The sequence below is a fragment of the Blastococcus mobilis genome (assembly GCF_900188025.1).
GTDB classification, from domain to species: domain Bacteria; phylum Actinomycetota; class Actinomycetes; order Mycobacteriales; family Geodermatophilaceae; genus Blastococcus_B; species Blastococcus_B mobilis.
This window is the reverse complement of record NZ_FZNO01000002.1, coordinates 170764-227744: the sequence shown is the minus strand read 5'-3', so window position 1 is coordinate 227744 and position 56981 is coordinate 170764. Positions and strand designations below refer to the sequence as shown.

At 73.4% G+C, this 56981-nt stretch carries 55 protein-coding genes and 1 pseudogene (2 of these 56 only partly in view); 20 read left to right on the top strand and 36 right to left on the bottom strand.

All coding sequences use genetic code 11. The features are described from left to right. Together CHB94_RS02845 and CHB94_RS02840 are read right to left on the bottom strand one after the other, a co-directional pair. Positions 1-427 carry the 5' end (the start) of an MFS transporter gene (locus CHB94_RS02845; protein WP_089335062.1) on the bottom strand. It extends 758 nt beyond the left edge of the window, so only the first 427 of its 1185 coding nucleotides appear in the window; its start codon is at positions 425-427; the stop codon falls past the left edge of the window. Then, entirely contained in the window at positions 424-1116 is a 693-nt protein-coding gene (locus tag CHB94_RS02840; RefSeq protein ID WP_089335061.1) for a GntR family transcriptional regulator, read from the bottom strand. The genes CHB94_RS02845 and CHB94_RS02840 overlap by 4 nt, the downstream gene beginning before the upstream one ends. Positions 1117-1180: 64 nt before the next feature. On the opposite strand from CHB94_RS02840, the gene rraA reads away from it, so the two are divergent. Next, a complete protein-coding gene (gene rraA / locus CHB94_RS02835) occupies positions 1181-1669 on the top strand; it encodes a ribonuclease E activity regulator RraA (RefSeq protein WP_254920358.1) in 489 nt (162 codons plus the stop codon). A gap of 56 nt (positions 1670-1725) precedes the next feature. On the opposite strand, the gene CHB94_RS02830 is transcribed toward rraA, so the two are convergent. Continuing rightward, positions 1726-1968 (bottom strand): hypothetical protein, encoded by a 243-nt coding sequence (locus CHB94_RS02830; protein WP_089335059.1) that lies wholly within the window; start codon positions 1966-1968, stop codon positions 1726-1728. A 20-nt stretch (positions 1969-1988) separates the two neighbouring features. Between CHB94_RS02830 and CHB94_RS02825 the strand changes: the two genes are divergently transcribed. Continuing rightward, entirely contained in the window at positions 1989-2615 is a 627-nt protein-coding gene (locus CHB94_RS02825; RefSeq protein ID WP_089335058.1) for a hypothetical protein, read from the top strand. Positions 2616-2631: 16 nt separating this feature from the next. Here CHB94_RS02825 and CHB94_RS02820 read toward each other — a convergent pair whose 3' ends face one another. From CHB94_RS02820 to CHB94_RS02805, 4 genes are read right to left on the bottom strand one after another with little or no spacing between them, the layout of a single operon-like run. Then, positions 2632-3186 (bottom strand): dihydrofolate reductase family protein, encoded by a 555-nt coding sequence (locus CHB94_RS02820; RefSeq protein ID WP_089335057.1) that lies wholly within the window; start codon positions 3184-3186, stop codon positions 2632-2634. A 31-nt stretch (positions 3187-3217) separates the two neighbouring features. Continuing rightward, entirely contained in the window at positions 3218-6568 is a 3351-nt protein-coding gene (gene cydC / locus CHB94_RS02815) for a thiol reductant ABC exporter subunit CydC (RefSeq protein ID WP_089335056.1), read from the bottom strand. Next, a complete protein-coding gene (gene cydB / locus CHB94_RS02810; protein WP_089335055.1) occupies positions 6565-7581 on the bottom strand; it encodes a cytochrome d ubiquinol oxidase subunit II in 1017 nt (338 codons plus the stop codon). Before cydB ends, cydC begins: the two co-directional genes overlap by 4 nt. 30 nt (positions 7582-7611) lie before the next feature. Beyond that, entirely contained in the window at positions 7612-9177 is a 1566-nt protein-coding gene (locus CHB94_RS02805; RefSeq protein WP_089335054.1) for a cytochrome ubiquinol oxidase subunit I, read from the bottom strand. Positions 9178-9298: 121 nt separating this feature from the next. Between CHB94_RS02805 and CHB94_RS02800 the strand changes: the two genes are divergently transcribed. Both CHB94_RS02800 and CHB94_RS02795 read left to right on the top strand, forming a co-directional pair. After that, positions 9299-9673 carry a BlaI/MecI/CopY family transcriptional regulator gene (locus CHB94_RS02800; RefSeq protein ID WP_089335053.1) on the top strand — a complete coding sequence of 125 codons (375 nt, stop codon included), beginning with the start codon at positions 9299-9301 and terminating at the stop codon, positions 9671-9673. 16 nt (positions 9674-9689) lie between these two features. Beyond that, on the top strand, positions 9690-10616 hold the full coding sequence (locus CHB94_RS02795; RefSeq protein ID WP_089335052.1) for a M56 family metallopeptidase: 927 nt from the start codon (positions 9690-9692) through the stop codon (positions 10614-10616). Here CHB94_RS02795 and CHB94_RS02790 read toward each other — a convergent pair. Beyond that, positions 10602-10976, bottom strand: a complete 375-nt coding sequence (locus CHB94_RS02790) for a hypothetical protein (protein WP_089335051.1) — start codon at positions 10974-10976, stop codon at positions 10602-10604. The genes CHB94_RS02795 and CHB94_RS02790 overlap by 15 nt on opposite strands. Positions 10977-11215: 239 nt before the next feature. On the opposite strand from CHB94_RS02790, the gene CHB94_RS25935 reads away from it, so the two are divergent. Continuing rightward, entirely contained in the window at positions 11216-12169 is a 954-nt protein-coding gene (locus tag CHB94_RS25935) for an AMP-binding protein (RefSeq protein WP_254920357.1), read from the top strand. Further along, positions 12166-12804 (top strand): AMP-binding enzyme, encoded by a 639-nt coding sequence (locus CHB94_RS26645; protein WP_254920356.1) that lies wholly within the window; start codon positions 12166-12168, stop codon positions 12802-12804. Before CHB94_RS25935 ends, CHB94_RS26645 begins: the two co-directional genes overlap by 4 nt. Before the next feature lie 171 nt (positions 12805-12975). On the opposite strand, the gene CHB94_RS02780 is transcribed toward CHB94_RS26645, so the two are convergent. The 6 genes from CHB94_RS02780 to CHB94_RS02755 form a co-directional block, all read right to left on the bottom strand. After that, positions 12976-15279 (bottom strand): heavy metal translocating P-type ATPase, encoded by a 2304-nt coding sequence (locus CHB94_RS02780; protein ID WP_089335050.1) that lies wholly within the window; start codon positions 15277-15279, stop codon positions 12976-12978. Continuing rightward, positions 15276-16199: a DUF8832 domain-containing protein gene (locus CHB94_RS02775; protein ID WP_089335049.1), complete on the bottom strand. Its 924-nt coding sequence runs from the start codon at positions 16197-16199 to the stop codon at positions 15276-15278. Before CHB94_RS02775 ends, CHB94_RS02780 begins: the two co-directional genes overlap by 4 nt. 30 nt (positions 16200-16229) lie before the next feature. Then, complete coding sequence (locus CHB94_RS02770; RefSeq protein ID WP_089335048.1) at positions 16230-16439, bottom strand: heavy-metal-associated domain-containing protein; 210 nt, start codon at positions 16437-16439, stop codon at positions 16230-16232. 42 nt (positions 16440-16481) lie between these two features. Continuing rightward, a complete protein-coding gene (locus CHB94_RS02765) occupies positions 16482-16823 on the bottom strand; it encodes a metal-sensitive transcriptional regulator (RefSeq protein ID WP_254920355.1) in 342 nt (113 codons plus the stop codon). Between the two features lie 62 nt (positions 16824-16885). Further along, on the bottom strand, positions 16886-17290 hold the full coding sequence (locus CHB94_RS02760; protein WP_089335047.1) for a MerR family transcriptional regulator: 405 nt from the start codon (positions 17288-17290) through the stop codon (positions 16886-16888). 73 nt (positions 17291-17363) lie between these two features. After that, a complete protein-coding gene (locus tag CHB94_RS02755; RefSeq protein ID WP_089335046.1) occupies positions 17364-17858 on the bottom strand; it encodes an Hsp20/alpha crystallin family protein in 495 nt (164 codons plus the stop codon). A gap of 179 nt (positions 17859-18037) precedes the next feature. Between CHB94_RS02755 and CHB94_RS02750 the strand changes: the two genes are divergently transcribed. The 4 genes from CHB94_RS02750 to CHB94_RS02735 are packed head-to-tail and all read left to right on the top strand — an operon-like array spanning position 18038 to position 20783. After that, positions 18038-18466: an STAS domain-containing protein gene (locus CHB94_RS02750; RefSeq protein WP_254920354.1), complete on the top strand. Its 429-nt coding sequence runs from the start codon at positions 18038-18040 to the stop codon at positions 18464-18466. Positions 18467-18475: 9 nt separating this feature from the next. Then, positions 18476-19747, top strand: coding sequence for a YibE/F family protein (locus CHB94_RS02745; RefSeq protein WP_089335045.1), 1272 nt, complete (start codon positions 18476-18478; stop codon positions 19745-19747). Further along, on the top strand, positions 19744-20382 hold the full coding sequence (locus CHB94_RS02740) for a class I SAM-dependent methyltransferase (RefSeq protein WP_089335044.1): 639 nt from the start codon (positions 19744-19746) through the stop codon (positions 20380-20382). Before CHB94_RS02745 ends, CHB94_RS02740 begins: the two co-directional genes overlap by 4 nt. Beyond that, positions 20379-20783 (top strand): TraR/DksA family transcriptional regulator, encoded by a 405-nt coding sequence (locus CHB94_RS02735; RefSeq protein WP_254920353.1) that lies wholly within the window; start codon positions 20379-20381, stop codon positions 20781-20783. Before CHB94_RS02740 ends, CHB94_RS02735 begins: the two co-directional genes overlap by 4 nt. A gap of 34 nt (positions 20784-20817) precedes the next feature. On the opposite strand, the gene CHB94_RS02730 is transcribed toward CHB94_RS02735, so the two are convergent. From CHB94_RS02730 to CHB94_RS02700, 7 genes are all read right to left on the bottom strand, one after another. Continuing rightward, entirely contained in the window at positions 20818-21870 is a 1053-nt protein-coding gene (locus CHB94_RS02730) for a glycosyltransferase family 2 protein (protein WP_089335043.1), read from the bottom strand. Further along, a complete protein-coding gene (locus CHB94_RS02725; protein ID WP_254920352.1) occupies positions 21867-22745 on the bottom strand; it encodes a glycosyltransferase family 2 protein in 879 nt (292 codons plus the stop codon). The genes CHB94_RS02730 and CHB94_RS02725 overlap by 4 nt, the downstream gene beginning before the upstream one ends. A 70-nt stretch (positions 22746-22815) precedes the next feature. After that, positions 22816-23568 (bottom strand): class F sortase, encoded by a 753-nt coding sequence (locus CHB94_RS02720; RefSeq protein ID WP_089335041.1) that lies wholly within the window; start codon positions 23566-23568, stop codon positions 22816-22818. A 10-nt stretch (positions 23569-23578) separates the two neighbouring features. After that, a complete protein-coding gene (locus CHB94_RS25575) occupies positions 23579-24520 on the bottom strand; it encodes a hypothetical protein (protein WP_217899141.1) in 942 nt (313 codons plus the stop codon). An 885-nt stretch (positions 24521-25405) separates the two neighbouring features. Next, the gene (locus CHB94_RS02710; protein ID WP_089335040.1) at positions 25406-26491 is read right to left on the bottom strand and encodes a prenyltransferase; all 1086 of its coding nucleotides are present in this window, start codon (positions 26489-26491) and stop codon (positions 25406-25408) included. A gap of 10 nt (positions 26492-26501) precedes the next feature. Then, positions 26502-27302 carry a class I SAM-dependent methyltransferase gene (locus tag CHB94_RS02705; RefSeq protein ID WP_089335039.1) on the bottom strand — a complete coding sequence of 267 codons (801 nt, stop codon included), beginning with the start codon at positions 27300-27302 and terminating at the stop codon, positions 26502-26504. Further along, entirely contained in the window at positions 27296-28570 is a 1275-nt protein-coding gene (locus tag CHB94_RS02700) for a glycosyltransferase family 4 protein (RefSeq protein WP_089335038.1), read from the bottom strand. Before CHB94_RS02700 ends, CHB94_RS02705 begins: the two co-directional genes overlap by 7 nt. Before the next feature lie 96 nt (positions 28571-28666). On the opposite strand from CHB94_RS02700, the gene CHB94_RS02695 reads away from it, so the two are divergent. Continuing rightward, on the top strand, positions 28667-28960 hold the full coding sequence (locus tag CHB94_RS02695; protein ID WP_089335037.1) for a Dabb family protein: 294 nt from the start codon (positions 28667-28669) through the stop codon (positions 28958-28960). A gap of 306 nt (positions 28961-29266) precedes the next feature. Beyond that, complete coding sequence (locus CHB94_RS02690) at positions 29267-30352, top strand: DUF4192 domain-containing protein (RefSeq protein WP_089335036.1); 1086 nt, start codon at positions 29267-29269, stop codon at positions 30350-30352. Positions 30353-30364: 12 nt separating this feature from the next. Here CHB94_RS02690 and CHB94_RS02685 read toward each other — a convergent pair whose 3' ends face one another. Together CHB94_RS02685 and CHB94_RS02680 are read right to left on the bottom strand one after the other, a co-directional pair. After that, positions 30365-32440, bottom strand: coding sequence for a S9 family peptidase (locus CHB94_RS02685; RefSeq protein ID WP_217899140.1), 2076 nt, complete (start codon positions 32438-32440; stop codon positions 30365-30367). Positions 32441-32596: 156 nt separating this feature from the next. After that, positions 32597-33322: an iron-dependent transcriptional repressor DtxR gene (locus CHB94_RS02680; protein WP_089335035.1), complete on the bottom strand. Its 726-nt coding sequence runs from the start codon at positions 33320-33322 to the stop codon at positions 32597-32599. Between the two features lie 392 nt (positions 33323-33714). On the opposite strand from CHB94_RS02680, the gene CHB94_RS02675 reads away from it, so the two are divergent. Further along, on the top strand, positions 33715-34896 hold the full coding sequence (locus CHB94_RS02675; protein WP_089335034.1) for an acetoin utilization protein AcuC: 1182 nt from the start codon (positions 33715-33717) through the stop codon (positions 34894-34896). Further along, positions 34889-37609 carry a bifunctional acetate--CoA ligase family protein/GNAT family N-acetyltransferase gene (locus CHB94_RS02670; protein ID WP_089335033.1) on the top strand — a complete coding sequence of 907 codons (2721 nt, stop codon included), beginning with the start codon at positions 34889-34891 and terminating at the stop codon, positions 37607-37609. Before CHB94_RS02675 ends, CHB94_RS02670 begins: the two co-directional genes overlap by 8 nt. A 21-nt stretch (positions 37610-37630) precedes the next feature. Here the strand turns inward: CHB94_RS02670 and CHB94_RS25925 are convergent, their stop codons facing one another. Together CHB94_RS25925 and CHB94_RS26640 are read right to left on the bottom strand one after the other, a co-directional pair. Then, positions 37631-38017, bottom strand: a complete 387-nt coding sequence (locus CHB94_RS25925) for a hypothetical protein (RefSeq protein WP_254920351.1) — start codon at positions 38015-38017, stop codon at positions 37631-37633. Positions 38018-38046: 29 nt separating this feature from the next. After that, positions 38047-38436: pseudogene (locus tag CHB94_RS26640) on the bottom strand (class I SAM-dependent methyltransferase); the annotation flags it as partial. Positions 38437-38583: 147 nt separating this feature from the next. Between CHB94_RS26640 and CHB94_RS02660 the strand changes: the two are divergent. Continuing rightward, positions 38584-40245, top strand: a complete 1662-nt coding sequence (locus CHB94_RS02660; RefSeq protein ID WP_089335032.1) for a helix-turn-helix transcriptional regulator — start codon at positions 38584-38586, stop codon at positions 40243-40245. A 159-nt stretch (positions 40246-40404) separates the two neighbouring features. Here the strand turns inward: CHB94_RS02660 and sigB are convergent, their stop codons facing one another. The 3 genes from sigB to CHB94_RS02645 all read right to left on the bottom strand — a co-directional run bounded on the left by sigB (position 40405) and on the right by CHB94_RS02645 (position 43071). After that, complete coding sequence (gene sigB, locus CHB94_RS02655) at positions 40405-41391, bottom strand: RNA polymerase sigma factor SigB (RefSeq protein WP_089335031.1); 987 nt, start codon at positions 41389-41391, stop codon at positions 40405-40407. Positions 41392-41669: 278 nt separating this feature from the next. After that, positions 41670-42089 carry a D-aminoacyl-tRNA deacylase gene (gene dtd, locus CHB94_RS02650; protein ID WP_368073843.1) on the bottom strand — a complete coding sequence of 140 codons (420 nt, stop codon included), beginning with the start codon at positions 42087-42089 and terminating at the stop codon, positions 41670-41672. A gap of 40 nt (positions 42090-42129) precedes the next feature. Next, the gene (locus tag CHB94_RS02645; protein WP_089335029.1) at positions 42130-43071 is read right to left on the bottom strand and encodes a helix-turn-helix domain-containing protein; all 942 of its coding nucleotides are present in this window, start codon (positions 43069-43071) and stop codon (positions 42130-42132) included. Between the two features lie 290 nt (positions 43072-43361). On the opposite strand from CHB94_RS02645, the gene ctaD reads away from it, so the two are divergent. Next, entirely contained in the window at positions 43362-45122 is a 1761-nt protein-coding gene (ctaD, locus tag CHB94_RS02640) for an aa3-type cytochrome oxidase subunit I (RefSeq protein WP_089335028.1), read from the top strand. A gap of 217 nt (positions 45123-45339) precedes the next feature. Here ctaD and CHB94_RS02635 read toward each other — a convergent pair whose 3' ends face one another. Beyond that, positions 45340-46026 carry an MBL fold metallo-hydrolase gene (locus tag CHB94_RS02635; RefSeq protein WP_176445378.1) on the bottom strand — a complete coding sequence of 229 codons (687 nt, stop codon included), beginning with the start codon at positions 46024-46026 and terminating at the stop codon, positions 45340-45342. 177 nt (positions 46027-46203) lie between these two features. Between CHB94_RS02635 and CHB94_RS02630 the strand changes: the two genes are divergently transcribed. Continuing rightward, entirely contained in the window at positions 46204-46794 is a 591-nt protein-coding gene (locus CHB94_RS02630) for an HhH-GPD-type base excision DNA repair protein (protein ID WP_089335026.1), read from the top strand. A 110-nt stretch (positions 46795-46904) separates the two neighbouring features. Then, positions 46905-47237 (top strand): DUF3099 domain-containing protein, encoded by a 333-nt coding sequence (locus CHB94_RS02625; protein WP_089335154.1) that lies wholly within the window; start codon positions 46905-46907, stop codon positions 47235-47237. A 15-nt stretch (positions 47238-47252) separates the two neighbouring features. Here the strand turns inward: CHB94_RS02625 and CHB94_RS02620 are convergent, their stop codons facing one another. Both CHB94_RS02620 and CHB94_RS02615 read right to left on the bottom strand, forming a co-directional pair. Continuing rightward, positions 47253-48137: a carbohydrate kinase family protein gene (locus CHB94_RS02620; RefSeq protein WP_089335153.1), complete on the bottom strand. Its 885-nt coding sequence runs from the start codon at positions 48135-48137 to the stop codon at positions 47253-47255. Then, complete coding sequence (locus CHB94_RS02615; RefSeq protein WP_254920350.1) at positions 48134-49018, bottom strand: pseudouridine-5'-phosphate glycosidase; 885 nt, start codon at positions 49016-49018, stop codon at positions 48134-48136. Before CHB94_RS02615 ends, CHB94_RS02620 begins: the two co-directional genes overlap by 4 nt. A gap of 135 nt (positions 49019-49153) precedes the next feature. On the opposite strand from CHB94_RS02615, the gene CHB94_RS02610 reads away from it, so the two are divergent. Continuing rightward, on the top strand, positions 49154-49384 hold the full coding sequence (locus CHB94_RS02610) for a DUF3039 domain-containing protein (protein ID WP_089335024.1): 231 nt from the start codon (positions 49154-49156) through the stop codon (positions 49382-49384). A gap of 142 nt (positions 49385-49526) precedes the next feature. On the opposite strand, the gene CHB94_RS02605 is transcribed toward CHB94_RS02610, so the two are convergent. The 5 genes from CHB94_RS02605 to ppgK form a co-directional block, all read right to left on the bottom strand. Further along, positions 49527-50642 (bottom strand): YihY/virulence factor BrkB family protein, encoded by a 1116-nt coding sequence (locus tag CHB94_RS02605; RefSeq protein WP_254920349.1) that lies wholly within the window; start codon positions 50640-50642, stop codon positions 49527-49529. An 82-nt stretch (positions 50643-50724) separates the two neighbouring features. Further along, the gene (locus tag CHB94_RS02600) at positions 50725-52749 is read right to left on the bottom strand and encodes a VanW family protein (RefSeq protein ID WP_254920348.1); all 2025 of its coding nucleotides are present in this window, start codon (positions 52747-52749) and stop codon (positions 50725-50727) included. A gap of 163 nt (positions 52750-52912) precedes the next feature. Further along, entirely contained in the window at positions 52913-53137 is a 225-nt protein-coding gene (locus tag CHB94_RS02595) for a DUF7455 domain-containing protein (protein WP_089335151.1), read from the bottom strand. Positions 53138-53651: 514 nt separating this feature from the next. Continuing rightward, positions 53652-55016 carry an RNA polymerase sigma factor gene (locus CHB94_RS02590; RefSeq protein ID WP_089335022.1) on the bottom strand — a complete coding sequence of 455 codons (1365 nt, stop codon included), beginning with the start codon at positions 55014-55016 and terminating at the stop codon, positions 53652-53654. A 357-nt stretch (positions 55017-55373) separates the two neighbouring features. Next, positions 55374-56117, bottom strand: coding sequence for a polyphosphate--glucose phosphotransferase (ppgK, locus tag CHB94_RS02585; RefSeq protein WP_089335021.1), 744 nt, complete (start codon positions 56115-56117; stop codon positions 55374-55376). Positions 56118-56172: 55 nt separating this feature from the next. On the opposite strand from ppgK, the gene CHB94_RS02580 reads away from it, so the two are divergent. Continuing rightward, positions 56173-56981 carry the 5' portion of an inositol monophosphatase family protein gene (locus CHB94_RS02580; protein WP_254920347.1) on the top strand. The gene runs 22 nt beyond the window's last position, so 809 of the gene's 831 nt are visible here — the first part of the coding sequence; its start codon is at positions 56173-56175; the stop codon falls past the right edge of the window.

Genomic DNA, 56981 nt, shown 5'->3' with positions numbered 1-56981 from the left:
GCGATGCTGCGAACGTGTAGTAGCCGAAAGCCGTGTCGAACCGGCCGGGCCCGGCCGTGTTGGCGACGGCGGCCTGTTGACCGACGACCGACAGCAGGTGCCCCGTGCCCAGGACCACGCTGCCCAGGACCAGCCCGGCCGCGCCTCCTCGCTCGGTCGCGAAGACCGCACCGGACAGTGCCAGGAGGACCGCGCCGACGAGCATCACCCGTCGCTCACCGAAGCGGTCGGTGGCCTGGCCCGACGGCACGGCCAGCAGCAGGGGCACGACGGCGAACGAGGCGGTGAGCGCACCCAGCCAGGCCGTGGGTACGTCGAGCTCCAGCGCCCGGTAGGCCGACGTGGGTCGGAGGACGAACGTGATGACCTGCGTCAGCGTGGAGTGCAGCAGCAGGACGGCGAGCAGCGTGCGTCCCGGGCCGCTCACCGGGGCTGTTCCGGGTCGCCCAGCCGGTCGAGCGACCGCGCCCCGAGGCTCGTCTCCACGTGCCGGCACATCAGCTCCGCGGCGGTCTTCTCGTCGCCGTCCCGCACCGCTTCGAACAGCAGGCGGTGCTCGGTCGCGCGAGCGTCGCGCTCCTCGTCGCTCCGGCCGGCCTCGAGTCCGTGCCGGCGGTAGCGGTCGCTCTTCACCCAGAGCCCGTCGAGGGTTTCCATCAGCAGGGCGTTGTGCGAGGCGCGGTGGATGGCCGCGTGGAAGCGATGGTGGCTCTCGAGCTGAGGGACCGATGGACGGGCGCTCAGCGCCTCGAGCCCGTCGAGGGCGGCCCGGATGTCGGCGAGGTCGGCCTCCGTCCGGCGCTGCGCGGCCAGGGAGGCGGCCAGCGGGTCGAGGCTCCGCCGCAGCTCCAGCAGGTCTCGGGCCTCGGTGGCATCCAACGGCCGGACGCGGGCGTCCCGGTGGGCGTCGAGCTCCACCAGGCCCTCCTGCTTGAGCCGGCGCAACGCCTCACGAAGAGGAGTGGTGCTGATGCCGATGGTCTGGGCGAGAGCTGCCTGGGGGAGCACTGCGCCCGGCTCGAGGTCGCCGGAGAGGATGAGGTCCCGGACGCGGGTGTAGGCGAGGTCGCTCTTGGTCGCGAAGGCGGGGGGACCGGAAGACGAGGAATCAGGCATGGCGCTCCTTGTGGGGACGGTTATAGGTTATAACGGTCCCGTCGTCGTCCGAGAGCGAGCCCTCGTGAGCACTCCTGCCACCACCGACCTCTGCGACGAGCACCCGGAGATCCAGGTCTGCGAGCCGGTGTTCCAGATCTTCGGCGGCAGCGTCCGGTTCAGCGGACCGATCAGCACGCTCAAGGTCTTCGAGGACAACACGCTGATCAAGCAGGCCCTGGAGAGCCCGGGTGGGGGCCGGGTGCTCGTGGTCGACGGCGGCGGATCGCGGCGCTGCGGCCTGGTCGGCGGGAACCTGGCGGTCTCCGCGGCGACCAATGGCTGGGCCGGCCTGGTCGTGTACGGCTACATCCGGGATGCCGATGAACTCGCCGAGCAGCCGCTGGGCGTGCGGGCCCTGGGGGCGTTCCCGCGCAAGAGTGAGCGCGGGCTGCACTCTGGGCAGGCCGGCCGGTCGGTCGTCTTCGCGGGGGTCACCTTCAGAGAGGGCGCGTGGCTGTGCGCCGACCGGGACGGGATCGTCGTGCTGCCCGAGGCGCCCGTCCAGCGCTGAACCGGTTCCTCCTCCCGGGTCGGCCAGGTCCGGCGTCGCTCGCGCCGCGCGCAGGGTCAGCGGCGGCGCAGGATGCGGGCCAGGCGGTGGGTGCGCCCGGCGACCAGCTCGCCGGGCGCCGCCGGCGCGAGGAGCTCGGTCGAGGGGGCCTCGGTCGCTGCGGCCGCCCGCTCGTGCAGCCGGGCCCGGACGTCGTCGGGGGTGTAGGCGCGGCGCTGCCGCTCGTTGCGGGCCAGTACGACACCACCGGCCGCGACTCCCGCGAGTCCGGCCACTCCCAGCAGCTTCCAGAGGCGCACGGTCCGTAACGTAGCGCCCCGTGCCCGCCCTCTCCCTCGACGCGGCCGTGGAGCTCACCCGCACCGGCGACGTCTGGGTCTTCCGCGGCCCCTCCCTGGCCGACCGCGCCATCCGCGCGCTGACCAACGCACCGGTCAACCACGTCGGCATGGCCGTCGTCGTGGAGGACCTGCCCCCGCTGCTGTGGCACGCCGAACTGGGGAAGTCGCTGCCCGACGCCTGGACCGGGGAGCACCAGCGCGGGGTCCAGTTGCACGACCTGCGCGACGCCGTGCTCACCTGGCGCCGCCGGTACGGCCAGCGGCCCTGGCTGCGGCAGCTGGTCGGGCCCGCGGAGGACGGCGGGGTGACGCCGTCGATGGAGGGCGCCGTCCTGCGCACGATCGCCCGGCTGGACGGGCGGCCCTTCCCGACCACCCGCGCGCTGGTCCGCGGCTGGGTGAACGGCCGGCTCCGCCGGCAGATCGCGGCAGAGACGGTGTTCTGCGCGGAGTTGGTGGCCGCCACCTACACCGCGATGGGACTGCTGCCCGGCGACCGCCCGCTCAACGCCTACGACCCCGGCAGCTTCTGGTCCGGCGACGACCTGGAGCTGCTGCAGGGGGCGCGGCTCGGCCCGGAAATCGCCGTCGACGTCCCGGCCTGAGTCGAGGGGGCCACGGCTACCGGCGCACCCGGTAGGTGGTCTGCACCATGCCGCCGGGGAACGTCTGCGTGCGGACGTGCTCCAGCGGCACGTCGGCCGCCAGCTCGCCGAACGGCGTGTGCCCCGTCCCGATGAGGACCGGCACGCGCGAGAGCGTCAGGTCCGAGATGAGACCGGCCCGCAGGAACGCGTGCACCGTCCGCCCGCCGTCGACGTACACCCGCCGGTACCCGGCCGCCTCGAGCCCGGCCACCGCGTCCTCGAAGGAACCGTGCACCACGATCCGTGGATCGGCGCCGGGCGGAAGCGTCCTGCTCAGCACGTGCACCGGCTTCCCCTGGTAGGCCCACTCGTCCATCGGCGCGATGACGTCGTACGTGCCGCGGCCCATGACCAGCGCGTCGATGCCGGAGACGAACTCCGAGAACCCGAAGTCGCCGCCGGCGCCGTCATCGGGTGCGCCGCCGACCTCACTGTCGCCGGTGAGCCAGGAGAGGTCGCCGTCGAGGCGGGCGATGAACCCGTCGACGCTCATGCCGAGGAACACCGACCCGGTGAAGGAGGACGTCATGGCCGACACCGTGCCGCAGCGGTACGACGATTCACACCCGCGCCGACGCGGCGGTGAGCCGCACCACCGTGTCGCCGGGCTGCTCCACGTCGCTGTCATGGGTGACGCAGACGACGACCCGGTCGGCCAGGGCCGTGCGCAGGTCGGCCAGGAGCGCCGCGGCGGTCGGTGCGTCCAGGTGCGCGGTCGGCTCGTCGAGGAGGACGACGTCCCGGTCGGCCAGCAGCGCGCGGGCCGCGGCGAGGCGACGCCGCTCACCGCCGGACAGGGCCGTGCCGCCGGCGCCCACCTGCGTGTCGAGCCCGGCAGGAAGTGAGGCGAGCAGGGCGCCGAGGCCGGTCGCGGTCAACGCGGCCCGCATCCGGGGCTCGCCGTCGGCCCCGGAGAGCTCACCGCGCGGGGCGGCCAGCGCCAGGTTCGCGCGGATCGTCGAGGCGAAGACGTGCGCCTCCTGCGGCAGCCAGGCGATCCGCGACCGGACGTCGTCCCCGGCGATCCGGGCCGTGTCCACGCCGTCCACGGCGTACGTGCCCGCCCGTGGGCGCAGCGCCGCCATGAGCACGGCGAGGAACGTCGATTTGCCCGAGCCCGAGGGGCCCCGGACCACCAGCCAGCCCTCGCCCGCCCGCGCGGCGGCGTCGAGGCCCCGCAGGACATCGGGGCCGCCCGGCCACCCGGCGGTGAGTCGGTCGACGGCGACCTCGCGCACCGGCACGGGGACGGACAGCGGATCGGCCGGGTCGGCCGGCACGGGGGCGGTGAGGACGGCGTCGATGCGGGCCCGGGCGTCGGCGAGCGCGCCCCGCCGCTGCAACGCGCCGACGAGACCGGCGAGCGGATCGGCGAGCGCCAGCGGCGCGAGGGCGAGGACGGCCACCGCCGGGCCGTCCAGGCCGCTCCGGGCGCCCACCGCCGTAGCCAGGACGGCGGCCAGCCCGGTGCCGAGCACGACCAGGCCGGTGCCGATCGCGGTGGCGCGGGTCCCGGTGCGGGCGGCCGCCGCCTGGCGGTCGGCCAGCCGGTCCAGGTCGCCGGCGACCCGGCCGGCCAGACCGTGGGCCCGCAGATCGGGCGCCCCCGTCAGCACGGTCGTGGTGTCCTGCAGCGCGCCCACCCGGAGCGCGCTCTCGGCACGGGCGGCCCCGGCGTCCACCCGGCGGTGCACCACGAGGAGCAGGGCGAGGGCGAGCCCCAGCACCAGCGCGACCGCGCCGGCGGCGGCCGCGTCGACGAGCGCGAGGGCGGCCACGGTCCCTGCGGTGACCACCCCGGCCACCATGGCCGGCGGCCGCACCCGCACGGTGAGGTCCTGGACCAGCCCGACGTCGCCGACCACGCGGGCCAGTGCCGAGCCCGGGGTCCGGTCGGCCGCCATCCCCTGCGCCGCGAGCGCGGCCCAGACCCGGACCCGGGTGGCCGCGGCGAGGCCCAGGGCGGCGTCATGGGCGGTCATCCGCTCCAGCCAGCGCAGCAGCGCCCGGCCGAGGCCGAAGAACCGCACGCCCACGATCGCGACCAGCAGGGTGAGGACCGGCGGCATCTCCGCGGCCCGCACGATCAGCCAGCCCGACACCGCGGTCAGCGCGATCCCGGCGCCCGCCGAGAGCGACCCCGCCAGCCCCGCCCGCCCCCACGCCGGCCCGGCGCCGTCGCCGGCGTCGTCCCCCTGTCGTTCCCCGGCGACGGGGTCACCGGTTCCGTCGTCCCCACCCGCCCCCTCGGACCTTCTGTACAGAGAGTCCCCCGTCGGAGCCGGACTCTCTGTACAGGAAGTCCGGGAGGGGAGGTCGACGGTGCGGTCGGCCAGGGCGGCGAGCATCGGGTCGTGGGCCACCAGCAGCGTCGTCACGGTGCCGCGCAGGCCGAGCAGCACCTCCATGACGAGGGCACGGGCGTCGTCGTCCAGGTGGGCCGTGGGCTCGTCGAGCAGCAGCAGCCGGGCGCCCCGGCGGATGCGCACCAGGGCGCGGGCGAACGCGACCTTCTGCAGCTCCCCGGGGGAGAGCGACTCCGGCGCCCGGCCGGCCAGCGCGGAGGCCCCCACCCGTGCGAGCGCCTCGACGACGTAGGCCTCGCCGACGACCTCGTCGGCCCCGGCGTCGGAGCCCGCGTGCCGGCGCAGCTCGTCGGCGACCGTCGCCCCGGTGGTCCGGGGGAACTGCGGCACGTACGCCACCGCGCCGGGGACGCCGTCCACCGCACCGCCGACGTGCGCGTCCGGACCGACCAGCCCCGCCAGGGCGGCCAGCAGCGTCGTCTTGCCCGATCCGCTCGGGCCACGGAGGGCCACGAGTTCGCCCGGCCGGACGGTGAGGTCGACCGGCGGCAGGGCCGGCAGGGAACGGCCCGGGAAGCGCACGGTCAACCCGGCGACGGCGACGTCGGCCCCGCGCGGGTCCTCGTCCACGGGCGGCCGGACCCGAGCGGGCACGGGCACCGCCAGCACGGCGCGGGCCTCGGCGGCGGCGAGCGCGGCGTCCTCCGACGCGTGGTGCGCCGAACCGAGGGCGCGCAGCGGCGCGAACGCCTCCGGTGCGAGCACCAGCGCGGTGAGCCCCACGGCCAGTGCCACGTCCCCGTGCACCAGCCGCAGGCCGACGGTCACCGCCACCAGCGCGACGGAGAGCGTGGCGATCAGCTCCAGCACCAGTGCCGACAGGAAGGCGATCCGCAGCGTGGCCAGCGTGCGGGTCCGATGGGCCTCCCCGAGCCGGGCGAGGGCGGCAGCCTGGTCGGTGGCCCGACCCAGGCCGACGAGCACCGGCAGGCCGCGCACCAGTTCGGCGACGTGCGCCGCGATCCGGTCCAGGGCGCGGGCCGAGTCGGCCGTGGCATCCCGGGTGTGGATGCCGACCAGCACCATGAACACCGGCACGAGGGGCAGGGTCACCGCGACCAGGACCGCTGACAGCAGGTCGGTCCAGGCGAGCACCAGCAGCAGCGCCGGCGGGACGACGAGGGTCTGCGCCAGCGCGGGCAGGTAGCTGGTCAGCGCCGGCCCGAGGTCGTGCAGCCGGGTGGTGGTGAGCACCGCGGCCGGGCCCGGGCCGCCCGCGGCGGACACGGCGGCGGGGGAGGAGGCGAGCCGGTCGAGCAGCTCGCGGCGCAGCCGGTCCTCGGCGCGGCGGGCGTCGCGGGCGGCGAGGACCTCACCGGCGGTCCCCGCGCCCGCCCGCAGTGCCACGCCGGCGGCGGCGAGGGCCAGCGGGGTGGTGATCGCGCCGTCGGCGAAGCCGGCGATCCGCGCGACCGCGTGCGCGAGCCCGGTGGCGAGCAGCACCAGCCCGGCGGTCTGCGCGAGCGCGGCGAGCGCTGCCCGCGCCAGCGCGCCGGTCAGCCCCGGGACCCCGGCCAGGGCGCCCAGCGGCCCCCGCCCCGTCATGCGGGTGCCTCGACCGGCTCCTCGTGCACCGGCTCGGCGGTCAGCCGCTTGCGGAACACCCAGTAGGTCCACGCCTGGTAGGCCAGCACCACCGGCAGGCCGAACCCGGCGGCCCAGGTCATGACGGTCAGCGTGTAGTCGCTGACCGACGCATCGGCGACGGTCACGTCGAACGCGGCGTCGACCGTCGAGGGGACGACGACCGGATAGGCGGCACCGAAGATGGTGGCCGCGGCGGCGATCAGCATCGCGCCCCAGGCGGCGAACGCCTGGCCCTCCCGCCCGACCACGATCCGGGCCCAGGCGACGAGGACGGCGAGCGCGGCGAGCAGCCAGAGCGCCGCGGTGACGGGGGTCCCGTACCGCAGGTGCACCACCGCGGCCCAGCCCAGCAGCGGGAGCGCGGCGACCGGCGCCCACCGGCGGGCGAACGCGCGGGCGGCGCCCCGGAGCGAACCGTCGGTCTTCAGCGCCAGGAACATCGCGCCGTGCACCAGCGAGAACGTCAGGACCGCCACGGCCCCGAGCAGCGCCGGCCAGCCCAGCCCGGAGAACGCGCCGCCGACCCGGTTCCCGGCGGCGTCGATGGGCAGGCCGAGCGTCGTCGCACCCAGCGCGGCGCCGATGCCGAGCGCGGCGATCAGCGAGCCGGTGGTGATGACCCACGTCCAGCTGGAGTCCCAGGCGGGGGTGTGGTGCGAGTGCCGCCACTCGAAGGCGACCGCCCGGATGATCAGCCCGAACAGCACCAGCACGAACGGCAGGTAGAGCGCCGGCAGCCAGGTGGCGTACCAGCCGGGGAAGGCGGCGAACACCGCGCCGACGGCGGTGATCAGCCATACCTCGTTGCCGTCCCACAGGGGGCCGATGCTGCGCAGCATGAGGTGCCGGTCGGAGGTGTGCCGGCCGAGCACCGGCAGCAGGGCGGCGACGCCGAAGTCGAACCCCTCGAGCAGCAGGAAGCCGATCCAGAGCACCGCGACGGCGGCGAACCAGAGGGTCTGCAGATCCATGGTCAGGCTCCTGGGTGGGAGAGGCAGAGCTCAGTAGGCGAAGGAGAGGACGTCGTCGTCGCGGTCCGACCGCGGGCCGTTCGCGCCGCCGGGGACGTCGTCGTCCGGCGTGCCCTCGGGGGTGGAGCCCGGCACGGGTGCGCCGTCCCCGGTGGTCACGCCGCGCCGGACGAACCCGGTGAGCAGCCACAGCTCGACGACGGCGAGCGCGCCGTAGACGAGGGTGAGCGCGATCAGCGACGTCCAGACCTCGGCGGCCGAGATGCCCGGGGAGACGGCCTGGGCGGTGAAGAAGTACACCTGGTCCTCGACCGGGACGTCGGGGTTCGGGTGGACGACGAAGGGCTGGCGGCCCATCTCGGTGAAGATCCAGCCGGTCGCGTTCGCCACGAACGGTGCGGCGACGGCGAGCAGCGCGCCGTAGACGCCGATCCGCGACGTCGGCACCCGGCCCTTGCGCGTCGCCCACAGCGCGTACGCCGCGACACCGGCCGACACCGCGCCCATGCCGATCATGAGCCGGAAGCTCCAGTAGGTGACGGCGAGCAGCGGGGTGTAGTCGATCGGCTCGCCGGCCTTGTCGCCGAACGACGGGTCGTCGGGGTAGGTCTCGCCGTAGACCGCGGCGTACTCCTGCTGCAGCTCGTTGACGCCTGGGACGGCGGTCGAGAAGTCGCCGTGCGCGAGGTAGGAGAGCAGGTACGGGACGGTGATCGAGTGGACGTCGTCGCACTCGTTGGAGCCGAGCTTGCCCCAGGCGAAGATCGAGAAGGACGCCGGTGCCTCGGTCTCGCAGAGGGCCTCCGCCGAGCTCATCTTCAGCGGCTGCTGCTCGTACATGAGCTTGCCCTGCCAGTCACCGGTGAGCGCGACCAGCACGAACGCCGCGAGCGAGACCCACCCGCCCAGCCGCACGGAGCGCCGCCACACGGTGTGGTCCACGTCGGTGGTGGGGGCTTCGGCCAGCTTCCTCCGGCGCAGGTGCCACAGCCCGACGCCCACCAGGAGCGCGCCGGCGACCATCAGCGCGGCGACGATCGCGTGGCTGAAGGCGGCCAGCGCGGTGTTGTTGGTGAGGACGGCGAGGAAGTCGACCTGCAGCGGCCGACCGGTCTCGTCGTCGGTGACGACGCCGACCGGGTGCTGCATCCAGGAGTTGGCCGCGATGATGAAGTACGCGCTGACGATCGAGCCGATGACGGCGGCCCAGAGCGCGCCGAGGTGCACCTTCTTGGGAATGCGGCCCCAGCCGAAGATCCAGAGGCCGAGGAACGTCGACTCGAGGAAGAAGGCGAGCAGCGCCTCCAGCGCCAGGAGCGAGCCGAAGACGTCGCCGACGAAGCGGGAGTACTCGCTCCAGGCCAGTCCGAACTGGAACTCCTGGACCAGGCCGGTGGCGACGCCGAGGACGAAGTTGATCAGGTAGATGCGGCCCCAGAAGCGGGTCATGCGCAGCCACTCGGGCTTGTCGGTCCGCACCCACATCGTGTGCATGACCGCGACCAGGATTCCCAGTCCGATGGTCAGCGGGACCATCAGGAAGTGGTAGACGGTCGTGATCCCGAACTGCCAGCGCGCCACGTCCAGGACGTCCACGGCACCTGTCCCCTCGTCGTCGAGGTCGACGTACTATCGACGAGTCCTTTCTACGCCGAGTAGAAGAGTTCTTCTACGACACGTAGAAGAACGCGGTGTGAGACGGGTGACAGGAGGGTCGATGGCCTCGCTCGGCGAACTGGAGCGCGCCGTGATGGAGCGGCTGTGGGCCGCGGACGGCCCGGTCGCTGCGACCGCGCTGCGGGACGGGCTCGCGGATCGCGGGGTGGCACTGACGACCGTGCACACCGTGCTGTCCCGGCTGGAGCAGAAGGGCTTCGTGGTCCACGACGACGCCCGGCCGCGCCGGTTCTCCGCCCGCAGCAGCCGCGCCGACCACGCAGCCGAGCTCATGCGCGAGGTGCTCGGCCAGGCCGGTGACCGGCAGGCGGTCCTCGCCCGGTTCGTCGGCAGCGTCGACGCCGACGAGGCGCGGATGCTCCGGGAGCTGCTCGCCGGCGCCCCGGACACCTCGGCCGACGCCCCGGCTCGCTGACGGCGTAGCCGGCCCCGTGCTGCCCGCGACCGCGGTCTCGCTCGCCGTCCTGGCCGCGCTGCTGGCCTGGCCGGTGCCGGCTCTGCTCGCCCGGGCGCGGTGGCCCCGGCGCGACCCGCTCGTGGCCCTCGTGTGCTGGCAGGCGATCGGACTGGCCGGTGGGCTGTCGATGATCGGCGCGCTGCTCGTCCACGGCCTGTCGCCGTGGGGTCACTCGCTGCCCGAGGCGCTCCGGTCGGTGCTCACCGCGCATCCTGCCGCCGACCCCGTGCGCGGCGACCACTGGGCGGCCCTGACCCTCGCCGGGGTGCTCGCGTCCGAGCTGCTCGGGGTGCTGGTGCTGTCGTGGGTGCGGACCACCCGCACCCGGCGACGGCACCGGGAGCTGCTCGAGCTCGTCGTCGAGCCCTCGGCAGAGCTCCCCGACACCCGGCTGCTCGATCACCCGGCGCCGGTCGCGTTCTGCATCCCGGGGGCCCGCCCGCTGCTGGTGCTCTCGTCGGGCATGGTGGCCGAGCTCGACGGGGACCAGCTGGCCGCGGTCGTCGCCCACGAGCGTGCGCACCTGCGGGAGCACCACCACCTGCTGCTGCTGCCGTTCGTGGCCTGGGAGGCGGCGCTGCCGGTGCTCCCGGCGGCCGGCCGGGCCCACGCGGCCGTGCGGGAACTGGTCGAGATGCGCGCCGACGACGTCGCGCTGGGTTCGCTGTCCGGGACGGCGCCGAGGCGGACGCTCGCGCGGGCGATCGTGGCCGCCGCGGGCGGGGGAGAGGAGGTGCCCAGGGGCGCCCTCGCGGTCAGCGGCGGCGCGACGGGCGCGCGGGTGGTGCGGTTGCTGGAGCCGCCGTCCCCGCTGCCGGTGCCCGTTCGGTGGGCGGCACTGGCGTCGGCGGGTCTGCTCCTCCTGGTGCCGACCGGCCTCCTGGTGCTACCGGCCCTGTGACCGGGGAGCAAGGGCCAGTGCGACCGCTGCACAGGCCGCCGCCAGCCCGCCGCTGACCCTCGCCGCACGGCCGTACCGGGGCGAGGCGACGAACGGCACCATGCTCGCCGCGTGCACCAGGTCCACCGCCGAGCCGAGCCGGACGAGCCCGGGCCGGGCCGCGACGAGCACCGCCCCGTGCTGGGCCAGCAGTCGGGCGCCGAGGGCCCGGGCGAGCCACAGCCGTTCCCGCGGGAACGCGGGGGCGACGGCGTCGACGACCTGTTGCGGCCGCGCCAGCAGAAGCACGCCGGTCGCAGCACCCGCGCCGGCCAGCAGCCGGGTGAGGATCCGGCGTGAAGAGTCGGCAGGTGCGGTCATCGATGTCCTCCGCGGGTCCAGGGGCGTCGGTGCACGCTACGTCTCCGAGTGCACGGGCACCCAGCAGACATAGTCGTGGAATCGTGAGCCCGCGATGGACGACGATCTCCGCGTCGGCCCCGGAGATCGCCGTCGCGAGTGCTGCTCCGATGGTCCGGGTGGGGCTCGGTCTTGACCGGACGGACGGGTGCTGCGACCGTCGCTTGTAGGTGGGCACCCCGCGGCTCGGAGGGGTAGCAATGATCTTCGCGAGTCGGTTCCCGAAGTCATCCATCCCCGACCGAGACCTGTCGGCGTTCGTGCTCGCGGACGCGGGGGACCACCCCGACCGGCCGGCGATGATCGACGCCGTCAGCGGACGCCGACTCAGCTACGGCGACCTCCTCGCGCAGGTCGACCGCTTCGCCGGCGGCCTGGCGGAGTTGGGGGTCGGCAAGGGCGACGTGGTGGCGATCCTGCTACCCAATCTGCCGGAGTACCCGGTGGTCTTCCTCGGCATCGCCAGGGTGGGTGCGGCCAGCACGACGCTCAACCCCGCCTACACAGCCCGGGAGATCGCGGCGCAGTTGGCCGATTCGGAGGCCGGCGTCGTGGTCACGACCCCGGAGAGCCTCGACAAGGCCCGAGCCGCCAGCGGGCCCGGCGTCCGACTGGTCGTGCTCGGCGAGGCGTCCGGTGAGGCGATCGGTTTCGGCGCCCTGCTCGGCGCCGGGGGGCCGGCGCCGACGGTCGACATCGATCCGGCGGAGGACCTGGCCGCGTTGCCGTACTCCAGCGGCACCACCGGCCTGCCCAAGGGCGTGATGCTCACCCACCGCAACCTGGTCGCCAATGCGGTGCAGTGCGGCCCGTTCTACACCGGTCCCGGCGATGTCGTGCTCGCGGTCGCCCCGTTCTTCCACATCATGGGCATGGCCGTGACGATGATCGGTGGGCTGTGCCGCGGCGCGACGCTGGTGACCATGCCCCGGTTCGACTTCGAGCAGTGCCTGCGCGCGATCCAGGACCATGGGGTGACCAGCACGGTGGTGGCCCCGCCGGTCACCGTCGCGCTGGCCAAGCACCCGCTGGTGGACAGCTACGACCTGTCGAGTCTGCGCCTGCTCACCAGCGGTGGCGCGCCGCTGGGCGCCGGAGTGCAGCAGGCCTGTGCTGAGCGGCTGGGATGCCGGACGGCCAGGGGTGGGGGATGACCGAGCTGGGTGCCGGATCGGTCTCTCCCCCGGCCGACCAGGCTGCGGACAAGCCAGGCACGGTGGGCTGGGGTGTCCCCGGCGCCGAACTGCGGATCGTGGATCCGGCCAGCGGCGCCGAGCTGGGGGTCGGCGAGTTGGGGGAGCTCTGGTTTCGGGGGCCCAACGTGATGAAGGGCTACCTGCGCGAGGCGGCGGCGACCGCCGCGACCATCACCGACGATGGCTGGTGCCGAACCGGTGATGTCGGCCATGTCGACGGCGACGGCTTCGTGCAGATCGTGGACCGGCTCAAGGAGCTGATCAAGTACAAGGCCTACCACGTCGCCCCGGCCGAGCTGGAAGCAGCGCTGATCTCTCATCCCCTGATCGCCGACGCCGCCGTAGTCGCAAGCCCGGACGAGGAGGCCGGCGAGGTGCCCAAGGCCTTCCTCGTCCTACAGGACCAGGAAACCGCCGATCGAGAAGACGTCGCCAAGCAGGTCATGGCCTACCTGGCAGAACAAGTGGCGCCCTACAAGCGGGTGCGCCGCTACGAGTTCGTCGAGGCGATTCCTCGGACGCCGTCCGGCAAGATCGTCCGCCGCGGACTGATCGAGCGCGAGCGCTCGGCCGCGCACGCAAGCCACCCTTGACCGAACTCCACCCTGGTCACTCGCCCGATCCCCTACAGCGCATTCGCGCAGGTGCCCCATCAGGGACACCTGACGACGCTCAGGCCGGACAGAGCGATGAGGTGGGTCCTCGGCGCGACGACAGTCCTCCAGCACTGGCTCATGGCCTGGGTAGGTGAGGTCGGCGCTCTTTCAGCGGGGGGAGCGGGCCGTCGTCCGGTCCTTGCGCTGCTGTCCCGAGGGCACGGCGGTCGTCGCGTCGCGGTTCTCCGGCAGGGGCGCGAAGCCGCGCAGCCGCAGGCTGTTCGACACCACGAACACCGAGCTGAACGCCATCGCCGCCCCGGCGATCATCGGGTTGAGCAGGCCGGCGGCGGCCAGCGGGATCGCGGCGATGTTGTAGGCGAAGGCCCAGAACAGGTTGCCCTTGATCGTCGACAGGGTGCGCCGGGACAGCCGGATGGCGTCGGCGGCCACGCGCAGGTCGCCGCGCACCAGGGTCAGATCACTGGCCTGGATCGCCACGTCGGTGCCGGTGCCCATGGCCAGCCCGAGGTCGGCCTGGGCGAGCGCCGGTGCGTCGTTGACGCCGTCACCGACCATGGCCACCGTGCGACCTTCGTCCTGCAGCCGGCGGACGACGTCGACCTTGTCCTTCGGCAGCACCTCGGCGATCACCGTGTCGATGCCGACCTCGGCGGCCACCGTCCGGGCGACCGTCTCGTTGTCGCCGGTCAGCAGGACGGGGGTGAGCCCGAGGTCGCGCAGCTGGCGGACGGCGGCGGCTGAGCCGGGCTTCACCGCGTCCGCCACGACCAGGACGCCACGCGCGGCGCCGTCCCAGCCGACCGCGATCGCGGTCCGGCCGGCGGCCTCCGCCTCGGCGGCGGCCCGGTCGAGGGCCGGGGTGAGGGGCAGGGACCAGTCGGCCAGCAGGCGCCGGCGGCCGACGACGACGGCCGAGCCCTCGACGACGCCCTGTACGCCGAGGCCCTCGACGTTGGTGAAGCCCTCGACGGGCGGCAGGGAACCGGTGCGCTCGGCTGCCGCGCGGGCCACCGCCTGGGCGATCGGGTGCTCCGACGCCGCCTCCAGCGCGCCGGCGATCCGCAGCAGTTGCCCGGGCTCCTCGCCGTCGGCCGGCACGACGTCGAGCAGGGTCATCCGGCCGGTGGTCACGGTGCCGGTCTTGTCGAGGACGACGGTGTCGATCCGGCGGGTGTTCTCCAGGACCTCCGGGCCCTTGATGAGGATGCCCAGCTGGGCCCCGCGTCCGGTGCCGACCATGAGCGCGGTCGGCGTGGCCAGGCCCAGCGCGCACGGGCACGCGATGATCAGGACCGCCACTGCGGCGGTGAACGCGGCCGGCACTCCGGCGCCGGTGCCGATCCAGAAGCCGAGCGTCGCGACGGTGAGCGCGAGGACGATCGGCACGAAGATCCCCGAGATCCGGTCGGCCAGCCGCTGGACCTCCGCCTTGCCGTTCTGGGCGTCCTCGACCAGCCGCGCCATCTGCGCGAGCTGGGTCTCCGAGCCGACGCGGGTGGCCCGCACGACCAGCCGGCCGCCGGCGTTCACCGTCGCGCCGGCCACGAGATCGCCGGGGCCGACCTCCACCGGCACCGACTCCCCGGTGAGCATCGAGGCGTCCACGGCCGAGGAGCCCTCGGTGACCTCGCCGTCGGCGGCGATCTTCTCTCCCGGTCGGACGACGAACAGGTCGCCCACCGCCAGCTCGTCGACCGGGATGCGCCGCTCGCTGCCGCCGCGCAGGACCGAGACCTCCTTGGCGCCCAGCTCCAGCAGGGCGCGCAGCGCCGCGCCGGCCTGCCGCTTGGACCGGGCCTCGAAGTACCGCCCGGCGAGGATGAACGTGGTCACCCCGGCGGCGGCCTCGAGGTAGATGTTCCCGCTGCCGTCGGTCCGCGCGATCGTCAGCTCGAACGGGTGCGTCATGCCCGGGATGCCGGCGGTGCCGAGGAAGAGGGCGTACAGCGACCAGCCGAAGGCCGCGAGCGTGCCGAGCGAGACGAGCGTGTCCATCGTGGCGGCGCCGTGCCGGAGGTTGGTCCAGGCGGCCCGGTGGAACGGCGCGCCAGCCCACACGACGACCGGCGCGGCCAGGGTCAGCGACAGCCACTGCCAGTACTCGAACTGCAGCGCCGGGATCATCGCCATCGCGACCACCGGCACGGTGAGGACCGTCGATACGAGCAGCCGGTGGCGCAGCGAGCGCACCGGATCGGCCGGGGGCTCCGCCGGCTCCTCGGCTCTGGCCGGCCGGGGGAGTTCGGCGGTGTAGCCGGTCTTCTCCACCGTGGCGATCAGGTCCTCCGGCGTGACGCCCTCGTCGAAGGTGACCTTCGCCTTCTCCGTCGCGTAGTTCACCGTGGCGGTGACGCCGTCGAGCTTGTTGAGCTTCTTCTCGATCCGGTTCGCGCAGGACGCGCACGTCATGCCGCCGATCAGCAGCTCGACGTCGGTGGAGGTGCTCATCCGTGGTTCTCCTCGTGTGCGCCGGCGGGAACGGTGAAGGCCGCCGTCCGGACGACGCCGTCGTGCTTGAAGTCCAGGAACAGCCGGTAGTCGCCGGCGGACGGGGCGGTGGTCGCGAACCGGACGTGCGGCCCGGGGGTGGGGGCCGCGCCGCCGGGCTCGTCCACCGGGTGGGCGTGCAGGTAGGCGAGGTCGCCGTCGCGCAGCACCACCAGGTGGCCGTAGGCCCCCAGATAGGGCTGCAGATCGGTGACGGGGCGGCCGTCGCGGCTCACGCTGAGGGTCAGCTCGGACTCGCGGCCGGGGTCCAGCTCCCCGGTCAGCACGACCGTGAAGCCGTCGACCTCGGCAGTGAGCGACTCCGCCGGCAGCGGCGCCGGTGCGAAATCCCCGGGGACGGCGAGGTCGGCGCCGAGCGTCAGGTCCTCACCGAGAGCGCTCGGAGTGAAGTCGGCGAACAGCCGCCAGGCGCCCGGGTCGAGCGCGAGCGCGGTCCGCCAGACGCCGTCGGCACCCAGCTCCGGGTGGACGTGCTGGAAGCCGGTGAGGTCGCGGCGGACGGCGATCAGGTGCAGGTCGACCTCGTGGTCGACGTCGTACTGCGTGACCGGATCGCCGTCGGGACCCAGCACACGGAAGGAGACGGGTGTCGCCGCGCCGGCCGGCAGCGAGCGTTCGCCGAGGTCGAGGGTGTAGCCGCTCTCGGAGACGGTCAGTCCGGCTGGGAGGGCTGGGGCGGTCGCCTCGTGACCCCCCGCTTCGTCGTGCCCGCCGGCCGCCTCGGTGCCCATGTCGTGGCCGCCGGCGGAGGACTCGGCGGCCGGCCCGACCGGGCCGACCGCGGTGCCGACGCCCACGGCGGCGGCGAAGACGGCGACCAGCCCCAGGGCGAAGCCGGCGAGCTTGAGCGGCGTGTTCATGGTGATCCGGTCAGCAGTGGCACGACCGCGTCAGCGGCCGGCCACCTCGTAACCGGCCTCCTCGACGGCCGCCCGGACGGCGCTCTCGTCGACCGGTGCCTCGCTGGTCACGGTCAGCCCGCCGCTGGCCAGGTCGACGTCGACGCCGGTGACGCCAGGCACCTGGGAGACCTCCTCGGTCACCGCGCTGACGCAGTGGCCGCAGGTCATGCCGACGACGGTGTAGGTGGTGGTGCTCATGGGGTTCCCTCCGGGGGGTGCCAACTGGTCAGGATCGGACGGTCACGATCGGACGAGGCGGGCGATGGCCTCGGAGGCCTCGCGCACCTTCTCCTCGGCCTCGCGGCCGCCGGCAGCAGCGGCCTCCACGAGGCAGTGGCTCATGTGCTCCTCGAGCAGGCCCAGCGCGACCGACTGCAGCGCCTTCGTCATCGCTGAAACCTGGGTGAGGATGTCGATGCAGTACTTCTCGTCCTCGACCATGCGCTGCAGGCCGCGGGCCTGACCCTCGATGCGGCGCAGCCGCTTGAGGTAGTCGTCCTTGCGGTGGATGTAGCCGTGCTGGTGGTCCTGGGCACCATGGTCGGGCGCGCCGGCAGGGCTGCCGTGCTCGACGATCTCCATGCGGTTCCCTTCCTGCCGGCCGCGCGGACTGCGGCACGGCAAGAACCATACCCCCCTAGGGTTTATTTGCCAAGGGGGCCGGGGTCACCGGAGCCGAGCCGGAGTCGGTCGACGTCGGAGCGGAGCTGGGCAGCGGTCGTCCGCAGGCGCTCGGCGTCCGCACGCGCGGAGGCGAGCTCGTCCTGCAGGCCGACGATCGTCTCTGCGGAGGCCAGGGAGTGACCGTCGTCCAGGAGTCCGCGCATGCGCGCGGCGAGGTCGAGCTGATGGCGGGAGTAGCGCCGGTGCCCACCGGGGGACCGATAGGGCTGGAGGACGCCGGAGGCGTCGAGGCTGCGCAGGAAGGCGGCCTGGACGCCGAGCAGCTCGGCGGCCTGGCTCATGGTCAGCGTCGGGTAGTCGGGATCGTCGAGTCGGCTCACCGGGTCAGGGGTCGGCGCGCCGGAACGGCTGTCGTCGGTGGTCATCGCCGTCCCTCCTGTCGGCTCGGGTACATGCCGGGGGCCGGGTCCGTGGACCCGGCCCCCGAACGGCGGTCGATCAGCTCTCGACTGCCTTCTGCTCCGAGGACTCGCCCTCGATCGTGCGGCCCTCCACCGCGGCGGGTGTGTCCGCTCGGGTCACCGTGATCTTCCGGGCCTTCGCCTTCTCGGCCACCGGGATGCTCACGGTCAGAACGCCGTCGTGGTAGCTGGCCTCGAGCCGGTCGGTGTCGAGGCTGCGCCCGAGCACCAGTTGGCGGGTGTAGCTGCCGAACGGCCGTTCCGCGACGGTCCACTCGGCGTTCTCCAACTGCGGAACCGATCGCTCGGCGCTGATCGTCAGCGTGTTGCCCTCCACCGCCAGGTCGATCGAGCCGGGGTCGACGCCGGGCAGGTCGAAGTGGGCGACGAAGTTGTCGCCGACCCGGTAGGCGTCCATCGGCATGCCCGAGAGCGGGCGAGCGGTGCCGGCCCCCGCACGACCGGTCAGCTGGTCCAGCGCACGGAAGGCGGCGTTCGTGGCGGCGAACGGGTCGTAGGCGGTCAGCATCATGGTCCTCCAACCTCCTGGATCTGCGTCTGTGGAGTTCACTGCCCGAGGGATAACCTCTAGTGGCGACTGGAGATTACCTCGACCGGGCACTGGTGTAAACCTCCACTGTGCGAAACTTCTTCCCGATGGGTGCGCTGAACCGGCGCGTGGATCCCGGCCGCCGGGGGCAGAGTTCGTCCGTGAAGGAGACGAACTCGCGGGAGCAGGCCGGGATCGAACCGGAGGTCACTCACCAGGTCGTCGGCGGAACCGCCCGACTGACCGTGACGGGGGAGCTCACGGACCTGGCCCGCCGGCCCCTGGTCCGGGTGGTCACCGACCTGCTCCTGACCCAGCCCGCACCGGCGCGGATCGAGCTCGCCCTGTCCGCCGTGACGTTCATGAACTCCGCCGGCATGGCCGTGCTGGTCCAGTTGCAGCGCCTCACCGCGCCGCGGGGGATCGACCTCGTGCTGGTCGATCCGCCTGCCGCCGTGGTCCGGCCCCTGCAGCTGAGTGGGCTCTGGCACCGCTTCCCCCTCGGAGGTGCGGTCCCGGAGGCCTACGACCCCGGAGGCCTGTCGCGTCGTGGTGGTGTCGACCGGGGAGCCGTGCGCGGCGGCTCCTAGCCTGACGGGGTGCCGCCCAGTACTCACAGCCACGGACCAGACCCCGACGCGCCACCGCCGAGCCACGAGGCGCTGGGCAGACGGCGGCGCGCCGTCTGGCTCATGCTGCTGCTCCTCGTCCCCGTGGGTCTCGCCACCGTCATCGGGCTCATCGTCCTGTGGCCGGACGGGGAGCCGACCCGGGCCCAGCAGGCCGCCGCGATCGCTCAGCCACCCGGCACCACCTTTCCCGATGCCCGGGTCGTCTCGGTCGAGCCCTTCGACTGCGGCATCGACCCCACGGTGCCGGCGCAGACCTGCGCGAACGCCGTGGTGGAGGTCCTCGAGGGGCCGGGGGCCGGGGACTTCCAGCAGGTCGAGCTCCCGCCGGAGGTCGTCGCGGGCGGCGTGGAGGAGGGGGACACGCTGGTGCTCACCCGCGACGCCGGGGCCGAGGGTGGGGTCGCCTACGGCTTCTTCGACTACGCCAGGGACCTCCCGATCATCGTTCTGGCGCTCGTGTTCGCCGTCGTCGTCGGGGTGGTGGCGCGGGCGCGCGGTCTGGCGTCCCTGGTCGGTCTCGCCTTCGCGTTCTTCGTCCTGCTGCAGTTCGTGCTGCCGGGCCTGCTCGCGGAGGAGAACCCGACGCTGGTCAGCCTGGTGGGTTCGGCGGCGATCATGTTCGTCGTCCTGTACCTCGCGCACGGCTTCTCCGCGCGGACGACGACTGCGCTCGTGGGGACCCTCTTCGGGCTCGCCCTGGTCGCCGTCATGGGCTCGTTCGCCGTCTCCGCCGCTCGCCTGACCGGGCTGACCAGCGAGGAGACGGTGCGGTTGCAGGGGTACGACCCGACCCTCGACTTCTCCGCGCTGGTGCTCGCGGGCATCGTCGTGGCAGGGCTCGGCGTCCTCAACGACGTCACCATCACCCAGGCGTCGGCGATCTGGCAGCTCAGAGAGGTGTCGCCGGAGATCACCTGGCGGGAGCTGTACACGCGGGGGATGGCGGTGGGGCGCGACCACATCGCCTCGACGGTCTACACGATCGTCTTCGCCTACGCGGGGGCCGCGCTCCCGCTCCTGCTGACCTTCGAGCTCTCGCCCCAGCCGTTGTGGACGACGGTCACCAGCTCGGTACTGGCCGAGGAGGTGATCCGCACCCTCGTCGGCGCCATCGCCCTCGTCCTCGCCGTTCCGGTCACGACCGCGACCGGGGCGTTCTTCGCGAAGGCCGCGGACACCCAGGCGGGTGCGGCGACCGAGCGCCGCATGACCGCGCTGCGGGCGCGCTTCGCCCGATGAGCGAGGCTGTCGTGGTGAGCACCGATCTTCTCGCCGCCGCGCAGGCCGCCCCCGGGTTCATGCCCGACGACGAGGGGCGCGCGCTCTACGAGGCCGCGCGCGCCGTCGCCGTCCCCGGACCGCTGCTGGAGGTCGGCAGCTGGATGGGGAAGTCCGCGCTGTACCTGGCGGCCGCGGCGCGCGAGACCGGACGGCAGGTCGTGACCGTGGACCACCACCGCGGGTCGGAGGAACACCAGCCCGGATGGGAGTACCACGACCCGTCCCTGGTCGACCCCGCCGTGGGCCGGATCGACACCCTGCCGCACTTCCGCCGCACCATCGCCGACGCCGGAGCCGAGGACGTCGTCGTCGCCGTCGTCACCCGGTCGGAGACGCTCGCCCCGCTGTGGACCTCGCCGCTGGCCCTGCTGTTCCTCGACGGCAGCCACACGGAGGAGTCCGCGCGGCGCGACCAGGACGCGTGGGTCGCGAAGCTGGCGGTCGGCGGCACCCTCGCGATCCACGACGTCTTCCCCGATCCGGCCGACGGCGGGCAGGCGCCCTTCGGGGTGTACACCCGGGTGATCGCATCCGGGAACTTCGAGGAGCTGCCGGGCACGGGCTCGTTGCGGCTCCTGCGCAGGCTCCGGTGAAAGAGGACCCCCCTGCTCCCCACCACTCGCAAGCTCGCGGCGGGGCCCTGCAGGAGGGCCGGCTGGAGGCCGAGCGGGCGGCGGCGCTGGCCCAGATCGAGGCGCTGAGCCGCGAGTTCGACGGCGTGGTCGCCGCCTCCAGGGCGTCCAACGCCGACGACGAGCACGACCCGGAGGGCGCGACGATCGCGTTCGAGCGGCAGCAGGTGGCAGCGCTGCTGGAGCAGGCGCGGCGGCGGCTGGCCGACGTCGAGGCGGCCCTGGCGCGTCGCGACACCGGCGGCTACGGGATCTGCGAGAGCTGCGGCCGCCCGATCGCCCCCGAACGCCTCGCCGCCCGCCCGGCCGCCCGCACGTGCATCGACTGCGCCCGCCAGGCCCCGTCCAGGGCCCCGTCTTGAGCTCCCGAGAAGGTGGGGAGGACGGGGTCCTTCTTCAGCTGACGTAGCGGCGGGCGGTGGAGCGGCGCTGGGAGTCCTCGAGCGCGGCGAACCGCGCTTCGGCGTGCGGGGGCAGGACCCGCCGTTCCCCCAGCACCCACGGGATGCCGCGGACCGCCTCCAGCAACCCGAGGGCGCTCACCCGGTCGCGTGGGACGGTGCGGAGCAACTGCCACGTGCGCCGCAGCGCGGGCCGCACCGGACGGCGCAGCCACGTCGTCCAGAGGGTGTTGCGGATGCCGTGCCGCCGCCGCAGATGGGGGTCCCGTGCCCGGCTGGCCTGGTGGTGGACGGTGAGTTCGGGCAGGTAGCACAGCTCCCAGCCGGCGGCGGCGAGGTCACCGGCCATCAGCTCCTCCTCGCCGCCCAGCCACAGCCGCTCGGAGAAGCCGCCCACCTCGAGGAACGGCTTCCGCCGCACGACGGAGGCGCCGGCGAGGAACGACCCGAGGGCGGGTCCGGGAAGCCAGTCGGGACCGTGCACGGGGGAGTCGCGCAGCTCCGCGACGATGGGGTCCTCGATCCCGCCCGGTTCCACCAGGATGCGCGCGGTCACGACGGCCAGGCCCGGATGGCGGTCGAGGACGTCGGCCGCGGTCCGCAGCGAGCCGGGGTCCCACCACGTGTCGTCGTCGCAGAAGGCGACGTAGGGGACGTCCAGCCGCGCGACACCGACGTTGCGCCCCACGGCCCCCAGGTTCTCCGGACTCGCGACCAGCTCCACCTGGGGGAAGCGGGCACGGACGGCGTCGGCGGTGCCGTCGGTCGAGCCGTTGTCCACCACCACGACGTGCGGCTGCTCCGGGAGGGCGAGCAGTCGCTCGACGGCGAGGACGAGCTCGTCGCGCCGCTGGTGGGTGATGACGACGACGGCGACGCGGGGGTCGGGTCCGCCCTCCTGGAGGGTCCCCGGCCCCGCCCCGGGTCGGCCCCGTCCCGAGGCTCGCCGCGAGCTCGCGACCGGTGAGGAGGACGGGGTCCTTTTCGGAGGGGTGGGGAGGCCGGGGTCCTTCCCCGAGTGGTGGGAGGCAGGAGGGTCCTCTCTCACGCGGGCTCACCGGCCAGCAGCCGAACGGCGGCCCGCACCTCCGGCGGGATGGGACGGCGGCGGCGCAGCGCGCCGGGAAGATCCGGGACCGCGCGCAGCAGCCCCGCGCGGCCCGGACGGCCGGAGCGGACCGCGGTCGCCAGCACTCCCGTGAGGTCCGCGACCGGGTAGCGCATGACCGCGGTCAGCACCTTGCTCCGCCAGATGCCCGCCTGCCGCCGACCCGGGGCGTGCCGCCGGGGGGAGGGGTGGTGGTGCACCGTCACGGAGTCGACGTAGGCCAGGCCCCAGCCGGCCGCCGCCAGGTCGAGCGCCAAGCGCTCCTCCTCGCCGGGGAACCGGACGACGGGATCGAAGCCCCCGACGGCCTCGAACGCCTCGGTGCGGACGATCGCCCCGCACGCGACGAAGCCGAGCAGCGAGGGGCCCGGGAGATCGGGGGCGGTGCCCAGGGCGCTGTCGGCCATCTCGGTGCAGACGGGGTCGAGTCGCTCCTCCTCTCCCACCAGGATCCGGGCGTTGAGCACCGCGAGCCGCGGGTGGGCGCGCATGATCGCGACTGCCCGGGCGAGGTCCCCGGGCGCCCACCACGAGTCGTCGTCCGCGAACGCCGCGAACGTCGTGCCCGCCCGTGCCACGCCGAGGGTCCGGCCGTGGGCGCCCTGGTTCCGTTCCAGGGGGAGCACGGTGACCTCGGGGTGCGCCTCCCGGACGGCCTCGACCGTGCCGTCGGTGGAGGCGTTGTCGACCAGGATCACGGGGGCCTCGTGGCGGGGGAGGGTGGCGAGCAGGTCCTCCCGCCGGTTCTGACTGGCCACGACGACGGTGACATCGGAGGGTGTGTGCCCGGAGCGCCCGGACGGTGTGGAGGTCACGGACCGACCGTGCCCGCACTCCGCGGCAGCCAATCAGCCGGTCCGGCTCCTTCCTCCGCGGGCCGCGCTGTCAGCCGGCCGCCAACGCCTCCTCGGTGGACGCCTCCTCGGCGGACGCATCCACCGGCAGCGCGAAGAGGAACACGTTGTCCTCGTAGTTCCCGGTGTCCGGGTCCAACGCCCCGCCACAGGAGACCAGCACCAGCCTTCCCGTGCCGGCGCCCGGACCGAACGCGCTCTCCTGGTCGTACAGCGCCCTTCGAAGCTCGGGCTGGGCAGCCAGCTGGTCTTTGTCGTACTGCTCGCCGCCGGTGATCCGGTAGGTCAGGTGCCGACCGTCGTCGAGCACCACGGTGAAGGTCTTCCCGACGTGCTCGACCGCGTACTCCGCGAGGTCGGAGAGTGCCCCGCGGACCAACTTCCCCTCCACCACGTAGTTGACGTGGCCGACCAGGATCGCCGTGCCGCGGGGGGCGCCGGGTGCCGCGTCCTCCCGGGCCCAGCTCACGGCCCGCGGGTCCGGGGGGACGAACAGGTCACCGTCGTCGGTGAGCGGATCGGCGGAGACCGGCGCCGTGACGCCCTCGGAGTGATTGCTGCTCGCGAAAGGGATGACCAGCTGGACCGGGACGCCCGACCGGTCGGGCGTCCCCGGCAGCGGCAGACCCACCGCCGAGGACGCCGTCTCTCGGGCGGCCCCGGCCGACGATGTCTCCGACCCCAGCTGGATCTCCGGATCCGGCCCCCACCCGTGCTCGACGAGGAGAGCAGCTCCCGAGAGGGACAGCAGCGAACTCAGGACGACCAGTGCCAGCCGGGGCATCCGAGGTACCTCAGCTGCCGAGGAGCTTGCGGCGGTAGAGGGCGGTCCCGCCGGCGAGCGCCCCCAGCGTGGCGAGCGTCAGGCCTGCGGGAAGCTGCCATCCGCCGGCCAGACCCTTACCGGCATCCGCGGCCCCGGGAATGGGACCGGCCACGGAGGACGGCGTCGCAGCGGTCGACGGCCGGCTCTGCGGGGTGCCGGCCTGCGGGGCGGCGACGACCACCTGGCCACCCCCGCCCGGGGTGCCGGGGGTGCCCGGGGTGCCGGGGGTGCCCGGGGTGCCGGGGGGGCCCGGAGTGCCCGGGGTGCCCGGAGTGCCCGGGGTGCCCGGAGTCCCGGGGGTGCCCGGCGTGGCAGGCGCCTTGCAGCCGTTGCGGAAGGTCGCCTGGCCGGCGGCGTCCCAGTTCAGGGAGTAGGTCTGCCCCTGGTAGCTGAAGGGCGGGATGATGTCGCCCTGGCCGAGGTCCTCGTGCTGGCTGTAGTGGCCGTTGTAGGCCCCCGCCGCCGCCACGGTGATCTGGACGTAGGGATTGGTCGCCGATCCGGTCGCGTGGCAGAGCGTCACCTTCGGCTCGTTGCCGGGGTTGCTCGGGTTGCCCGGGTTGCTCGGGTTGCCGGGGTGACTCGGGGGGCTCGGGTTGCTCGGGTTGCCGGGGTGACTCGGGGGGCTCGGGTTGCTCGGGTTGCTCGGGTTGCCGGGGTTGCTCGGGTTGCCGGGGTTGCTCGGGTTGGCGGAGTCGGCGGGTGCCTCGCAGCCGTTGCCGAAGGTCGCCTGGCCGGCGGCGTCCCAGTTCAGCGAGTACGTCTGCCCCTGGTAGCTGAAGGGCGGGATGATGTCGCCTTCGCCATGGTGCTCGTGCTGGCTGTAGTGGCCGTTGTAGGCCCCCGCCGCCGCCACGGTGATCTGGACGTAGGGATTGGCCGCCGACCCGGTCGCGTGAGAGAGCGTCACCTTCGGCTCGTTCTCGCCGCCGCCCGGACCCGCCGATGCAGGCAGTGCCGAAACCAGCAGAAATGCGGAAGCGGCCGCAATAGCGGTGGGGACCGCTGCAGTCCGAAGCATCCGGTCCCGCCGGGTCGTCGTCGTGATGGTCATGTCATGTCCCCGTCTCTCGACCGCGTCGGCCGGGTCGGCCGGAATCCCCCGCGGCGCCCTGTGAAGGGCGGTGGTCGTGTTCCAGACGAGTGAGGGACCGAGGGGAGCGGCGCGCAACGCGGAGTGCGCGATGTAGATCGAGAGAGTGAGCCGATATGACGTCAAGCGCTGTAATGATTACGTAGCGTAATGCCCGGACGACCCTGGTCCGCGCCGCCCGGCGCGGGTCTTCGTGGCCGGTATCCCGCCCCGTTCCGGGCCGATGAGCAGGCGCTCGGGGGTGGGGCGCGACAGAAATGAGCGCGCACACTGCGGCGCCCGACCGCCGGCTCGCCACGTTCGGTCACCGTCAATCACCCGTCGGCGTGCATTTCGCACAGTCGCGTGATCAGGCGCTGTGCACCATTCCCTCTCGACGTGTCAGCCCATTCGGATTGTTCATCCGATGATCGCTGAATGGATGGTCGAAGGCCGTGGAAAGTGTGGGGCCGACCTGTCTCGGAATCACGCGCCGCTGCTCCGGTGGCGGTCGGCATCCCATCCGGTCCACGGGGGCGCGACGAAGGATTTGGTTGAACGGCTCCTGCGGGTCGGCCGGCCCGATGTCGCAGGGCAGCCGCGCAGCCGATCACGGTGAGTCATGGCCCGGGTGTCATGGCCAGGCTTCGTCGCCCCCGGTGTCACCGCTCGGATGTTCCGGCCAGGACGAGACCGGTCGGGGCAGTAGTGTGCGGTGGTCGGTCAGGGGGAGACGGTGCCTGCGCCACCGGGGACCCACCCGGCGTGCTGCCCGGGCTCCGGCATTCCGGCGGGCGGCAGTGCACTCGGGTCGCTGAACAACCCCGACGCCGGCGTCGCCCCGGACAGGGCGTCCGCGGCCAGGACGACGGCCGCCGCGGTCCAGGTGGTCCGCTCGACCGGCCAGCGCGCGTCATCGGCGTAGACGTACCCGGTCCAGTAGGAACCGTCGTCGTGGCGCAGGTGCTGCATCGCGGCGACCTGCTCGACGGCGGCATCGCGCTGCCCGGCGGCGGCGAGGGCGAGCGCGAGTTCGCAGGTCTCGGCGCCGGTGACCCAGGGCCGGTCGGACACGCACCGGGCGCCGAGCCCGGGGACGACGAACCGGTCCCAGTCGGCGGCCAGCCGCTCGCCGGCCGCGGTGCCCGTGACCGCGCCGCCGAGGACCGGGTAGTACCAGTCCATCGAATAGCGCGACCGGTCGGCGAACGCGTCCGGCCGGCTGCGCAGCGCCGCGCCGAGGTCGGCGACGGCGAGCTCCCAGTCCGGCTGCGCGTCGCCGGCCAACCCGGCCAGCGCGATCCCGCAGCGCAGCGCCTGGAACAGGCTGGCGTTGCCGGTCAGCAGCGCGGTGTCGTCAGCGGTGCCGTCCGGGCGCAGGGCCCAGCCGATCGCCCCGCCGGCCAGCTGCATGCGGGTCACCAGGTCCAGCCCGCGGCGGACCGCCGGCCACAGTTCGGTGGCCAGGTGCTCGTCACCGGTGATCAGCCAGCTGTGCCAGGCCCCGACGGCGAGGTATCCGGCATGGTTGCTCTCGGCGGCGGGGGCGGACTCGGCCCCCGCGCGGTACTCGGCCGCCCACGAGCCGTCCGGCCGCTGGCGTGCGGCCAGCCACCGATAGGCGGCGGCGGCCCGGTCGTGGGCCCCGCCGATGTCGAGCGCCATCGCCGCCTCGACCGAGTCCCAGGGGTCCAGCTGCCCGCCGCGGAACCAGGGCAGGGCGCCGTCGGCGTCCTGTTCGGCGGCGATCGAGGCGACGGTCGCGCGCAGCTGGTCCCCGGTCAAGACGCCCGGCAGCTCCGGGAGCATCCCCGGCCGGTCAGCGGGCGGCAGCGGTCTGCTCCCGCTCCGCGAGGAGCGTGCCGCCCGCGCCGGCCTCGCTCACCGGGGCGACCGCCGCGGGCTTGTCGGCGTAGACGACCAGGCTCTTGCCGAACAGCGGGTCGAGCAGCCGCTCGGCCGTCCGCGTGATCCACGGCCGCTTCGTGAGGTCCCAGACCAGCAGCCGGTGATAGGCCCGGACGGCGGCGGCGTTCCGCTCCACCCCCACCGCGCACTTCAGCCACCAGAAGGGCGCGTGCAGGGCGTGCGCGTGGTGACTGGCGCCGGGGGTGAGGCCGACGGAGGCGAGCCGGGTCCGCAGTACGTCGGCCCGGTAGATGCGGATGTGCCCGCCCTCGTTGGCGTGGTACTCGTCCGACAACGCCCAGCAGATCCGCTCCGGCCCGTAGCGCGGCACCGTCACCGCGACGCGGCCGCCCGGCTTGAGCACACGGAAGATCTCGGCCATCGCCGTGACGTCGTCCGGGATGTGCTCGAGCACCTCCGACGCGATGACGCGGTCGACGCTGGCGTCGGGAAAGGGCAGGTGCAGCAGGTCTCCGCGGACCACCTCGTAGCGGGCGGTCCCACCGGCGCCCGCCGCGCCCGCCTCACCGGCCGCGTCGATGGCGCCCAGCCACCGCTTCGTCGTCTCCACCTCGGAGACACCCCAGTCGACGGCCACCACGGAGGCGCCCCGGCGGTAGGCCTCGAAGGCGTGCCGTCCCTCGCCGCAGCCCAGGTCGAGCACGGTCATCCCCGGCCGCAGGTCGAGGCGGTCGTAGTCGACGGTCAGCACTGCGTCGTCCCCTTGCGGTCGGTCGTCCCCTTGCGTTCCAGGGTCTCGGCGTACCAGTCGGCCGTCCGCTGCGCCGTCGACCGCCAGGTGAAGCCGTCCAGGACCCGCCGCCGGCCGGCCCGGCCGAGTTGCTCGGCCAGCGCGGGGGAGCCCAGCACCAGCTGCAGCGCGGCGGTCAGCTCGCCGACGTCGCCGGCCCGGACGCGCAGGCCCGCCCTGGTGCCGACGACCTCGGGCAGCGCACCCGCGTCGGTCGTGACCAGGGGGGTGGCGCAGGCCATCGCCTCGATCGCCGGCAGGGAGAAGCCCTCGTAGAGGGAAGGGATCGCCACGACCGACGCCCGCTGCAGCAGCTCGACCAGCTCGGCTTCGGGGACCGGCCCGGTGAATCGCACGGCGTCGCGCAGCGCGAGACGGTCCAGGGCCGCCTCGGCCGGGCCGCCGGGACGCGCGGTGCCCACGACCGTGAGCCGCACCGGCCGCTCGGTGCGCAGCTTGGCCAGTGCCTCCAGCAGGTGCACGAGGCCCTTGAGGGCGACGTCGGCACTGGTGATGACCAGGATGGAGTCCGGATCGCGTGGTTGCCCGGGGGGCGGCGGGGCGAACTCATCGGGGTCGATGCCCACGGGGATCACGTCGATGCCCTCGGCGGGCAGGCCCAGGTGCGTCGCGATGTCGCGTCGGGAGTTCTCCGAGACCGTGGTGACGGCGTCCAGCTGCCGCGCGACCCGTGCCTGCATGCCGGTGAAGCCGTACCAGCGGCGCAGCGTCAGCCGCCGGCGCAGAGAGGTCGTGGCCGCGAGTTCGAGGTCGCGGTCGATCGCGATCGGATGGTGGATCGTGGCGACCGTCGGCATCCCCACCCGGATCAGCCGCAGCAGGCCCCAGCCGAGGGACTGGTTGTCGTGCACGACGTCGAAGTCGCCGGCGCGTGGCAGCAGGTGCCGTGCCGCGCGGAGGCTGAAGGTCATCGGCTCGGGGAAGCCGGCGGTGCACATGGCCGCCCACTCGGCGACGTCGATCCAGTCGCGGAACTCCGACGGCCGTGGGGTGCGGAAGGGATCGGGCTCGCGGTAGAGGTCCAGGCTGGGCAGCGGGGTCAGCGGGACCCCGTCGTCCAGCAGGGGATAGGGCTGCCCGCTGAACACCTCCACCCGGTGCCCGAGCTCGCGGAGCTCCCGGGACAGCGCCCGCACATAGATGCCCTGACCACCGCTGTGCGGCTTGCTCCGGTAGGACAGCAGTGCGATGCGCAGCGACCGTCCCATGCGCCGGACTCTAACGAGCCGGGTCCGGACCTCCGGCCGGTAGCCGGTCGCCACCCCCGTGGAACGCTGGTCCGGGCCGCTGGCAAGGTGCCGGACATGATCCGTCATGTCGTGGTGTTCACCTGGTCCCCGGCCGCGGACGCCGAGCGCCGGGCGACGACCCTGGAGGCGCTGCGCCGGCTGCGCCAGGACGTCGGGGGCATGACCTCCCTCGTGGTGGCCGAGGACGCCGGGCTCTCGGACGGCAACGCCGACACGGTGCTGATCGCGGACTTCCCCGACGTCGAGGCCTTCCACCGCTACGCCCAGGACCCCGTGCACCTCTCCGTCCTCGCCGAGCACGTGCGCCCCTGGCTGGCCGCTCGGAGCGCCGTCCAGTACCGCATCTGAGGGACGCGCCGGCGGGCGCGTCCGCGGGATCGGACCGGTCGTGGGCGCTCCGCGCACGGGCTACGTTCGACGACCGGCTGCTCGTCCTGCTCCACCTCGGGACCGGGGACCTGACCGGTGGGGGCCCAGCGGTCGGCGCCGCACCGGCGGACCCGGCGGCGTTCACCGATCTGCTGGAACAGGCCTGCCGGCCCAGGCGGAGGCGCTGGACTGATCCCGGGCGGGACCTCGTCCACAGCCGGGAGGCGCGTCCACAGATCGCCCGGGACGGTCCTCGACGCCCGTGTCGGCGGCGAGGGTCATCCCATGGACGCACGCACCGGCCGGCCCCCTCTCCCCGTTCCCGGGCGCATCGACGTCCGGATCGACGACCTCGGCGAGCTGGCGGCGTCGATCCCGCACCTGCTCGGCTTCCGGCCGCGTGAGTCGGTCGTCCTGGTGAGCATCGCCGGCCCGGGAGGCGGTCGCGTCGGGCTGACCGTGCGGGCCGACATCCCGCCGGACGAGCACGCCGGCGCCGTGGCGGCGGTGCTGACGCGCAGCGTGCTGACCGACCGGCCCGGCGGGGTGCTGCTGGCCGTCGTCTCCGAGGCCGCCGACGGCGACTGCGACGGTGGGGACGGGCTGCCGCATCGGGGGCTGGTCCGCGCCGTGGTCGTCGCGCTGGCCGCCCGCGGCGTCCCGGTGCCGGACGCGATCCTGGTCCGGGACGGGCGCTGGTGGTCCTACGACTGTCCGCACGCCTGCTGCGCGCCCACCGCGGGCACGCCGCTGCCGACGGGCGTGACGGAACTGGAGGTCGCTGCCGTGGCCACCGGCGTGGTCGTGGAGGAGGACCGGGACGGCCTCGCCGCGCGGATCGCGCCGCCGGGCGCTCCCGCCCGGGAGGCGATGGCGGCGGCGTGCGCCGCCATCGCCGTGGAGTGCTCGGAAGCGATCCTCGAGGACGGCCCGGACGCGGTGGGCGAGCGGTCGTGGACAGCGGTCCTCGACGCCCTCACGCGCTGCCGGCCGGGGGCGCGGGCGGCCCGGGCGGCGCTGGACGACCTCGAGGTCGCCCGGCTGGTGTGTGGTCTGCGCGACCACGCGGTGCGCGACCGGGCGCTGGAGCTGGCACTGGGCCCCGACTCAGCAGCCGCCGAGCAGCTGTGGACCGAGTGCACCCGACGGTCACCTGCTCCCCTGGACGCGGCACCGGCGACGCTGCTGGCGGTCAGCGCCTGGCTGCGCGGCGACGGCGCCATGGCCGACGTCGCGCTCAGCCGGGCACTGACGAGCGACCCGGACTACACCCTGGCCCGGCTCCTGACCCAGGCGCTCGCGGCCTGCCTTCCTCCCGCCGAGCTGCGGGGGCTCATCCGCGCGGCCGCCGGGAGCCCGGACGGCCGATAGCCGTTGTCCCGGTCAGAGCAGTTCGGGTCGCTGCCACTCCTCGTCCAGGACGTGCTCGTCGAGGAAGGCCAGCACCGTCGAGTACCAGACCTGGCTGTTGCCCGGGGTCAGCACCCAGTGGTTCTCGTCCGGGAAGTACAGGAACTTGGAGGGGACGCCGCGCTTCTGCAGGTCGTACCAGAGGCGCAGCGCCTCGCTGATCGGGACGCGGTAGTCCTTGTCGCCGTGGATGACCAGCATCGGCGTCCGGATGGCGTCGGCGTAGCGGTGCGGGGAGTTCTGCTCGTAGCGCTTGGGGGCGCGCAGCGGATCGCCCCACTCCTTCTCCCAGTAGTAGGCGGCGTCCGTCGTGCCGGTGAAGGAGTCGAGGTCCCAGAGGCTGGCATGGGTGACGATGGCGCGGAACCGGTCGGTCTGGGTGGCGATCCAGTTGGCCATGTAGCCGCCGAAGGAGCCGCCCATCGCGGCGGTGCGGGAGGCGTCGATGTCGGGGCGCTGCTCCGCCGCGTCGACGGCGGCCATGAGGTCGGTGTAGGGCGCGCCACCCCACTCACCCCATCCGCGGCGGACGAAGTCCAGGCCGAAGCCCTGGGAGAGCGCGGGGTTGGGCAGGAGCACGGCGTATCCCCGAGCGGCCAGCACCCAGGGGCACCACCGCCAGGACCAGGAGTTCCAGCTCATCAGCGGGCCGCCGTGGACCCAGAGCACCAGCGGCGCCGGACTGTCGGCGGACGCGCCCTCGGGCAGCACGAGCCAGGACTGGACGCGGGTGCCGTCGGCCGCGGTGGCTTCCACCTCGTGCAGCGTCCCGGGCAGGCGGTCGAGGGTTCCGGGGTTCGGCAGCACGAGCGGGTCCTGCAGCGGCGCCTCCGGGTCGAGCCGGACAGGCACCGCGGGGGAGTCGTAGGCCGACCGCAGCGCATAGAGGGCACTGCCGTCCGGCGCCACCTGCAGGTCGCTGTAGGCGCCGTCGCCGGTGAGTCGCACGGGTGTGCCTCCGTCGGCCGGGACGCGGAAGATCGCGTGGCGGCCGTCGTCGTCGGCGAGGAAGTAGACGGCCGAGCCGTCGGCGCTGAACTGCGGCGCGCTGGGCCACCGGTCGAAGCCCGCGGTGAGCTCGCGGGCCGCGCCGTCGGCGACGTCGACCAGCAGCAGCGTGTAGTCCGGCGGCTCGGCGTAGGTCGACAGGGACTCGCGGACGCACACCAGCATCGCGCCGTCGGGGGAGAAGCGGGGCGCGGAGACGTCGGCCAGCGGATCGTCGACGAGCGGACGGGTGCGGCCGTCGTCGGTCCCGGTGAGCACGATGCGCGTCCGGCGACCCGCCGGACCGTCCGGTACCTCCTCGGCGCGGGCGAGGAAGCGGCCGTCGGGGGAGAGCGTGAAGTCCTCACCGGCGCCACTCGGCGGGACGGCGTCCGGGGTCAGGTCACGCAGCTCGACGGACTCGTCCGGGTGTGGCTCCTCGGCCGGCAGCCGACGGGCCCAGAACAGGTGCGGTGTGGCCGGCCCGAGGTCGTGGTCCCAGTACCGCACCGGATAGGCCTCGTGCAGGATCGCCGAGACCCCGGCGTCCTTGCGCCTGGTGCGCCGCTCCTCGTCCGCCTCGGCGTCCGAGCCGCCGGGCATCGTCGCCGCCGCGATGACGACGTCGCCGGTGTCGCCCGCGACCGTGACGGCGGAGACGCCTCCCGGACGGGTCAGCACCAGCCGCGCCTCGCCTCCTCCCGCCGGCAGGCTCCACAGCCCGGGTACGGGGTCGCCGCTCTCCGCCGCGTCGGGATCAGGACGCGCGGAGGTGAACAGCAGCGACCCGTCGGGTGCCCACACCGGGGACGACTCGCCCGGGGCGCTGCGGGTGAGCCGTCGCGCCGGCCGGCTCCCCGCGGGGTCGACCTCCCAGAGCGAGGACTGCCATTTCTTCCTCTGCGGGTCCAGCGTCTGCACCGCCACCGCCAGCCGGGAGCCGTCGCGGGACAGGGCGAGCCCGGTGACACGGGGAAGGGCCACGAACTGGGCGAGGTCCGCGAAAGGACTGTGCTCCACTTCGGTGGTCGGGTCGTGCGGTGCGGGAGCGGACGGGCTCACCGGGGTCTTCCTTCCAGCTCGCGGGCAGGGCGGCGCGGTGCGCGCCACAGTAGTTAGACCGCGCCGGAACCGGCGGCTCAGCCGACCGGCCGTGTCCCGTCACCGAGCACCTGTCCGAGGGGAGTCCCGCCTGCGTGGCTCCCGCTCCTGGACCCGTCAGAGCCGGGGCGCGGCCTCCAGCGGGGTGAGCTCCTCGTCGACAGCGCTGACGAACAGGTGGTGGGCGACGCCCATGGGCAGGAGCTCGCCGTCGAGGCTGACCGAGCCCTCCACCAGCCGTGCGGTCATGGTCGCGCCCGGCCGCACGCCCTGCCGGGCCAGCAGGCGCAGCAGTTCGGTGTTCTCCTGCAGCTGCTCGCTGATCCGCCGGATGATCACCGGGCGGCCCTCCACGGTGGCCGTCGTGCTCAGCAGCGTGAGGGAGTCGAGCACCGCCGAGGTCTCCCCAGCCCGGCCGTCCTCTCCGCGCAGCGCGTCGAGGCCCGGGATCGGGTTGCCGAAGGGAGAGACCGACGGGTTGCCGAGCAGGCTGAGCAGCTTGCGCTCCACCGCCTCGCTCATGACGTGCTCCCACCGGCACGCCTCTTCGTGCACGTCGGCGTAGTCGAGGCCGATGACGTCGACGAGCAGGCACTCGGCCAGCCGGTGCTTGCGCATGACCGCCGTCGCCAGCTGGCGTCCCTCGTCCGAGAGCTGCAGGTGCCGGTCGCCCTCGACGGTCAGCAGGCCGTCGCGCTCCATCCGGGCCACCGTCTGGCTGACCGTGGGGCCGCTCTGGTGGAGCCGTTCCGCGATGCGCGCGCGCAGCGGGACGATCCCCTCCTCCTCCAGCTCGAAGATCGTCCGGAGGTACATCTCCGTGGTGTCGATGAGGTCGTTCACAGGTACTCCTCCGTGTCACGGCAAGTCTACGGGGGAGCACGATCTGCGCCGGTCAACCGGACGAGTGGTCCGGGAACGAGCCTGGCCGGTGGTCACCGGGTAGCGTCCGGCGCGAGCGTGCGTGTGCCGGCTCACGTCCGGGGACAGTGCGAGGAGGGCCCGTGAGCGAGCTTGCGAGTTCACGCAGGGGCAGAGCAGCGCCGCGAACGGGGGCGACGAGCGCCAGCGAGGAGGGCCCGTGAGCGAGCTTGCGAGTTCACGCAGGGGCAGAGCAGCGCCGCGAACGGGGGCGACGAGCGCCAGCGAGGAGGGCCCGTGAGCGAGCTTGCGAGTTCACGCAGGGGCAGAGCAGCGCCGCGAACGGGGGCGACGAGCGCCAGCGAGGAGGACACGTGAGCGACGCGATCACCGTGGTCTGGGACGACTCGCTGCTGGGCTACACGATGGGTGGCGACCACCCGCTCCACCCGGTCCGCCTGGACCTGACCATGCGGCTGGCCGACAGCCTCGGCGTGCTGGGGAACGATCGGCTCGAGCTGCTGAAGCCCACGCCGGCCGACGTCGACCTGCTGACCCTCGTGCACGACCCGGCCTACCTGGAAGCGGTCCGGCGGGCTCCTACCGATCCCGGCGTCGGGCACGGCCTGGGCACGGCCGACAACCCGATCTTCGAGGACATGTACGACGCCGCCGCCCTGATCACCGGCGGCACCGTCCTGGCCGCCCAGCGGGTGCACGAGGGGCAGGCCCAGCACGCGGTCAACATCTCCGGTGGCCTGCACCACGCGATGCGCAGCTCCGCGTCCGGATTCTGCGTGTTCAACGACGCGGCGATCGCCATCGCCTGGCTGCTCGGCAAGGGGTACGAGCGGATCGCCTACGTCGACCTCGACGTGCACCACGGCGACGGCGTCCAGGCCGCCTTCTACGACGACCCCCGCGTCCTCACGGTGAGCGTCCACCAGACCCCGCTCACACTGTTCCCCGGCACTGGTTATCCCGAGGAGACCGGTGATCCCGACAAGGCGATGGGCAGCGCGGTGAACCTGGCCCTGCCCAACGGGACCGACGACTCCGCCTGGCTGCGGGCGTTCACCGCCGTCGTCCCCGGCGTGCTCCGGGCCTTCCAGCCGCAGATCATCGTCACCCAGTGCGGCTGCGACGCCCACCACGAGGACCCACTGGCCGATCTGTCCCTGACCGTCGACGGGCAGCGCGCCAGCTACAAGGCGATGCACGAGCTGGCCCACGAGATCTGCGAGGGACGGTGGGTCGTCCTCGGCGGGGGTGGCTACGGCCTGGTGCGCTGCGTGCCCCGTGCCTGGACCCACCTGCTCGCTGAGGTGGCCGGCGCTCCGCTCGATCCGGCGACGGAGATCCCCGAGTCCTGGCGCGAGGACGTCGTCCGGCGTGGTCTGCGGGCGAGGCCGCCGACCCACATGACCGAGGGCGGCTACACCGGGTTCTCGCGGTGGGACACCTTCACCGAGTCCCGCGTCGACCGGGCCGTGATGCGCACCCGGCGCGCGACCTTCCCCTACTTCGGCCTCGACCCGGACGACCCACGTGACTGAGCAGACCACCACCGACCTCGACGCCACCCCCGACGCACCCGAGGACCGCCCGGCGCCGCCTCCGCACTGGGAGGCTGACATCGTGGCCGCCGACGGCGGGACGGTCCATCTGCGGCCGATCTGCCCGGAGGACGCCGAGGCCCTGGTCGGGTTGATGGAGCGCAGCAGCGACCAGACCCGCTACTACCGCTTCTTCGGCCCGATGAAGCGGCTCTCCGACCGCGACCTGCACCGGTTCACCCACGTCGACCACGTCGACCGGGTGGCCTTCGTCGTGCTGCTGGGCGATCAGATCATCGGTGTGGGCCGGTTCGACCGGTACCCCGGCACCGACGATGCCGAGATCGCCTTCCTCATCGAGGACGCCCACCAGGGCCGTGGCCTGGGGTCGGTGCTGCTGGAGCACCTGGCTGCCGCCGGGCGGGAGCGGGGGATCAAGAACTTCGTCGCCGAGGTGCTGGCCCAGAACAGCAGGATGGTGCGGGTCTTCCAGGACGCCGGTTACAAGGCCGAGCGCTCCTACGAGGAGGGCGTCGTCCATCTGACCTTCCCGATCGAGCAGACCGAGGACGCGCTCGCCGTCACCTACGAGCGGGAGCAGCGCAGCGAGTCCCGGTCCATCGCCCGGCTGCTCAAGCCCTCGTCGGTCGCGGTCGTCGGTGCCAGCAACGACGACGGCAAGATCGGCAACGCGCTGCTCCGGCACCTGCTCGACTACGGCTTCGCCGGGCCGGTCTACCCGGTCAATCCCGGCGTGCGGCACGTCCGCGGCGTGCCCTCCTACGCCGACATCGAGTCGATCCCCGACGACATCGACCTCGCGGTCCTGGCCGTTCCGGCCGATGAGGTCGCCGCCGTGGTCGAGGCCTGCCGGCGCAAGCGGGTCCGGGGCCTGGTCGTCGTCTCCGGCGGGTTCGGGGAGACCGGGCCGGAGGGGCGGGCGGCCGAGCGGCAGCTCGTAGCGGCCGCTCGCGCCTCGGGGATGCGGGTGGTCGGCCCGAACTGCCTGGGCATGGTCAACACCGATCCCGAGGTTCGGTTGAACGCCAGCCTCGCGCCGATGATCCCCGGCCGCGGCCGGGTCGGGTTCTTCGCCCAGTCCGGCGCGCTGGGGGTCGCGCTGCTCGAGCGGGCGCGCAGCCGCGACCTGGGGTTGTCCACCTTCGTCTCCGCCGGCAACCGGGCTGATGTCAGCGGCAACGACCTGCTCCAGTACTGGGCCACCGACCCGGGCACCGAGGTGGTGCTCCTGCACCTGGAGAGCTTCGGGAACCCACGGAAGTTCGCGCGGCTGGCCCGCAGCGTCGGGCGGACCAAGCCCGTCGTGGCGGTGAAGAGCGGCCGGCACGTGAGCGTCACCCCCGGGCTGGTGGGCACGTCGGTCACCGTGCCCGAGCAGTCGGTGGCGGCCCTCTTCGCGTCCGCGGGTGTCATCCGGGTGGACACCGTGGCACAGATGTTCGACGTGGGCAGCCTGCTGGCCCACCAGCCGCTGCCCGACGGGCCGCGGGTCGCCGTCGTGGGGAACTCCACCGCGATCGGCGTCCTGGTGGCCGATGCCGTCCTGGAGGAGAGGCTGGAGCTGGCGCACGAGGCGCCGGTCGACATCGGTGTGAACGGCGGGCCCGAGCAGTTCCGGGCAGCGCTGCAGGCGGCGGTCGACGACGACGACGTGGACGCCGTGGTCGCGGTGTTCCTGCCGCCGCTCATGGCGGGGTCCCAGGAGTACGGGCCCGCGCTGCGCGACGTCGCCCAGGGGTCGGCCAAGCCCATCGTGGCGAGCTTCCTGTCCACCGAGGGCATCCCACCGGAGCTCGCCGTCCTGGACCAGGACGGCATGCCGGCCCGCGGTTCGGTGCCCTCGTACTCCACGCCGGAGCGGGCGGTCATCGCGCTGGCGAAGGTCGCGGAGTACGCCCGCTGGCGGCGGCGGCCGGTCGGTCAGGTGCCCGAGCTGTCCGACGTGGACGAGCCGGCGGGGAAGGCCCTCGTGCGGCGGGTGCTGGCCGACGCCCCGGCCGGCCGGGAGCTCACCGACGAGGAGCTCATCACGCTGCTGGCCGGCTACGGGGTGCCGCTGCTCGGCACGCGGACGGCCACCGACGCCGACGAGGCGGTCGCCGCCGCCGGGGAGATCGGCTACCCGGTGGTGCTGAAGTCGACGGCACCGTGGCTGCGGCACCGATCCGACCTGGGTGGAGTGCGCCTGGATCTCATCGACGCCGACGCGGTGCGGGCCGCGTTCGCCGCGATCCCGTCGGGCGACCCCGTGGTCGTCCAGGAGATGGCGGCACCCGGCGTCGCGACGGTCGTGGAGATCGTCGACGACCCCTCCTTCGGTGCCCTGGTCAGCTTCGGCCTCGGGGGAGTGGCCACCGACCTGCTCGGCGACCGCGCCTACCGGACGCTGCCGCTGACCGACCTGGACGCGGCGGAGCTCGTGCGCGCCCCGCGCGCATTCCCACTGCTCGACGGCTACCGGGGGTCCGAGCCCGTCGACCTCGCGGCGCTGGAGAACCTGCTGCTCCGGGTCGCGCGCCTCGCCGACGACCTGCCCGAGGTGCTGCGGCTGACGCTGGAGCCGGTGATCGTCGGGCCGCCCCGCCCCTGGCACGGCGGTCGCTCGCTCGTGGTGGCCGGGGCCAGGGGGCGCGTCGGCCCGCCGACCGCCCGCGTCGACCCCGGTGCCCGACGGATGCGCAGCCCGATGTGACCCAGCCGGCCCGAGGCCGACTCAGGACGGTGGCACGCGGGCGGCTACCAGGTGCCCGTGCAGCGGTGCGGCGAGCGTGCCGTCCGGGGCGATGAACGGAGCCAGCACCTCACGGGCGCCCGCCCTGATGGCGGCGTACTGCTCCCGGTCCAGCCGCGCGGCCAGCGGGGACGCCTCCACCTCGGTCACCGCCAGCTCGTCGGGGGAAGCGAAGCGCGCGGTGCCGGCGTGCGTCCGGACCTCGCGGACCTCCAGGCCGGCCGTGGTGACGGCACCGCGCAACTCGTGGAGATCGCCGCACGACCAGTAGGTGCTGAGCAGCGAGACCGCCTCCGCGCCGGCGACCCGGGCCGCCATCTCGACGAACGGCCCGTAGGCCGGCTGGTCGTCCAGGGACGCAGGCACCACGAGTGCGACGACACCGCCCGGCCGGGTCCCGCGGCCATCTCCCGTATCGCCGCGGTCCGGTCGGGGAAGAACATCAGCGCCATCTGGCACAGCACGGCGTCGAACGACCCGTCTGCGAAGGGGAGGTCGACGACGTCGGCCTGCCGCCACTCGAGGTCAGGTCGCACCCTGCGGGCGACGGCGAGCATGCCGGTGTTGAGGTCCACCCCCACCACCCGCCCGGTGCCGGCCAGCCGGTCGGCCACCGTCCTGGCGACGATCCCGGTGTCGCAGGCGACGTCCAGCACGGACTGGCCCGGCGCGAGCCCGGCGACGTCGGCCAGTAGCGGAGCCCACTCGGCGAAGATCGCCGGCACGAACCTCGCCTCGTACTGCTCGGCCACCTCGAGCGAGACCTGGAAGTCGTCGGTAGCCGTCATGACGCACTCCCTTCACGGACCTGTGTGGACGCCGCCCACCCTCCCGTCCGGCGGCCGCGTGGACATGGGTGCCGGCACCCGGTTTCGCACCCGATCCGGGCGTACGACGGAGCATCGGGGCGGCCACGTCGGTGGGACCCTTGATGCATGGCAGCAGCGGGTGGGGGCCTGCCGCACGATGAACTGATCCGAGCGGGCCGGGCGGCGCTCGCGCGAGGTGACTGGGCAGGTGCGCGGTCGGCGTTCCGGGCGGCGCTGGCGCGGGCGGACACGCCCGAGGCGTGCCACGGACTCGCCTGCGCCGAGGAGTGGGCCGGCGACTTCGACGCCGCCGTGCGCCTCTACGAACGCGCGTTCGCCGGCTACCGAGCCCGCGGGGAGACGCGGCTGCCGGCCCTGATCGCCGGTCGGAAACTGAGCTTCCTGCACGCCGCCGTGTTCGGGAACCTCGCCGCAGCCGGCGGTTGGCTGGCGCGGGCCCGCAGCCTGGCCGACGAGGCGGGGGAGTGCCCGGAGACGGGCTGGGTGGAGTTGGCCGAGGCTCTGGCGGCCGAGGATCCGGACGAGATCGACACGCACGCGTGGGCGGCGACCGGGATCGCCCGTCGCGCAGGGGACGCCGACCTGGAGTTCTGCGCGCTCGGCTACCGGGGCCTGGGCCTGGTCCTGCGCGGGCGGGTGGCCGAGGGCATGCGCCGGGTCGACGAGGCGGCGATCGCGGCGACCATGGGGGAGGTCCGCGACCACCTCGTCGTCGGCGAGATCTTCTGCACGATGTTGCTCTGCTGCGAGCTGACCCTCGACGTCCGGAGGGCGCAGCAGTGGATCACCACCGCTGAGTCCGCGGGCCGTCGATCGAACGATCTGTGGGTCTCGGCGGTCTGCCGGATGTACTACGGCGGGATCATGACCGCGGCCGGGCGGTGGCAGGAGGCGGAGGACGCGCTGTCGACGTCCCTGCGTCTCTACGACGACGGGATGAGGGCCATGCGGTCGGGCGCGGCCGTGCGGCTGGCCGACCTTCGGATCCGGCAGGGACGGTTGGCGGAGGCGGCGATGCTCCTGGCCGACCACGAGTCCGACCCGCAGGCGGTGCTGCCACTGGCCCGGCTGTACCGCGTCCGGGGCGAGGTGGACCGGGCCGCCGCGGTCCTCCGCCGGTCGCTCGGCTCCGGGGGGACGACGGTGCTGCACGCCCCCGTCCTCGCGCTGCTGGTCGAGGCGCACGCCGTCGGGGGCCGGCTGGACGACGCGCACGCGGCACAGCAGCAGTTGCGGGACCTCGCCGCCGGGTGCGCGCTGCCGAACGTCGGCGCGCTGGCGGCGCAGTCGGCCGGGGTCCTGTCCCGGGCGTCGGGCGCGGATGCCCTGTCGCACTTCGAGTCGGCGCTCTCGGGTTTCCTGCAGGCGGGCCTGCCGTGGGAGGCCGCCCGCTGCCGGCTGCTGATCGCCCGCCTGCTGGCCGGCTCCACTCCCGACGTCGCCGTGGCCGAGGCGCGGTCCGCGCTCGAGGTGTTCCGGAGGCTGGGCGCACGGCACGAAGCGGACGAGGCCGCCACCGTGCTGCGGACCCTCGGCGCCCACGTCCACGGTGTTCCGGCGCCCCGGACGTCCGGCCCGCTGACCGGGCGGGAGCGGGAGGTCCTGGTCCTGCTCGTCGAGGGCCTGTCGAATCAACAGATCGCCGACCGCCTGTTCCTGAGCAAGCGGACCGTGGAACACCACGTCGGGAGCATCTTCGCCAAGCTCGGCGTCGCGACGCGGGCGGAGGCGCTTGCCTACGCCATCCGGCACGGCGTGCGCGGGTGAGAAGACGGCGAGAGCCCGCCACCCCGTGAGGTGGCGGGCTCTGCGTTCCGTCGTCCTCCGGACGACACGCCGACCAGGTGCCGTCCCGGTCTGCGCTGAGGCCGTCCGGTCCTCGCGGCGGGAGGCCTCTGGCCCCCGCGCCGCGAGGACCCCTACCTCTTACGCCAGGTAGTCGCGCAGGGCGTCGGCGCGCTCCGGGTCGCGGAGCTTGGCCATCGTCTCGCGCTCGATCTGCCGGACCCGCTCGCGGGAGAGACCGAACTGCTTGCCGATCTGCTCGAGCGTGCGGGGCTGGTGACCGTCCAGGCCGAAGCGAAGCATGACGACGTCGCGCTCGCGGTCCTCCAGGGTGGAGAGGACGTTGCGCACGTCGCCCTTCATCATCTGGAAGGCCACGGCGTCCTCGGCCACCGCGGCGTCGGCGTCCTCGATGAAGTCACCGAGGCGGGACTCCTCGTCGGCTCCGACGGTCTGGTCGAGGCTGACCAGGTCGCGGCTGTACTCGAGGAGCTCGGTGATCCGCGCCTCGGGCATGTCCAGCTCGAGGCCCAGTTCCTCGGCGGTGGGCTCCCGCTCCAGCTCCTGGTGCATGCGCCGACGGGTGCGGACCACCTTGTTGACCTGCTCGGCCAGGTGGACGGGCAGCCGGATGGTGCGCCCGGAGTCGGCCATCGCGCGGGTGATGGCCTGCCGGATCCACCAGGTGGCGTACGTCGAGAACTTGAAGCCCTTGGTGTAGTCGAACTTCTCGACCGCCCGGATCAGGCCGACGTTCCCTTCCTGGATGAGGTCCAGGAACGTCATGCCGTGGCCGGTGTAGCGCTTGGCGACGGAGACGACCAACCGGAGGTTGGCCTCCAGCAGGTGGGCCTTCGCGGCCTTGCCGTCGACGGCGAGAATCTTGTAGTCGCGCTGGCGCGCCGGGCTGAGGCCCCGCTTCTCGGCGAGCAGGCGCTCCGCGTAGAGGCCCGCCTCGATCCGCTTGGCGAGCTCGACCTCCTGCTCCGCGGTCAGCAGCGCGGTCTTTCCGATGGTGTTGAGGTACACGCGCACGAGGTCGGTCGACACCAGTCCGCTGGCGTCGGGCTCACGTCGAGGCGAGCGCACCGCGAGGGTGTCGTCGGGGGAAGACTGCAGCAGCGTCACGATGGGTCTTCGTCCTTGCCTTCGATTCGGATGCAGTCGCCGCTGCGTGGCTGGCGGTGACGACGCATCCAGGCGTCGAGCTCCGGGGCTCCGGGGGTGGCCGGACCGGCCCCTTGCTCTTCTGTCCGGTGTGGTACGCCCTGCACAACGGCGCTGATGGGGTTCGGTGTTCCATGAATGCCGCGTTCACAGCAAACCGACAGGCAGTGTGTTCGGTCACCCCGTCGTACCCGCGTCGGGGTGATGCCTCACCAGGCCGACGTGCCGATCGATGCTCCTCAGACCTCCAGCAGCAGCGTCATGGGCCCCTCGTTCACCGACGACACCTGCATCCGCGCGCCGAAGACCCCGGTCGCCACCGTGCAGCCACGCCGCCGCAGTTCGGCGACGACCTCGTCCACCAGCGGCTCGGCCACCTCGCCGGGCGCGGCGTCCTGCCAGGACGGACGGCGGCCCTTGCGGGTGTCGGCGTAGAGCGTGAACTGGCTGACCACCAGCACCGGGAGGCCGAGGTCGGCGGCTGAGACGGCGCCGTCGGGGCCGGGGAAGATGCGCAGCTCGTGGATCTTGCGGGCCAGCCCCCGGGCGGAGACGGCGTCGTCGGCGTGCCCCACTCCGACCAGTGACAGCACGCCGGGGCCGATCTGGCCGACCACGGCCCCGTCGACCGTTACAGCTGCTGTACTGACTCTGCTCACCACCGCGCGCACCAGGCCATTCAACCGGGCGGCGTGTCGACTACGACCCGGGGCAGACGGCCTGCGTCGTCCCGGACGAACCGGTGGCGCTGCGACCGGTGTGCACGGCACTCCGGAACGCGCCGGGGCTGGTGCCGGTGTGCTGGGCGAAGAACTTGCCGAAGTTGGTCGCGCTGGAGAACCCCAGCCGGGCGGCGATCCGCGCCGCCGGCCAGTCGGTGTGCGCGAGCATCCGCTTGGCCTCCAGGGCGACCCGTCGGTCGATGAAGGCCTTCGCTCCCAGCCCGGTCACCGCCTGGGTGGCGCGGGTGAGGGTCCGCGGTGCGAAGCCGAGAAGCCGGGCGTAGTCCTCGACGCGGTGCGTGCACGGGAAGTGCTGCTCCACCGCGTCGCGGAAGCGGGCGTAGGCGTCGTTGGGGTCGTGCGCCGAACCGTCGTCCCGAGTGGCCACGTGCACGAGGCGGATCACCAACACGGCGAGCAGGTGGCGGAGCAGTTGCATGTGCACGTCGGCGGGCAGTCCGCCGAAAGCGGAGTACTCGCGGCCGAGGTGGCGGACGGCCAGGTCGAGCGCTCGGCGGTCCTCCTCGTCCGTCGGCAGGACGACCGGCCCGTGGCGGCCGTCCGCACGCGCCAGGGTCGCGGTCCCGGGGTCGAGCTCCTCCGGTTCGAAGAGCACGAGCGTGCCTTCCGCCTGCTCCAGGTCGCGCCACTGGAGCACCTGGCCGGGGCGGATCCACAGCCACATCCCGGGCTCCACGTGGTGGTCGGTGAAGTCGACGGTGCTCCGCAGGCTGCCGGCGGTGACGGCGAGGACGGAGTGGAACGCCGGCCGCTGCGGGCGGGCGAGCACGTCCGCGGGAACCCGCGAGCGCAGGTCGGCCAGGGACATGACCTCCCCGCCGGCCGGCCAGTTCGGCCGTGGCGAGAAGAGGGCCTCGGGGACCGGCTCCGACCGCGCCTGTCCGAATCTGACCACCATCAGTCGCCACGGTACCTGGAAGGCGCCTGGTCAGCCGCCTAGCGTCGGGGTGGTCGCCAGCAGCCGGTCGAGGGCGTGGACGACGTTGTGGACCACCTTCGTGACGTGGGGAGCAGGCGTGGCGGTCAGGGGGAGGGCGCGACGGCCGCTCGGCCCGATCGCGACAGCGGACGGCCAGCCGTCCGGAGCAGGGACGTCGAGGGGGCCCTGAGCGCGGAGCGCAGCACACCGAGTCCCCACCGGCCCGACAGCGTGCCGGACCGACCCAGCGCACCGTCTGAGAGCTCGTGATGACCGCACTCGCACCGCACCCGATCGTCAGCCGTCCCAGCTCGGTGAACCGGGCGCGGAAGGGCTCGCGACTCTCGTACCTGCTCCGGACGACGGACCACAAGACGATCGGCCTGATGTACCTGGTCACGTCGTTCACGTGGTTCCTGCTGGGCGGGCTGATGGCGCTGCTCATGCGCGGCGAGCTGGCGCAGCCGGGCCTGCAGTACCTGTCGGCCGAGCAGTACAACCAGCTGTTCACCATGCACGGCACGGTGATGCTGCTGTTGTTCGCGACGCCGCTGTTCTTCGCGTTCGGCAACCTGATCGTGCCGCTGCAGATCGGGGCGCCGGATGTCGCGTTCCCGAGGCTGAACGCCTTCTCCTACTGGCTGTTCCTCTTCGGCAGCCTGATCGTGCTCGCCGGGTTCCTGACCCCGGGCGGCGCACCGGACTTCGGGTGGACCGCGTACCCGCCGCTCTCGCTGGAGGTGCACTCGCCCGGCGTCGGCGGGGACCTGTGGATCAGCGGCCTCGCCGTCACCGGGCTGGGCACCATCCTGGGGGCGGTCAACTTCATCACGACCATCGTCTGCCTGCGCGCCCCCGGCATGACGATGTTCCGGATGCCGGTCTTCACCTGGAACACCCTGGTGACCAGCCTGCTGGCACTGCTGGCCTTCCCGATCCTGACCGCTGCGCTGGTTGCGCTGCTGGCCGACCGGAACCTCGGCTCGCTGATCTACTCGGATGAGAACGGTGGGCCGATGCTGTGGCAGCACCTGTTCTGGTTCTTCGGCCACCCCGAGGTCTACATCATCATGCTGCCGTTCGTCGGCATCGTGACCGAGATCGTTCCGGTGTTCAGCCGCAAGCCGCTGTTCGGCTACAAGGGCATGGTCTTCGCCACCCTGGCGATCGCCGCGCTGTCCCTCGCGGTCTGGGCGCACCACATGTACGCCACCGGCGCGGTGCTGCTGCCCTTCTTCGCGTTCATGACCTATCTGATCGCGGTGCCCACCGGCATCAAGTTCTTCAACTGGACCGGCACCATGTGGCGAGGAGCGCTGACCTTCGAGGCGCCGATGCTGTTCTCGGTCGGCTTCATGGTCACCTTCCTGCTGGGCGGCCTCACCGGTGTGCTCCTGGCCACCCCGCCGATCGACTGGCACCTGCACGACACCTACTTCGTCGTCGCCCACTTCCACTACGTCGTCTTCGGCACCGTGGTGTTCGCCGCCTACGCCGGCATCTACTTCTGGTTCCCCAAGATGTGTGGCCGGATGTTGGACGAGCGGCTCGGGAAGCTGCACTTCTGGCTGACCTTCGTCGGCTTCCACGGCACCTTCCTGGTGCAGCACTGGCTCGGTGGCGAGGGCATGCCGCGCCGGTACGCCGACTACCTGCCGACCGACGGGTTCACCACCCTGAACGTGATCTCGACGATCTTCTCGTTCGTGCTCGGGGCCTCGGTCATCCCGGCGATCTACAACGTGGTGCGCTCCTGGCGGTACGGGCGGCCGGCGCTGCGTGACGACCCCTGGGGCCACGGCAGCTCCCTGGAGTGGGCGACGTCCTCGCCGCCGCCGCGGCACAACTTCGTGGCGATCCCGCCGATCCGCTCCGAGCGCCCGGCCTTCGAGGCGCACTACCCACATCTGGTCGAACGGCTGGAGCGGGAGAAGCACGCCGGCCGGCGGCACGCGGCCTATGCCGGGGTCAGTGACGTCGGTCTCACCGCCGGCGAGCGCCAGGGATCCCGTGACCCCGACCCGACCTGACGAAGACCCCCCTCCTCCCCACCCCTCGCAAGCTCGGGGCGGCGCCCTGGAGGGGGCAGCCCCGCAACCCAGGAGCGCAGTCACCGGCCGGCGCACGGCCTCAGCAGGTGCTGCCTCCCCGACCCCGCACCGAGTTCCGGGCCACGGGAGCCGGCAGCACTGGCCGACATCCGCGACGGAGTTCGCCCGGTGGCGCCGCAGGTGGCACCGTTGCTGCTCAGTGCGCGACTGTCCGGATCCCCTCGGTCCAGTGGTCGAGCCCTCGGACGGGGTAGCCGTGCGTCGAGACGATCAGCTCCGGCTGCAGCTCGGTCAGGCGCCACCGCGAGGCGACTGCGGCGTCCGGGTCGTGATGAAGCTTCTTGGGCAGGTGGAACCACCGCGGGCTCGTCGGATCCGTGGAGACGTTGACCGGCCCATCGCCCACGACAAGGGTCCGGTCGGCTGCGCGCCAGAAGGCCAGCAGGCCCGGACTGTGGCCGGGCTGGGCGACGACCTCGAATCCGGCGACGGTGTCACCTGCCCTCAGACGTCGGTCGACGCGACGCCGTCGGAGCCCGAGGGGAGCGATCAGGTACCTGCCGCCCGCATCCGCGTGGTAGGCGATGCTGCCTCCGGTCTCGAAGTCGTCCGCCTCGATCTCGCTCATGGCCAGCGGTGCGCCGGTGTGGTTGCAGAGCCATGCAGTGGACCCGACGTGGTCACCGTGAGCGTGGGTCACGACGTGTTCCACGACGTCCCGTCCGCGCAGGAAACGGGCCAGACGACGCCCCGACCAGGGCAGGCCGGCGTCCACGACCACATCGCCCCGCGGGCCCTCGAGAACCACGGTGTTGAACAGGCTGCGTGGAAAGAGCGGTCCGACGTGCACGCCGTCGGCCACCTTCCTCAGCGTGGTGGCCACAGAACCGCACCCTGCCACGGCCGCCTTCGTCTCGCTCGCCCATGCTGTCCGGGACCGATTGCTCAGCGCCCGGCGCACCGGACGTCTCATGTCGACGAGCGGCTCCGGCACGGCTGTGGGCAGCCGACGGGACGGCGAGACGTCACCGTCCGGGCGGGTACGGCAGGATCGGGGAGCGTGCCGACCCTCCGCATCGCCCAGGACGTCGCGGCCGACGGACTGCTGGGGCGCGACCCGCTGGCCCTGCTGCTCGGGATGCTGCTGGACCAGCAGTTCCCCATGGAGCGCGCCTTCGCAGCCCCCCGGCTGCTGGCCGACCGGCTCGAGGTCGAGACCCTGGACGCGGCGCAACTGGCCGCAGCGGACCCCGAGGAGCTGACCCGCGTCTTCCAGGGCCCGCCGGCCCTGCACCGCTACCCGGGTTCGATGGCCGGGCGCGCCCAGGACCTCTGCCGGCTGCTGGTCGAGCGGTACGACGGGCGGCCGGAGAACCTGTGGGCCGACGCGCCGGACGGGGCGACCCTGCTGCGGCGGCTGGGGGAACTCCCGGGATTCGGGGCCCAGAAGTCGAAGATCTTCCTCGCGCTGCTGGGCAAGCAGTACGGCGTCACGCCGGCCGGCTGGCGCGAGGCGGCGGGGGACTACGGCACCGACGGCTCGCGTCGCTCGGTCGCCGACATCACCGGCCCCGAATCGCTGGCCGAGGTCCGTGCCTTCAAGCAGGCGCAGAAGCAGGCGGCCAAGGCTCGCCAGCCGGCCGGGAAGTAGGCGACGGGGACACGAGCATCGAGCCGATCGCGGTGGCACGATGGGGCCCGGACCGGAGGAGCGACGGGGTGGTCCCCGGCAGAGCCGGCCAGCGGAGGGGATGAGTGCCCGTGGCCTCGAGCCAGCAGTTCCCACGGCCCCGCGGTCCTGAGCCGGTGCTGATCACCGAGGCCGAGCCGAGCCTGGCCGAGCAGCACGCGGCGCGGAAGAAGCGCTACGCCCTCACCATGGGTATCCGCGTGGTCTTCATCGTCCTCGCGGCGGCCTTCTACCAGATCGTCTGGCTCATGATCATCTGTGCAGTCCTCGGCACCGTGCTGCCCTGGATCGCCGTGATCATGGCCAACGACCGGCCCCCGAAGAAGAAGCTGCACGTCAACCACTACGACGCCCGCCCGGACCGCGTACTGGAGTCCCGCCCCACGCGGGTCATCGACGGCTGACCGCCGCAGGAGCCCTCACCGGGCGCCGGCTCGTCGCACCACCTCGGCCGCCCGGGCCAGTCCCGCGTCCAGCGCGACGGCCGGGTCGGCCTCGGGCGCCGCGAGCCAGGCCGCCAGGAGGCCCGCCGCGAACGCGTCGCCCGCGCCGGTGGTGTCCACGACGTCGGTGGGGTGCGCGGGCCGGTGCAGCAGGAGGTCACCGGAGGCCCACAGCGCGCCGTCGGCCCCGAGGGTCACCGCCACGATCCGGTGCCGGCGGGCCAGCGCCCGCGCCGCGTCGGATTCGTCCGTGCAGCCGGTCAGCAGGCGTGCCTCGTCGGCGTTGGGCAGCAGCAGCGTGGCGGCGGCGGTGTCGGCCAACCATCGGTCGACGCCGTAGCGGGCCAGCGGGCCGGTCGAGGCGGGATCGAGCGAGACGGTGCATCCGGCGGCGACCGCGGCCTCCAGAGCGCCGAGCCCGGCGCCGCGCGATCCCGGGTCCAGCAGGGTGTACCCCGAGAGGTGCAGGTGCCCACCGGGAGGGGGCACGGGGACGTCGTCGGGCCGCAGCTCCAGGTTCGCGCCCCGGTCGGCCAGCATGCTGCGCTGCCCGTCGGGCTCCACCAGGCTGACGATCGTGCCCGTGGCAGAGCCCGGGACGGTGCGCAGGCGGAGTGCGACGCCGGCCGCGGCGAGCTCCGCGGTCAGCCCCGCCCCCGCGGCGTCGTCACCGATGCACCCGGCCAGGAGGACCGGCGTGCCGAGCCGGGCCAGGTGCGCGGCCACGTTGGCGCCTGCACCGCCGCCGCGGCTCCGGATGGCGGCCGGCCGGTCCGAGCTCGGGGCGGGCTCCCCGGACAGCACGACGACGACGTCGGTCGCGACGTCTCCGACGACGACGACCTGCGGGCGATCGGTCAGCGGGTCACCCCCGCCAGCGCCGCCGCGATCTGGCCGGCGAGCTCGGCGTTGCGCAGCACCAACCGGACGTTGACCGCCAGGGTGGCCCCCTCGCTGGCCCGGTGCAGGTGGTCGAGCACGAAGGGCGTCACCGCCTTGCCGCGGACGCCGGCGTCCTCGGCCGCGGCGAGTGCCCCGGCGATCACCCGGTCGTGCAGGTCCGGGTCCAGCTGCTCGTCCAGGGGAAGGGGGTTGGCGACCACGACCGCGCCGGCGGCGAGGTCCCGGCGCGCGGCGAAGACGCGGGCGGCCTCCGTGGGGTCGGCTACCGACCAGTCCACGGTGGAGCCGGAGTCGGCGACGTAGAAGCCGGGAAAGGTCGTCGTCCGGTAGCCGACGACGGTGACCGACAGCGACTCGAGCCGCTCCAGCGTGGCGGGGACGTCGAGGATCGACTTCACACCGGCGCACACCACGACCAGGGAGGTGCGCGACAGCGCGGTCAGGTCGGCGGACTCGTCGAAGGTGTCCACCGACTGCCGGTGCACTCCGCCCAGGCCGCCGGTGGCGAACACCCCGATCCCGGCGGCGGCGGCCAGCAGGGCCGTGCTGGAGACGGTGGTCGCTCCGCTGAGACCCAGGGCGGCTGCGACGGGCAGGTCCCGGACGCCGAGCTTCGCCAGACCCGGGTCGGCGCAGACCCGGTCGACCTCGTCGGCGGTCAGGCCCACGTGCGGGACCCCGTCCAGGACGGCGATCGTCGCGGGCACCGCGCCACCGGCGCGGACAGCGGCCTCGACGTCGTCGGCCGCGGCGCGGTTGTCCGGGCGGGGAAGCCCGTGGGCGAGCAGCGTGCTCTCGAGGGCGACGACGGGGCGGCCGGCGTTCAGGGCCTCGGACACTTCGGGGGAGAGGACGGTATTGGCGGGACGAGCGGGAGCTGAGGGATGCACCCTGTCATCATGGATGGCCGGTGCGGCCGCCCCAGTCACCCCTCCGTGGCCGTCCCCCCGACCCGCCACCAGCAGGGAGTTCCCATGAGCAGCAGCGACATCCTCGAACGGCCGGACGTCCGCGACTCCGACACCGGCAACGCCAACGAGGTCTTCCACTACGTGCGGAAGAACAAGATCGCCGAGAGCGCGGTCATGGGGACCCTGGTCGAGGCCCTGTGCGGCGAGGTCTTCCCGGTGACCAAGAGCCCGAAGCCCGGCAGCCCGGTGTGCCCGGCCTGCAAGGAGATCTACGAGCAGCTCAAGAAGGAGTGAGCAGAGGCGCGCAGCGCCGTCGTCCCGAGTGGGCCCCGAAGGGGTCCGCGCAGGGACGACTCGACGGCTCCGAGCAAGCGGGGGACGGCACGTGGCCGCCGTGCGGTCCGGAGGACCGCAGTGTCACAGCAGGTCCGCGATGTCACAGCAGGCCGAGGCGGCGGGCCTCCTCCTGGAGCTTTGCGGCCCGTCGCTCGCGGCGCCGCCGGTCGTGGCGGCGGAGCGGGGCCGGCCATCGGGCCTGGATGGTGGCGTTGAGCTCGGCGCCCAGCAGCACGGCCATCCCGAAGAAGAAGCAGAAGAGCAGGGCGCCGATCGGCGCCGCGAGTGCGCCGTAGGGCAGCGCCGTGATCAGGATGTCCGCGATGTAGGCCCGTAGGAGCAGGGCGGCGACGAGGAAGAACGCGACGGCGAGCACCGTGCCCGGCAGATGCCGGCGCCACGGCAGCCGGTTCGGCAGCACCACGTGGTAGAAGCTGGTCAGCGCCAGGAGGAGGCCGACGAGCACCGCGGGCCAGTAGACGGCGTTCACCAGCACCGTGGCGGTCGACTGCCAGTCGGCCGGCAGGAGAGCGACGAGGACCCCGCGACCGAGCACGAGCAGCGGCAGGGTCACTACGGCCATCAGCATGCCGACGACGAACAGCCACAACGCCTTGAGCCGGGTCCGGATCGGGCCCCGCACGTCCCGCTGGTCGTAGGCGATGACGATGGTGTTCATGAACGTCGCCGTCGCCGAGGAGCCCGCCCAGAGCGAGAGCAGGAAACCCAGGCTGACGACCTCGAGACGGCCGGAACCCAGGATGTCCGAGAGCGTCGGTGCCACGAGATCGTCGACCACGTCGGAGGTGAGCACCTGGGCCGCGGCGGTGACCAGCTCGTCCTCGATCTGCCGGACCCCGTCGTCGCCGATCACCGCGCCCAGGTAACCCAGCGAGCCCAGCAGCCCGATCAACAGCGGGGGCACGGACAGGATCTGCCAGAAGGCGGCCTCGGCGGAGAGCCCCAGGATGCGGTCGTGCCAGGCCTTCGCCACCGTGTGGCCGAGTACCTGGAGCGGCACCCGCACCGGCGCCAGCCAGCCGTCCATCCGCCCGGGCCGCGTCTCGCCGTCCGCCGGTGTGTCCAGCCGGGTGGCACCAGCGGGTGAGGGATGCGTGCCACCGGCCGGGGCTGGGCCGGCGTCGACAGCGGCGTCACCGACCCTCCCGGGCACCCCGGCGTCGGCCGGGGAACCTCCGGGCAGGACGGCACTCACCCGTCCAGTGTGCACGTCCGGTCCTGCCTCGGCCGTGGCCCTGGCCGGGAGAGCGGGGCGCTGAGCTGGGCGGGGGACCGGCTCAGCCGCCCGAGGGCGTCTCCTCGGGTGCCGCCGGCGGCGCGGCCGGCGGGATGCAGCGGATCACCGGCTCGGCGGCGTAGCGGGTGCGGAAGTTCTCCCGCTTCAGTTCCGCCCCCGTGGTGAGGTCGCGGAAGACGCGGGTGACGGTGATGTCGAAACCGGTCGAACCGCTCTGCGGCTTGCAGGTGCCGTCGTCCGGCTTCTCCTGGACCACGGGGCTGCGCTGGTTGAAACGGTCGCTGCTGATCGACTGGATCTCGTACCGCTTCGTCCCGTAGAAGGTCACCGTGATCGTGCTCGGCGTCCAGGTGGTGTCGATGTAGACGCCGGTGTCGCTGTCGTTGCGCCACTCGAGGTCGATCGAGTCGTAGTAGACCGTCGCCTCCCGCCCGGCCGGGTAGCGGCTGATGTAGTAGCTGTGCGGCTTGTGGAAGACGTCCTCCAGCCCGGAGAAGAACACCGCGTTGAACATCGTGGTGGCGAACTGGCTGATCCCGCCGCCCACGGCCGTGGTGAACGTGCCGTTGTTGATGACGCCGGCCTCGACGTACCCCTGTGCCAGCCCCCGCGGGCCCGTGAAGTCGTTGAGGCTGAACGTCTCTCCCGGCATGACGACGGCGCCGTCGACCTCCTGCGCGACCACCCGGATGTTGGTCCCACTCGCGGGGTTCCCGATGTTGGTCGTGAAGCTGCCGATCTCCTCGCGGATGCCCAGCGCCTGGGCCTCCTCCGTGGTGAAGTCGGCGGGCACCGGCCCCAGCTGCGCGGTGAGCGTGCGCGGCTCCGGCGCGGTGAGCACGGGGAGCAACTGTTCGGCCAGGGTCGCCGGGGCGACGCCGGTCCCGTCGACGGAGGGCACCACGGTGACCGATCCGCCGGAGACCTCGAAGCGGGCGTCCTTCGCACCGCTGCCGAAGACGGCCAGCTCATCGCCGAGGGCCGTCTGCAGGGCGGCCGGGTCGATGTCGACCGCGAGGACGCCGTCCTCCTGGGGCGTGAAGGTGAGCGAGGCCGCGATGGCCTCCACCGACACCTCGGCCGTGTCCTCGCTGCCCTGGACGACGACCGACACCGGCGCCGACAAGGCGGGCCTGACCGTCTCCTCGAGCACCCGCTGGGCCTCGGCCTCGTCGACGTCGACCGGGGTCACCTCGACCGGCAGGTCGATCGGCGTGCTCGGGTCGGCGCCGGACTGCAGCGCTTCCAGGACGGCATCGGCGGCGCCCTCGCGATCGAGGGCACGTCCGTCGGCCGGCTCGGTCACCGAGGGCGTGGTGCCCTCGATGACGATCGAGGCGTCGACCGGCGCGCGGTCCACCTGCTCGGCCACGGCGTCGATCTGGGCGGCGAGGGCGGTCTCCTCGCCGGTGAAGGTGGGCTCGACCTCCCGGTCGCTGAAGAGGCTCACCAGCCGCGTCCAGGGGTTGAGCGGCTGGTCGTCGGCCGAGTCGATGGTGGCCTCGACGTCCAGGCTGATGCCCGCGGTGAGCGGTGAGAAGGGCGCGATCACGTCGTCGGCGCGTACCTGGTGCTCGGCGTCGACCCGCGGCGCCAGCTCCTCGTCGAGGAGCTCGGCCGCGGCCGTGGGGGACAGGCCGCCGATGTCGACGCCCGCCACGACCGTGGAGCGGGGGATGTCGCCCGAGGAGACCAGCAGGTCCGCACCGTAGGCGACGGCGAGCACGGCGAGCACGGCGACGGCGCCGACCGGCGCGAGCACCGCAGGGCGACGCCACCACGGACCACGGGAGCCGTCGCCCTGCGGTTCCTCGCCGGGCGGGGGCGGGGTGGCCGTCCCGGACGGGTCGTCCCGCAGGTGGACCGGCTCGGTCGCGGCGCCGTCCTCCGGCGCGGCGGCCGGGTCGTCCGGCGCGCCGAGCAGCCAGTCCCGGGTCACCGGGCGGGTGGCGTCGAGATCCTCGACCGACGAAGGGCGGTCCGCCGGTCCGGCCGGGGAGGGACGGCCGTCCGAGCCGTCGGCAGGCATCCGCACGGTGTCGTCGTGCACCGTGTCGTCAGGCACGGCGGGATGCTGGGGCATGGGGGAGTCCTCCGGTGTCCGTCGACCGGGAGTCCCCGGGAACGACGAAGCCGCCGGCCCTCTGTCCGCGCGAGGCGGCGTCGAGGACGCGGCGGCGTCGTCGTCGTGTGAGGCGGTCATCGCGGGCGCGACGATATCGCCTCCCTCAAGCAGTTACGCGCTGGTCGCCCTCTGTGTCGATGATGTCGACGGCGATGTCGCGAAGCTTGCTCTCGTACTCGCGAGCGTGGTGCCCGCAGAAGACGAGATCGCTGCCGCTCGCGAGCACGACGCGCACCTTGGCCAGGGCTCCACAGCGGTCGCAGTGGAACGGAACGACGAGGTCATCGGTGGGCGGGGTCGACGTCAGCGTCTGGGTCATCTGGCTCATCACTCGCTCTCTACCGCACGGACCCGCGGCTGCGGATCGGCCTCCTGCACAGCGCCAGGATGGCCCCTCGGATTCCCGTTCCCACCCGGATCATCGCGGACTCGCCGAAAGAGATGAGTCCGTAACACGCCGAGCATGGATGGAGCGGGTTCAGCAGGGGACGTCACTGGGGTGGAACCGGTGGTGCACGTGCTGGTTGTCGTCTGCCGGACCGGTGGATGACCGGGCCGACCGTGGGTCCGCTGCTGTTCTGACGTCCCCCACGCTACGCCGTCTACCCGACACGTGTCGGCGTACACCGTTCGCGACCACACCGTGACCCTTCCGGGCGATGACACCGCGCTCCTCCGGACCGCACCGCGGCCACGTGCCGTCCCCCTGCCGCGGGGAGCCGTTGCGTCGTTCCTGCGCGGACCCCTCCGGGGCCCACTCGGAACGACCAGACCTGTCGGCCTGGCTCAGGAGACGACGAGGACCCGGCACGCGATGCGTGCCGAGTCCTCGTGCGTGAGTCCTAATCCAGGTAGTCGCGCAGGACCTGGGAGCGGCTGGGGTGACGCAGCTTCGACATCGTCTTGGACTCGATCTGGCGGATCCGCTCGCGGGTGACGCCGTAGACCTGGCCGATCTCGTCCAGGGTGCGCGGCTGGCCGTCGGTGAGCCCGAAGCGCAGGCGGACGACGCCGGCCTCCCGCTCCGACAGGGTCTGCAGCACGCTGGTCAGCTGGTCCTGCATGAGGGTGAAACTCACCGCGTCGACCGCCACGACGGCTTCCGAGTCCTCGATGAAGTCGCCGAGCTGGCTGTCACCCTCGTCGCCGATGGTCTGGTCGAGGCTGATCGGCTCCCGGGCGTACTGCTGGATCTCCAGCACCTTGTCCGGGGTGATGTCCATCTCCTTGGCCAGCTCCTCCGGGGTGGGCTCGCGACCCAGGTCCTGGAGCAGCTCGCGCTGGATGCGCCCGAGCTTGTTGATGACCTCGACCATGTGCACCGGGATGCGGATGGTGCGGGCCTGGTCGGCCATGGCACGGGTGATGGCCTGGCGGATCCACCACGTGGCATACGTGGAGAACTTGTAGCCCTTGGTGTAGTCGAACTTCTCGACCGCGCGGATCAGGCCGAGGTTGCCCTCCTGGATCAGGTCCAGGAACGCCATGCCGCGTCCGGTGTAGCGCTTGGCCAGGGAGACCACGAGGCGGAGGTTGGCCTCCAGCAGGTGGTTCTTGGCGCGCTCGCCGTCGCGGACGATCCAGTTGAGGTCCCGGCGCATCTGCGGCGAGATCTTCTGGCCCTCTTCCTCGACCTGGCGCAGCCGCTCCGAGCCGTAGAGGCCGGCCTCGATCCGCTTGGCGAGGTCGACCTCCTCCTCGGCGTTGAGCAGCGCGACCTTGCCGATCTGCTTGAGGTAGGCGCGGACCGAGTCGGCCGACGCGGTGAGCTCGGCGTCCTTGCGGGCCTGCCGGAGCGCCTCGGACTCCTCCTCGTCGTCCCACTCGAAGTCGCCGCCCTCGGCGGCCTCCTCCTCGACGGGGGCCTCGACGGCGACGCCGTCGGGGCCGGCCACGACCGTCTCGTCGAGCTTGAGACCTTCCGAGCCCGCATCGATCACCGCGACGGCAGAGGCGTCGCCGGCGACGGCGGTCAGCACGGTGCCCTCACCGGCTCCCGGCGACGGGACGACGGTGGGCTTGCCCTTGGCGGCGGCCTTGGCCGGGGTCTTCTTGCGGGTGGCCGGCTGCGCGGCGGCCGTCACCGTCTTCGCCGGCTTGGCTGCCGCGGCGCTGGTCCGGGGAGCCCGGGTCCCGGCCGCGACCGTCCTGGAGCGCTTCGGGGTGCTCGCTGCGGCTGCTTCCGGTGCTGGCTGATCGGCGGGCACTCAGGGTTCCTTCCCGTGCTGGGTTCGTTCCCCGGGGGCCTTCTGGTCCCGGGCAGCGGCTCCGGACCTCGCACCGGTCCGGTGGGAAGGGTCCCCACAGGCCGGTGCGGCGTTTGACCGCCGGGCGGGCTGGGGATCCCTCCCGGGCTGGAGGGCGACGGGGTGGGGCGCTCTCATTGTAACGACGTGTTCGATGATCTCCACCGTCTCGCATCCCGGGATCGTGGCTGCGACGTGGCGTTCCGGGTGTTCGAGGCGGTGCTCACTCCTCGTGCTCCATCGGCCGGACGGGTGGGTGACTGAAGCCCGGTGCCTCGCCGGCCCCTCCAGCCTCGCCCCTCCGGGGGCGTCCACGGCTCAGTGGTCGCCGCGCTCGTGAGCGGCCAAGGCGGCCCCGACGATCCCGGCGTCGTTCTGCAGCTGGGCCGGGACGACAGGCGTGCGGGTGGAGAGCAGCGGCACCCACTTGTGTGCCTTCTTGCTCACCCCTCCGCCGACGATGATCAGATCCGGCCAGAGGCCCGCCTCCAGCACGTCGAGGTAGCGGTCGACCCGCCGCGCCCAGTCCGGGTAGCTCAGCTCCTCGCGTTCCCTCGCGGCGGCCGAGGCGCGGCGCTCGCCGTCCTCGCCGTCGACCTGGATGTGGCCGAACTCGGTGTTGGGCACCAGGTTGCCGTCGACGAACAGCGCGCTCCCGATGCCGGTGCCGAACGTCAGCATGAGGACGACGCCGGCGCGGTCCCGGCCTGCGCCATAGCGCATCTCGGCGATGCCCGCGGCGTCGGCGTCGTTGAGCGTCTCCACCGTGCCGGGGATCAACCGGTCGAGGCCGGCGTCGACGTCGGTGCCGATCCAGCTCTTCTCGACGTTGGCGGCGGTGTGGGCGACCCCGTGCTTCATGACACCCGGGAAGGTGACGCCGACCCGTCCCGTCCAGCCGAAGTGGTCGACGATCCGGCCCACCACGTCGTAGACGGGGTCGGGAAGGGAGGGCTGTGGCGTCTCGATGCGCAGCCGCTCACCGATCAGCTGGCCCTTCTCCAGGTCGACCGGGCATCCCTTGATGCCGCTGCCGCCGATGTCCACTCCGAAGCCCTGCACGTCGACAGGCTAGTGAGCCTCGGCCGGGATGTCCCTGCTGCGGCAGGATCAGCCCGTGCCCTCGTCCGCCGGAGCCGTCCCCCCCGATCCGCACGCGCTGCTGGCCCTCGCCGTCGACGTCGCCCGCGAGGCCGCCGGCGTCGTCGCCCGCGGCCGGTCGACGGCGGCCGAGCACGTCGACGTGAAGTCCAGCCCCGTGGACGTGGTGACCGCCGTCGACCGCGCCAGTGAGGAGCTCGTCGTCGCCCGTCTGCTCGATGCCCGGCCCGACGACGGCCTGCTGGGCGAGGAGGGGGCCGACCGCCGGGGCACCAGCGGGGTCCGCTGGGTGGTGGACCCCATCGACGGCACGGTCAACTTCCTCTACGACCTGCCGGCCTACGCGGTGTCCATCGCCGTGGAGATCGACGGCGAGGTCCACGCCGGGGTGGTCCTCAACGTGGCGACCGGCGAGTTGTTCACGGCGACGGCCGGGGGTGGCGCGTACCTCGCCTCCCCGGGCCGGCCGGAGCCGGTGCGGCTCACCGGCAGCCGCCCGGTCTCCCTGGAGCAGACGCTCGTGGGCACGGGTTTCGGCTACCGGGTCGAACAGCGGCGGGCGCAGGGGGCGGTGGTCGCCGAGCTCCTGCCGCGGGTGCGCGACATCCGCCGGCACGGCAGCTCGGCCCTCGACCTGTGCTCCGTGGCCGCCGGTCGCATCGACGCGTACTACGAACTGGATCTCAAGCCCTGGGACCACGCGGCCGGCGCGCTGGTCGCGGCCGAGGCAGGGCTGGTCGTCACCGGGCTGGCCGGCCGGCCCTTCGCCGAGCCGATGGCCGTCGCCGCCGCGCCGTCGATCGCCGGACCGTTCCTGGAGCTGCT

Bases quoted from the DNA above. Each gene is read 5' to 3' on its own strand.
- CHB94_RS02775 (WP_089335049.1), bottom strand. From the start codon at position 16,199: ATGAACACGCCGCTCAAGCTCGCCGGCTTCGCCCTGGGGCTGGTCGCC.
- CHB94_RS02780 (WP_089335050.1), bottom strand. From the start codon at position 15,279: ATGAGCACCTCCACCGACGTCGAGCTGCTGATCGGCGGCATGACGTGC.
- CHB94_RS26645 (WP_254920356.1), top strand. From the start codon at position 12,166: ATGACCGAGCTGGGTGCCGGATCGGTCTCTCCCCCGGCCGACCAGGCT.
- ctaD (WP_089335028.1), top strand. From the start codon at position 43,362: ATGACCGCACTCGCACCGCACCCGATCGTCAGCCGTCCCAGCTCGGTG.
- CHB94_RS02800 (WP_089335053.1), top strand. From the start codon at position 9,299: ATGGCCTCGCTCGGCGAACTGGAGCGCGCCGTGATGGAGCGGCTGTGG.
- CHB94_RS02710 (WP_089335040.1), bottom strand. From the start codon at position 26,491: ATGCTCCCGGAGCTGCCGGGCGTCTTGACCGGGGACCAGCTGCGCGCG.
- CHB94_RS02760 (WP_089335047.1), bottom strand. From the start codon at position 17,290: ATGACCACCGACGACAGCCGTTCCGGCGCGCCGACCCCTGACCCGGTG.
- CHB94_RS02700 (WP_089335038.1), bottom strand. From the start codon at position 28,570: ATGGGACGGTCGCTGCGCATCGCACTGCTGTCCTACCGGAGCAAGCCG.
- CHB94_RS02660 (WP_089335032.1), top strand. From the start codon at position 38,584: ATGGCAGCAGCGGGTGGGGGCCTGCCGCACGATGAACTGATCCGAGCG.
- CHB94_RS02840 (WP_089335061.1), bottom strand. From the start codon at position 1,116: ATGCCTGATTCCTCGTCTTCCGGTCCCCCCGCCTTCGCGACCAAGAGC.
- CHB94_RS02820 (WP_089335057.1), bottom strand. From the start codon at position 3,186: ATGACGTCCTCCTTCACCGGGTCGGTGTTCCTCGGCATGAGCGTCGAC.
- CHB94_RS02645 (WP_089335029.1), bottom strand. From the start codon at position 43,071: ATGGTGGTCAGATTCGGACAGGCGCGGTCGGAGCCGGTCCCCGAGGCC.
- CHB94_RS02755 (WP_089335046.1), bottom strand. From the start codon at position 17,858: ATGATGCTGACCGCCTACGACCCGTTCGCCGCCACGAACGCCGCCTTC.
- CHB94_RS02740 (WP_089335044.1), top strand. From the start codon at position 19,744: ATGAGCGAGGCTGTCGTGGTGAGCACCGATCTTCTCGCCGCCGCGCAG.
- CHB94_RS02770 (WP_089335048.1), bottom strand. From the start codon at position 16,439: ATGAGCACCACCACCTACACCGTCGTCGGCATGACCTGCGGCCACTGC.
- CHB94_RS02790 (WP_089335051.1), bottom strand. From the start codon at position 10,976: ATGACCGCACCTGCCGACTCTTCACGCCGGATCCTCACCCGGCTGCTG.
- CHB94_RS02720 (WP_089335041.1), bottom strand. From the start codon at position 23,568: ATGCCCCGGCTGGCACTGGTCGTCCTGAGTTCGCTGCTGTCCCTCTCG.
- cydC (WP_089335056.1), bottom strand. From the start codon at position 6,568: ATGACGGGGCGGGGGCCGCTGGGCGCCCTGGCCGGGGTCCCGGGGCTG.
- CHB94_RS02610 (WP_089335024.1), top strand. From the start codon at position 49,154: ATGAGCAGCAGCGACATCCTCGAACGGCCGGACGTCCGCGACTCCGAC.
- CHB94_RS02695 (WP_089335037.1), top strand. From the start codon at position 28,667: ATGATCCGTCATGTCGTGGTGTTCACCTGGTCCCCGGCCGCGGACGCC.
- cydB (WP_089335055.1), bottom strand. From the start codon at position 7,581: ATGGATCTGCAGACCCTCTGGTTCGCCGCCGTCGCGGTGCTCTGGATC.
- CHB94_RS02595 (WP_089335151.1), bottom strand. From the start codon at position 53,137: ATGAGCCAGATGACCCAGACGCTGACGTCGACCCCGCCCACCGATGAC.
- CHB94_RS02765 (WP_254920355.1), bottom strand. From the start codon at position 16,823: ATGGAGATCGTCGAGCACGGCAGCCCTGCCGGCGCGCCCGACCATGGT.
- CHB94_RS02690 (WP_089335036.1), top strand. From the start codon at position 29,267: ATGGACGCACGCACCGGCCGGCCCCCTCTCCCCGTTCCCGGGCGCATC.
- CHB94_RS25935 (WP_254920357.1), top strand. From the start codon at position 11,216: ATGATCTTCGCGAGTCGGTTCCCGAAGTCATCCATCCCCGACCGAGAC.